At 65.1% G+C, this 57,671-nt stretch carries 39 protein-coding genes (2 of these 39 only partly in view); 23 read left to right on the forward strand and 16 right to left on the reverse strand.

Annotated features, from left to right (window positions below; genetic code table 11):
* Together fliQ and DOL89_RS19105 are read left to right on the forward strand one after the other, a co-directional pair.
* A protein-coding gene (fliQ, locus tag DOL89_RS19100) for a flagellar biosynthesis protein FliQ (RefSeq protein WP_119680952.1) crosses the window boundary here: on the forward strand, positions 1–213 show its 3' portion. Its footprint begins 51 nt before the window's first position; only the last 213 of its 264 coding nucleotides appear in the window; its start codon lies beyond the left edge, outside the window; its stop codon occupies positions 211–213.
* Positions 214–216: 3 nt separating this feature from the next.
* Positions 217–933 carry a lysozyme family protein gene (locus DOL89_RS19105; RefSeq protein WP_119680953.1) on the forward strand — a complete coding sequence of 239 codons (717 nt, stop codon included), beginning with the start codon at positions 217–219 and terminating at the stop codon, positions 931–933.
* A gap of 12 nt (positions 934–945) precedes the next feature.
* Here the strand turns inward: DOL89_RS19105 and DOL89_RS19110 are convergent, their stop codons facing one another.
* Genes DOL89_RS19110 through DOL89_RS19120 form a run of 3 tightly spaced genes read right to left on the reverse strand, consistent with a single transcriptional unit; the run spans position 946 to position 5,896 of the window.
* On the reverse strand, positions 946–3,144 hold the full coding sequence (locus tag DOL89_RS19110; protein WP_162937685.1) for a PAS domain S-box protein: 2,199 nt from the start codon (positions 3,142–3,144) through the stop codon (positions 946–948).
* 50 nt (positions 3,145–3,194) lie between these two features.
* Entirely contained in the window at positions 3,195–3,638 is a 444-nt protein-coding gene (locus tag DOL89_RS19115) for a response regulator (protein ID WP_119680955.1), read from the reverse strand.
* 14 nt (positions 3,639–3,652) lie between these two features.
* A complete protein-coding gene (locus DOL89_RS19120) occupies positions 3,653–5,896 on the reverse strand; it encodes an ATP-binding protein (protein ID WP_119680956.1) in 2,244 nt (747 codons plus the stop codon).
* 250 nt (positions 5,897–6,146) lie between these two features.
* Between DOL89_RS19120 and flhA the strand changes: the two genes are divergently transcribed.
* From flhA to DOL89_RS19160, 8 genes are all read left to right on the forward strand, one after another.
* Complete coding sequence (gene flhA / locus DOL89_RS19125; RefSeq protein ID WP_119681364.1) at positions 6,147–8,213, forward strand: flagellar biosynthesis protein FlhA; 2,067 nt, start codon at positions 6,147–6,149, stop codon at positions 8,211–8,213.
* A 75-nt stretch (positions 8,214–8,288) separates the two neighbouring features.
* Complete coding sequence (locus tag DOL89_RS19130) at positions 8,289–9,050, forward strand: flagellar biosynthetic protein FliR (protein ID WP_162937686.1); 762 nt, start codon at positions 8,289–8,291, stop codon at positions 9,048–9,050.
* Between the two features lie 3 nt (positions 9,051–9,053).
* Entirely contained in the window at positions 9,054–10,133 is a 1,080-nt protein-coding gene (gene flhB / locus DOL89_RS19135) for a flagellar biosynthesis protein FlhB (RefSeq protein WP_119680958.1), read from the forward strand.
* Between the two features lie 89 nt (positions 10,134–10,222).
* Complete coding sequence (locus DOL89_RS19140; RefSeq protein ID WP_119680959.1) at positions 10,223–10,654, forward strand: hypothetical protein; 432 nt, start codon at positions 10,223–10,225, stop codon at positions 10,652–10,654.
* 596 nt (positions 10,655–11,250) lie between these two features.
* Positions 11,251–12,816, forward strand: a complete 1,566-nt coding sequence (gene crtI, locus DOL89_RS19145; RefSeq protein WP_119680960.1) for a phytoene desaturase family protein — start codon at positions 11,251–11,253, stop codon at positions 12,814–12,816.
* A gap of 52 nt (positions 12,817–12,868) precedes the next feature.
* Positions 12,869–14,419 carry a phytoene desaturase family protein gene (locus DOL89_RS19150; RefSeq protein ID WP_119681365.1) on the forward strand — a complete coding sequence of 517 codons (1,551 nt, stop codon included), beginning with the start codon at positions 12,869–12,871 and terminating at the stop codon, positions 14,417–14,419.
* A gap of 19 nt (positions 14,420–14,438) precedes the next feature.
* The gene (locus tag DOL89_RS19155; RefSeq protein WP_119680961.1) at positions 14,439–15,269 is read left to right on the forward strand and encodes a lysophospholipid acyltransferase family protein; all 831 of its coding nucleotides are present in this window, start codon (positions 14,439–14,441) and stop codon (positions 15,267–15,269) included.
* The gene (locus DOL89_RS19160; protein WP_225889986.1) at positions 15,266–16,408 is read left to right on the forward strand and encodes a glycosyltransferase; all 1,143 of its coding nucleotides are present in this window, start codon (positions 15,266–15,268) and stop codon (positions 16,406–16,408) included. Before DOL89_RS19155 ends, DOL89_RS19160 begins: the two co-directional genes overlap by 4 nt.
* Here DOL89_RS19160 and ispH read toward each other — a convergent pair.
* Complete coding sequence (ispH, locus tag DOL89_RS19165) at positions 16,405–17,370, reverse strand: 4-hydroxy-3-methylbut-2-enyl diphosphate reductase (RefSeq protein ID WP_119680962.1); 966 nt, start codon at positions 17,368–17,370, stop codon at positions 16,405–16,407. The two genes, DOL89_RS19160 and ispH, sit on opposite strands and share 4 nt — an antisense overlap.
* 172 nt (positions 17,371–17,542) lie before the next feature.
* Between ispH and DOL89_RS19170 the strand changes: the two genes are divergently transcribed.
* The 4 genes from DOL89_RS19170 to DOL89_RS19185 all read left to right on the forward strand — a co-directional run bounded on the left by DOL89_RS19170 (position 17,543) and on the right by DOL89_RS19185 (position 21,981).
* Entirely contained in the window at positions 17,543–18,571 is a 1,029-nt protein-coding gene (locus DOL89_RS19170) for an apurinic/apyrimidinic endonuclease family protein (protein WP_225889987.1), read from the forward strand.
* 110 nt (positions 18,572–18,681) lie between these two features.
* A complete protein-coding gene (gene glgX / locus DOL89_RS19175) occupies positions 18,682–20,847 on the forward strand; it encodes a glycogen debranching protein GlgX (RefSeq protein ID WP_119681367.1) in 2,166 nt (721 codons plus the stop codon).
* Between the two features lie 124 nt (positions 20,848–20,971).
* Complete coding sequence (locus DOL89_RS19180; RefSeq protein ID WP_119680964.1) at positions 20,972–21,187, forward strand: hypothetical protein; 216 nt, start codon at positions 20,972–20,974, stop codon at positions 21,185–21,187.
* Positions 21,188–21,558: 371 nt separating this feature from the next.
* Positions 21,559–21,981, forward strand: a complete 423-nt coding sequence (locus tag DOL89_RS19185; protein WP_119680965.1) for a VOC family protein — start codon at positions 21,559–21,561, stop codon at positions 21,979–21,981.
* Positions 21,982–22,006: 25 nt separating this feature from the next.
* On the opposite strand, the gene DOL89_RS19190 is transcribed toward DOL89_RS19185, so the two are convergent.
* From DOL89_RS19190 to DOL89_RS19220, 6 genes are all read right to left on the reverse strand, one after another.
* Positions 22,007–22,450, reverse strand: a complete 444-nt coding sequence (locus DOL89_RS19190; protein ID WP_162937687.1) for a hypothetical protein — start codon at positions 22,448–22,450, stop codon at positions 22,007–22,009.
* 371 nt (positions 22,451–22,821) lie between these two features.
* Positions 22,822–23,970, reverse strand: a complete 1,149-nt coding sequence (locus DOL89_RS19200; RefSeq protein ID WP_225889988.1) for a DUF2336 domain-containing protein — start codon at positions 23,968–23,970, stop codon at positions 22,822–22,824.
* 4 nt (positions 23,971–23,974) lie between these two features.
* Positions 23,975–24,493: a MarR family winged helix-turn-helix transcriptional regulator gene (locus DOL89_RS19205; RefSeq protein ID WP_119680968.1), complete on the reverse strand. Its 519-nt coding sequence runs from the start codon at positions 24,491–24,493 to the stop codon at positions 23,975–23,977.
* Between the two features lie 14 nt (positions 24,494–24,507).
* Positions 24,508–25,527 (reverse strand): UDP-glucose 4-epimerase GalE, encoded by a 1,020-nt coding sequence (gene galE, locus DOL89_RS19210; protein WP_119680969.1) that lies wholly within the window; start codon positions 25,525–25,527, stop codon positions 24,508–24,510.
* A 367-nt stretch (positions 25,528–25,894) separates the two neighbouring features.
* Positions 25,895–29,065: an efflux RND transporter permease subunit gene (locus DOL89_RS19215; RefSeq protein WP_119680970.1), complete on the reverse strand. Its 3,171-nt coding sequence runs from the start codon at positions 29,063–29,065 to the stop codon at positions 25,895–25,897.
* Complete coding sequence (locus DOL89_RS19220) at positions 29,062–30,177, reverse strand: efflux RND transporter periplasmic adaptor subunit (RefSeq protein WP_162937688.1); 1,116 nt, start codon at positions 30,175–30,177, stop codon at positions 29,062–29,064. Before DOL89_RS19220 ends, DOL89_RS19215 begins: the two co-directional genes overlap by 4 nt.
* A gap of 129 nt (positions 30,178–30,306) precedes the next feature.
* Here DOL89_RS19220 and DOL89_RS19225 point away from each other — a divergent pair, with 129 nt between their 5' ends.
* A complete protein-coding gene (locus DOL89_RS19225; RefSeq protein ID WP_119680972.1) occupies positions 30,307–30,951 on the forward strand; it encodes a TetR/AcrR family transcriptional regulator in 645 nt (214 codons plus the stop codon).
* A 73-nt stretch (positions 30,952–31,024) separates the two neighbouring features.
* Here the strand turns inward: DOL89_RS19225 and DOL89_RS19230 are convergent, their stop codons facing one another.
* Both DOL89_RS19230 and DOL89_RS19235 read right to left on the reverse strand, forming a co-directional pair.
* The gene (locus tag DOL89_RS19230; protein ID WP_162937689.1) at positions 31,025–32,575 is read right to left on the reverse strand and encodes a TolC family protein; all 1,551 of its coding nucleotides are present in this window, start codon (positions 32,573–32,575) and stop codon (positions 31,025–31,027) included.
* A gap of 241 nt (positions 32,576–32,816) precedes the next feature.
* Positions 32,817–45,725, reverse strand: coding sequence for a DUF4347 domain-containing protein (locus DOL89_RS19235; protein ID WP_119680974.1), 12,909 nt, complete (start codon positions 45,723–45,725; stop codon positions 32,817–32,819).
* A gap of 727 nt (positions 45,726–46,452) precedes the next feature.
* Here DOL89_RS19235 and DOL89_RS19240 point away from each other — a divergent pair.
* Complete coding sequence (locus DOL89_RS19240; RefSeq protein ID WP_119680975.1) at positions 46,453–47,073, forward strand: phage tail protein; 621 nt, start codon at positions 46,453–46,455, stop codon at positions 47,071–47,073.
* A gap of 114 nt (positions 47,074–47,187) precedes the next feature.
* On the opposite strand, the gene DOL89_RS19245 is transcribed toward DOL89_RS19240, so the two are convergent.
* A complete protein-coding gene (locus DOL89_RS19245) occupies positions 47,188–47,511 on the reverse strand; it encodes a DUF6916 family protein (RefSeq protein WP_119680976.1) in 324 nt (107 codons plus the stop codon).
* A 125-nt stretch (positions 47,512–47,636) separates the two neighbouring features.
* Here DOL89_RS19245 and DOL89_RS19250 point away from each other — a divergent pair, with 125 nt between their 5' ends.
* From DOL89_RS19250 to DOL89_RS19260, 4 genes are all read left to right on the forward strand, one after another.
* Positions 47,637–48,161, forward strand: a complete 525-nt coding sequence (locus DOL89_RS19250) for a GNAT family N-acetyltransferase (protein WP_119680977.1) — start codon at positions 47,637–47,639, stop codon at positions 48,159–48,161.
* A gap of 160 nt (positions 48,162–48,321) precedes the next feature.
* The gene (locus DOL89_RS19255; RefSeq protein WP_162937690.1) at positions 48,322–49,122 is read left to right on the forward strand and encodes a Crp/Fnr family transcriptional regulator; all 801 of its coding nucleotides are present in this window, start codon (positions 48,322–48,324) and stop codon (positions 49,120–49,122) included.
* 450 nt (positions 49,123–49,572) lie between these two features.
* Entirely contained in the window at positions 49,573–49,842 is a 270-nt protein-coding gene (locus DOL89_RS25055) for a hypothetical protein (protein ID WP_162937465.1), read from the forward strand.
* A 95-nt stretch (positions 49,843–49,937) separates the two neighbouring features.
* A complete protein-coding gene (locus DOL89_RS19260) occupies positions 49,938–50,348 on the forward strand; it encodes a hypothetical protein (protein WP_119679206.1) in 411 nt (136 codons plus the stop codon).
* A 1-nt stretch (position 50,349) separates the two neighbouring features.
* Here DOL89_RS19260 and DOL89_RS19265 read toward each other — a convergent pair whose 3' ends face one another.
* Positions 50,350–51,291 (reverse strand): IS1595 family transposase, encoded by a 942-nt coding sequence (locus DOL89_RS19265; protein WP_119679207.1) that lies wholly within the window; start codon positions 51,289–51,291, stop codon positions 50,350–50,352.
* A 186-nt stretch (positions 51,292–51,477) separates the two neighbouring features.
* Here DOL89_RS19265 and DOL89_RS19270 point away from each other — a divergent pair, with 186 nt between their 5' ends.
* A complete protein-coding gene (locus tag DOL89_RS19270; protein WP_162937691.1) occupies positions 51,478–52,584 on the forward strand; it encodes a glycosyltransferase in 1,107 nt (368 codons plus the stop codon).
* A 52-nt stretch (positions 52,585–52,636) separates the two neighbouring features.
* Complete coding sequence (locus DOL89_RS19275; protein ID WP_119680980.1) at positions 52,637–53,320, forward strand: sugar transferase; 684 nt, start codon at positions 52,637–52,639, stop codon at positions 53,318–53,320.
* 395 nt (positions 53,321–53,715) lie between these two features.
* Here the strand turns inward: DOL89_RS19275 and DOL89_RS19280 are convergent, their stop codons facing one another.
* Both DOL89_RS19280 and DOL89_RS19285 read right to left on the reverse strand, forming a co-directional pair.
* Positions 53,716–54,651: a glycosyltransferase family 2 protein gene (locus tag DOL89_RS19280; protein WP_162937692.1), complete on the reverse strand. Its 936-nt coding sequence runs from the start codon at positions 54,649–54,651 to the stop codon at positions 53,716–53,718.
* A 14-nt stretch (positions 54,652–54,665) separates the two neighbouring features.
* Positions 54,666–56,939 carry a GumC family protein gene (locus tag DOL89_RS19285; RefSeq protein WP_119680982.1) on the reverse strand — a complete coding sequence of 758 codons (2,274 nt, stop codon included), beginning with the start codon at positions 56,937–56,939 and terminating at the stop codon, positions 54,666–54,668.
* A gap of 272 nt (positions 56,940–57,211) precedes the next feature.
* On the opposite strand from DOL89_RS19285, the gene DOL89_RS19290 reads away from it, so the two are divergent.
* Positions 57,212–57,671, forward strand: partial view of a glycosyltransferase family protein gene (locus tag DOL89_RS19290; protein WP_119680983.1) — the 5' end (the start) only. Its footprint extends 740 nt past the window's final position; 460 of the gene's 1,200 nt are visible here — the first part of the coding sequence; its start codon is at positions 57,212–57,214; the stop codon falls past the right edge of the window.

The following is a 57,671-nucleotide window of genomic DNA, read 5'->3' on the forward strand; positions in this document are numbered from 1 at the left end:
GTCTGGGCGGCCGCCCCTCCCTTGGCTGTGGCGCTTTTCGTCGGGCTTGGCATTTCCCTGCTGCAGGCGCTGACCCAGGTGCAGGAGGCGACACTGAGCTTCGTGCCGAAGATCGTGGCCATTCTGGCCTGCACCGTTCTGGCGCTTCCTTTCATGTTCGCTGTGCTGTCCACCTATACGGAGCAGGTGGTGGCGCGCATCGCAGGACCCTGAGCCATGACGACTGGCCGCCGCTACTTCTTCAAGACGCGGAGGCGCAACGTGGCGGCAATACCGGCCGTTCTTCTCGGCATGCTGCTGCTGTTGGCAAGCGCAGGCGTTGCGGAGGGGGCAGCCGGACCGGAAACTGCCTGTCTTGATCAGATCCGTGCGGCGGAGCGCGATGTGCGGCTGCCCGGCCGGCTTCTTCTGGCCATTGGGATGACCGAGGCCGGACGCCGGTTGGACGGACGGCTGACAGTCTGGCCTTGGACAGTCAATGCGGAGGGCAAGGGCCGGTTCTTCGCCGACAAGTCATCCGCCGTGCGGTTTGTGGAGACGTTGCGCGCCCGCGGCGTGCGGTCCATCGATGTCGGTTGCATGCAGGTGAACCTGCATTGGCATCCGCAAGCTTTCCCCGATCTTGAAACTGCATTCGACCCGGAGGCCAATGTCGCATATGCGGCGGGCCTGCTGAAACGGCACCACGGCGACCTACGGAACTGGAGTCGATCCGTCCGGCGCTATCACTCCGCGACGGACAGCAAGGGCGATGCCTACTTCGAGCGGGTCTCAGACAATCTGCGCATGGTGATGCGGCGGCGGCATGAGTTGGCGGACATGCCGACGCGCAAGCCTGTCGGCAGCGTTCCGCCGCCGGCCCGGACCCGGAAGGTCGATGATGCTCCCGGGCCGGGCAGTGCGGGAACTTGGCGGCTGCCCTCATCGCGGTGAATGGCCGGCAGGCTAGGCCGGCGTCGACTCCGCATCCTCCACATCCGCGGGCGCCAGGATGCGACCCAGCGCGCCAGCAAGCTGATCGAACTGGATCGGCTTGGCGATGACTTCCGCATCGCTTTCCGCGATCCCGCCGATGACCGGCCGGTCATATCCGGTGCAGAACAGGTAGGGCACGCCGCGGTCCCGGAGCACCTGGGCCACGGGAAAGCTGTCCGCCCCAGCCCCGAGATGAACGTCCAGAATAGCCGCGTCCGGCCGCTCCGCCGCCTGGGCCAGTTCCAGGGCGCGGGCAAGGGTCGGGGCGGGCCCCACGATCTCGCACCCCAGCTGACGCAGCAGGCGCTCCACCTCCAGGGCGACGAACCCGTTATCCTCCACCAGCAGGATGCGGGAGCCGGGCGGCACGGCGACGCCGTTCACCGCCGTGTGATCCTTGCTGCCGCTGGGCGCTGCGGAACTCATGACATTAATGGCGGCAATGCGCAGTTCCGCCAGCAGCCCTTCCGGCCGCCAGTCCTGCTTCAGCTCACCGCCCAACTGGCGGGCGCTGGCGAACATGATCTGGCTGCCGAAGCCCTTGCGCGTTGGCGGTGTCGGCGTGGGACCGCCATGCTCACGCCAGCACAGGACGACGTCCTTACCTTCGAAATGCCAGATCAGGTCCAGCCGACCCTCCGGCACGGACAGGGCTCCGTACTTTGCGGCATTTGTGGCTAGCTCATGCAGGACTACGGTGGCAGCCTGTGTCGCCTCTGGATGCAGGGTGACTGGGGGGCCTTCCACATGGACGCGGCCGACGCCGCCGAAGGCATTCATCTCCTCGGTCACCAGCTTCGCCAACTCCACGCCGGCCCAGCGGCTGCTGGACAGCAGGGCATGGGCGCGCGACAGGGCGGCGACACGTCCTTTAACGGCCGAGACGAAATCCTCCACCGTGTTGGCCTTGGTCAGCGACAGCATGGCCTGGACCACGGCGAGCAGGTTCCGGGCCCGATGATCCACTTCGCGGGCCAGCAGGAGCTGACGCTCCTCCGCTTCCTTGCGCTCGGTGATGTCGATGCTGAGGCCGGTGATCCGGCGGGGCGCGCCGTCCTCCCCATAGGTCGCACGGCCGAGGCCAAGCAGCCAGCGCGTGCCCTTCTCGGGGTGGACGACGCGGTATTCCAGACGGAAATCCGATCGGTGGCCGTCCAGCGCCTGATCGATGCCGTGCCGCAGAGGCTCCCGGTCGTCGGGATGAACGGAGGAAAGCCAGGCATCCAGCCCGACCGACTCCGCCACCGGCGGCAGCCCGCAGAGACGGCCATACTCTTCGGACCAATCAAAGCAGTCCACCGCCACATCCCAGTCCCATGTGCCGGCCTGCGCCGCTTCCAAGGCCAAGCGTAGACGCTCCTCGCTGTCGCGATAGGCCATCTCCGCCGCCTTGCGCTCGGTCAGGTCGGCGGCCATTGAGACGACGAGCCGCCGTCCCGCGGCATCCGTCCCGATGGGGGAGGATGCGATGCTCCAGATCCGCTTGCCAGTGTTTCGGGTGCAGATCTCGAACTCGCCATGGTCGCTTCGGCTATCGAGATCGTAGAGTTTCGTGTACCCGCCCCGCAGTTCCTCGGGCCGGCCCTCGTAAGCCAGCCGACTCCAGGCCTCCATGTTCGGCAGTTCGTCCGACGTAAAGCCGGTGATCTCGGTCCAGGCGCGGCTGAGCTGGACGATCTGGCCGTCCTCGGCATGGATCATGATGGGGAAGGGCGCTTCCGCGACGGCGCGCTGCAGGCGTGCCTCGCTGGCCTGCAATGCTGCCAGCACCTGCCGGTGCTCCGCCCGACGGCGGGCATCATCCAACGCACGCAGTACCGTCGCCGGCAGGCGTTCCAGACGCTGCTTGACCACGAAGTCGGTGGCCCCGCGCTTCAGGGATTCCACCGCCACATCCTCTCCAAGCACCCCGGAGACGAAGACGAAAGGCGTATCCCGGGCCGCCGTCTGCGCCATTGCAAGCGCGGACATGCCGTCAAAGGCGGGCAGGGAAAAATCGGATAGGATCAGGTCGAAACCGCCCCGCTCCAGTGCCGTAGCAAAATCCGGCCGCGTCATTACCCGCTCTACACTGTGCGGAATTCCTCCCATCGTCAGCCGCTCCGAGATCAGATCGGCATCAATGGTGCTGTCCTCCAGATGAAGGATGCGGATTGGTGCGGCTGGCACGGTTCCTGGCTTTCCGTGGTTCGGCGACATATCGGCTTCGGCGGCGCTCATTACACGCGGGCCGGCGGCGGTTCGTTCAGGATGCCCCAGAACATGCCGAGGTCCTTGATGGCACTATAGAACTCGTAGAAATCGACCGGCTTGACCACGAAGGCGTTCACGCCGAGGTCATAGCTCCGGTAGAGGTCACGCTCTTCCCGGGAGGAGGTCAGCATCACCACCGGCATCTGGCGCATGGCCGGATCGGATTTCAGCTTTTCCAGGACCTCAAGCCCATTGATCTTGGGCAGCTTCAAATCCAGCAGGACCACCACCGGATCAGGCGTATTGCGTGCCTCATGCCGGCCACGGCGGTACAGGTAATCCAACGCCTCCGCCCCGTCCCGCGCAACGTCGATGTCGTTGGCCAGCTGACACTTCTCCAGGGCGGCGAGGGTCAGCTCGACGTCCTTTGGATTGTCCTCGACAAGAAGGATAGGTTTCAGATTGCGCATGGTGTGCCTTTCCCTCAGTCGACGGGAAGCGAGAAGTAGAAGGTTGCTCCGATACCCTCCGCGCCTTCGGCCCAGGTGCGGCCACCATGGCGTTCGACGATCCGGCGGACATTGGCGAGGCCGATTCCAGTGCCTTCGAACTCTTCAGCGTGGTGAAGGCGCTGGAACACGCCGAACAGCTTGTCGACATAAGTCATGTCGAACCCGGCGCCGTTATCCCTGACATGGAAGATGACCTCGGTATTTTCACGTCGGCAGCCCAGCTCAATGATGGCGTTGGACCGCCCGCGGGTAAATTTTATGGCATTGCCCAGCAGGTTCTGGAACACAAGCCGCAGCATGTTCGGATCGCCTTGGACCATGCCCAGATTGCCGATGCGCCATTCGATGTCGCGGCCGCGGGCATCGATTTCCAGACGCCGCCGAACCTCCTCGGCCATCTGGGTCATGTTCACGCTGGTGAGGCTGAGCGCGATGCGCCCCATCTGGGAGAAGCTCAGCAGGTTGTCGACCAGGGTCCCGGCGGATATGGCGGCCTCAGTGACGGAGGCCAGATAGTGGCGGCCTCGTTCGCTCAGCCGGTCCGCTTCCCGCTCGCGCAGCAGCTCGGCATAGCCCACGATATGGCGGAAAGGGGCGCGCAAATCGTGGGAGACGGAATAGGAAAAGGCCTCCAGCTCCCGGTTGCTCCGCTGCAACTCACCGGTCAGGGACGCCAGTTCCTCGGCCTTGCGCAGCACCACATTGACGATGGCCGAACGCAGCTCTTCCGCCGCGGCCTTCTCGCCATCCGTCCAGGGGCTGGATGTCTGGCGCACCGTCTCCTTCCAGATTTCGAAGGATTTGCGGGGGTGGAGGCGGGCGCCGGCCGGCGTGACCTCCGCCGCCTTCTGAGGATCGCCGCCCCACTTCACCGTCTCCACCACTTCGGGACGGAACCACATCAGATAGTCCGGTTTGAGCTGGGAAATCGAGACGGCCAGGACACCGCTGGCCGTGTCCTTCATCGATTCCGCGCCCGGCATTTCCCCCGGGAGCGAGTTGGTGGCGAACAGTTCGCGGTCGCACCGGCCATCCAGCCATTCGGCAATGGCCCGGACCTGAGCTTCCGTCGGCGTCCGTCCGATCAGCGAGACATGATCCTCGAACATGATGGCTGCGCCATCGGCCCCGGTGAGGCGCATTAGCTCCACCGGGTTGCGGGAGAGCCCGTTCAAGAACCGATCTTCCTCCGCCATGTGCCCGAGCAGCTTCACCTGCACAGTCCGCAGACCCATCCGGTGTTCGGTGTCGGCGGCGCGTTCCTTTGCAATGACCTGGAGGGCGAAAATCTGGGCGATGTGGTCGCAGGCCGCACGGACATGGAACGGCGCCCGTCGCGGCGCCTTGTTATGGCAGGAAACCAGGCCCCAGAGTCGCCCCTCGCACAGCACGGAGAAGGACATGGAGGAGGCGGTCCCCATATTGCGCATATACTCCAGATGCACTGGGGATACGCTGCGCAGCACGGAATGGCTGAGGTCCAGCGGCTGGCCGGTAAGTGGGCTGAGAGCCGGCTCGATCGGCACCGGTTCATAGTTCGCATCGGCGATCAGGCGCACCCGGTTCAGCCGGTAAAGCTCCCGCGCCTGGGCCGGAATGTCGGAAGCTGGAAAGCGAAGATCCAGGTAGGAGGGAAGCTGATCGTTCCGGTCTTCCGCCACCACCGTTCCGTTCCAGTGCTGGTCGAAACGGTAGACCAGCACGCGATCAAATTCGGTGATCCGCCGTACCTCGCGCGCCGCAAGCTCGCAGAGCGCATCTACCGATCGCATCTCGTGCAGTTCCTCCACGAACGCACGGACCATCGGATAGACGTCTTCGAAGGAGCCGGTGCGACGTCCTTTCCGTTCCTCCAGTTCCAACACCAGGGAAGGGCCGGAGCGGTATCCCACCGCGTAGAAAGTGGAGGACTGGCTATCCGAGGCGAATGTCACGGGGCCGAGATAGTGGGCTGAACCCTCCTGGACGGCCCGCAGGTCCTCGGCCAGCCGGTCGGAGCCGAGAGGCAGGAGATCGTGGAGGCGGCTGCCAAGCAGATCGGGTTTTCCAACCGCGGCTGCCGCATTCGCGCTGGCCTGCATGATCGTCAGCGAGGCGGGTTCCATGGCCAGCAGGAGACCGTAAGGCTGGATGCTTCCCGGTATGTGAATCGGCTCCTTGGCGCACGCCGACAGATCCGGCGCGTCCAAGGAAGGGGGAATTGGGCCAGTCTTCATCTAGAGCATCAGCGTTCGGATACGGAGCCAGGCCTCCTCGGAGCACCTCTGCGGGTCGGAACCCTAACCCGGTCGGTAAGCTAATGCGAGCGGCAGACCGGCTTACGCCTTTCGGCTAGGCTGGGCCGATGTATTAGGAATGCTTCATAAAACTGGCCCGCGGCGCCGTAAGCATGTGGCCGCCTTGAACCCGGGTTTTACCCCGGACGACTAGGCTGCGCCGACTTCCATCTCCTTGGACGACCGCTTCATGAACTTCGCTACCGCCATCCCGATCGGCCTCCGCCATCGGGACGTGATGTTCGCCCTGGGGCTGGTCTTCATTCTGACGGTGCTGATCCTGCCGGTGCCGAGCTGGATGTTGGATATCGGCCTTGCGCTCAGCATGGCGATCAGCGTGTTGATTCTCATGGTTGCGCTCTGGATCACAAGGCCCTTGGATTTCAGCAGCTTCCCAACCGTTCTTCTGATTGCGACTCTGCTCCGTCTGTCCTTGAACCTCGCCTCTACGCGACTGATCCTGTCGGAAGGGCACGGGGGAACGGATGCGGCCGGCCATGTCATCATGGGTTTCGCCAACTTCGTGATCGGCGGGAACTTTGTCATCGGCTTGATCGTCTTCGCCATTCTGGTCGTGGTGAATTTCATCGTCATCACGAAGGGCGCCAGTCGGATCGCGGAGGTTGGCGCCAGGTTCGCCCTGGACGCCATGCCGGGTAAGCAGATGGCCATCGACGCCGACCTGTCGGCTGGCCTGATCGACGAATCCCAGGCCCGTCACCGACGCCAGGAGCTGGAGCAGGAAAGTGCCTTCTTCGGTGCCATGGATGGTGCATCCAAGTTCGTGCGCGGCGATGCCGTGGCGGGCCTGATCATCACTGCCATCAACGTGCTGGGCGGGCTTGTCATCGGTGTGGCGCAGCATGGGCTGCCCTTTGGCGAGGCGGCCCACACCTACACGGTGCTGACCGTCGGCGACGGGCTGATCACGCAGATTCCCGCCCTGATCGTCAGCCTGGCCGCTGGCATCCTGGTGTCGAAGGGCGGTAATCGCGGGTCCGTGGACGAGGCGCTGTTGGGGCAGCTCGGCGGCTATCCGAAGGCGCTGGCGGTGGCTGGCGGGCTCATGGCGTTGCTGGCCGTGACGCCCGGTCTCCCGATGCCGCCCTTCCTGCTGCTCGCCGCCGCCGCCGGCGGGCTGGCTTGGCACCTGCCGCGCTATGCCCGCCAGCAGGAGGAAGCAAAGAAGCATGAGGAGTTGCTGGCCGCCAAGGCTCCCACGGCGGAGGAACCAGTGGCCGACATGCTGCGCGTGGACGACATCCGGCTGGAGCTGGGCAGCGGCTTGGTCTCCATGATCCTGGACCCCGGCACGGGACTTTCCGCCAAGGTCCGCCGGCTGCGCAAACGCTTCGCCACGGAGTTCGGCTTTCTGCTGCCGTCCGTGCGGCTGCGGGACAGCGCATCGGTGGCGCTGAACGGATATGAAATTTCAATCCAGGGCGTGGTTGTGGCCAAAGGCGAGGTGCAACTGCGCAAGATGCTGGCCATCGACCCGCGGAATCAGGGCATCAATATTCCCGGCCTGGATACGCGGGAACCCACCTTCAATCTGCCCGCCCGCTGGATCGACCCGGCCTTGACGGAGGAGGCGGAGCTGAAGGGCTTCACTGTCGTCGATCCGGACAGTGTGGTGACCACCCATATGGCGGAGGTGGTCAAGGAACACATGCCGACGCTGCTGTCCTATGCCGCCACCAAGCGGCTTCTGGACGAACTCGACCGCGAGCATCAGAAACTGGTCGCAGATCTGGTGCCGGGGCAGGTGACCCTGTCGGTGGTCCAGCGCGTGCTCCAGGCGTTGCTGGCGGAGCGGGTCAGCATCCGGAACCTGCCCATCATCCTGGAAGGAATATCGGAAGCCGCCGCTTGGACCCGCAACGTCACCCTGATGACAGAGCATGTTCGCTCAAGGCTTTCCCTCCAGATATGCCAAGCGCTGATGACCGCGGACGGCTTCATCCCGGTGATCGTGGTCAGCCCAGAATGGGAGACCGTGTTCCTGGAGAACATCGTCGAGGAGGGAGAGGACCGGCGTTTCGTCATGCCGCCATCCCAGGTCCAGGAATTCCTGCTGGCCGCCCGCAGCCGCATACAGGCGCATGCCGGCAGCGACCATTGGCCGGCTGTGCTGGTTGCCCCGGCCGCGCGCCCCTTCGTGCGCTCACTGCTTGAGCGGGTCAGCCCCTCCACGCCGGTAATCTGCCATAACGAACTCCATCGCAAGGCGCCCGTCACCACCATCGACCAGATCTGAGATGCTGAATTTCGCTGTGGATACATGGACTTGCAGGATGGAGATGAACCACACTATTGGAACGGTTCCCGGCCCATGACGCTGGAGCAGATTCTGACAGGGGAAATCTACGCTTTCCTGCTTGTGTTCGTGCGGGTGGGGGCGGCCTTGTCGATGCTGCCCGGCTTCGGGGAAATGGCAGTGCCGTTGCGCGCCCGGCTGGCAGCGGCCCTGGCGGTGGCGTTGGCCCTGTCAGCCGTGGTTGGCGGGCTGCCCGCCGGCCCGCCCACGGCACCGTCCGACATACTACGCCATGTGTTCGGAGAGTTCGCGGCCGGCATGGTGATCGGTGTGGCGGCACGGATTCTGTTTGCATCCCTACAGATTGCGGGCCAGCTCATCGCCCAGACGGCAGGCCTCTCGAACATCTTCGCCCTGCCTGGAACAGGGTTCGAGGCCGGATCGGTTGTGGGGGGCTATCTCATGATCGGTGGTCTGGTTCTGATCTTCGTCAGTGACCTGCACCATGCGATGATCGGCGCTCTTTATGAGAGTTACCGCCTGATGCCTGCGGCCACTGTGCCAGCTCTGGCGGATCTCGCAAAACTGACCACGGAGGCGGTGAGCACGGCATTCCGCCTGGCCGCCCAGTTCTCCGCGCCGTTCCTCGTGCTGGGCTTCGTCTACAATGTCGGACTCGGGCTGATCAACCGGGCCATGCCGCAGTTCGCTGTCTTCTTCATCGCCCTGCCGGTCTCCATCCTGGGAGGCTTGGTACTTCTGGCGATCACGCTGACCGCCGTGCTGACGGGCTTCCTTGCCGCTTTCGGCACGCAACTCGCGCGCTTTGGTGGATGAGACATGGCGGACAGCCAGGACCAGCACCAGAAAACCGAGGAGCCGACGCAGCGGAAACTGGAAGAGGCGCGGCGACGCGGCGACGTGCCGATCAGCCGCGACCTCTACACACTCGGCATGGTTCTCGCAGCACTGATCCTGTTCGGCGGACTGGGGCCTGGGATGGCCGCCGAGATGGCGGACTTGCTGCTGCCCTTTGTGGAGAATGCTCCCGGGCTCGTCCTCTCCAATCCTGCGGACGGATTCCGTGTCCTGTCCTATTTGCTGGGCAAGGCTGGACTTATCCTGCTGCCGGCAGCGGCGGTTCTGGTCGGAGCTGCGCTGGCGGCGGCGTTCATCCAGGGCAATCTGCTGGTCGCGGGCGACCGTATCCAGCCGAAGCTGGAACGGATCAGCCCGATGAAGGGCTGGAAGCGGCTGTTCTCGCTGAAGACCCTGGTCGAGTGGTTGAAGGGCCTGACCAAAGTGGCGGCCGTTACTGTCGCGCTGGCGGTGGTCATCGGCCCGGAACTGCACCGTGCGGAGATGATGGCCTCGGCTGATGCGGCAGCCATTGCCGGTCTTCTGACGGACGTTACGCTGCGCCTTCTCCTTGCCGTCCTGGTGGCGAGTCTTGCCATCGCTCTGGTCGATCTGGTCTGGCAGAACATCTCCTGGCGTCGCCAGCAGCGTATGACCCTGCAGGAACTGAAGGACGAATTCCGGCAGTCGGAAGGCGACCCGCACCTCAAGGCCAGGATCAAACAACTCCGCCGCGACCGGGCACGCAAACGCATGTTTGCGGAGCTTCCGACGGCGACCGTGGTGATTACCAACCCGACGCATTTCGCCGTTGCCCTCCGCTACGACCTGTCCCAGGCGCCTGCCCCGCAGTGCGTCGCAAAGGGGACGGATCTGGTCGCGCTCCGTATCCGCGAAGTAGCAGGCGGGCATGGTATCGCCATCGTCGAAAACCCGCCTCTTGCCAGGGCCTTGTATAAGTCCGTCGAGATTGGCGAGGAGGTGTCACCCGAACATTACATCGCGGTGGCCGAGGTCATCAGTTATGTGGTCAGCCTGAAGGCCAGCGCGGTTCAGACCTGACACTGGTTTCGTCGCTTTGCCGGTGCCGGACTTGACCCGGCGAGTCCCTGCCTGCTCTCCTGGTCTGGACCACGGTGGGGGAGGGCGGCATGGATGCGGTGACACGGGCACGTATCAGCAAGCGCGAACGGCAGCGGCGCTGGCGGCAGCGCAACATCGAGGACCGCAGCGGACGGCGTGGCACGTCCGTCGTGGCGCACCTGAACGACATCGAAATCGCGTTGCTGGACAAGCTGGCGATCGACGACTACAAGCGCCGGCCCTGTGGGCGTGATGATGGAGCGGACCTGTCGCCGCCGTCCCGATCCAGGGCGATCCGACTGCTGATCCGGCGGGTACTGGATCTCGGTCTGGTGGACCCGGCCGAACTCGGGCCTTTGATCCCGCTGAAGGATGAGATGGGCTCATTCTGGAGCCTGGAAACCTGTTGGCGGCGCGCCAGCCGGGACCGGCGATCTGGCGTGGATGACAATGGCGAGTTGATGGAACAGCCGGAGCCACCCTGGCGCCCAAAGGCATGATACATCAGGTGGTTTCGTCTAATCACCGCATGGATGTGGCCTGAGTACGGGGCTGAATGCGCTTGGCTGGTTGTAAGGGGCGTGCAGAGGTGGGCCTCTTTGACCGGATGCCGCTTTGTTTGGAGTGGTATTGTTTTTGATGTGGGTATTTTGGGCGGAGTGGGCAGGCTGCTATTAGTTTTAGACTGTAATAAACCGTCTACGCGTAGACGGCTAAGCATGAAGATCAGCAATAAGCTCTAGAAACACCACCCCTCCCACCCGAACCACCCCACTGGCTTTTGCCCCCCGTCGCAGAGGGGGCTACCTGCCGCTGGCCTGGACTCATCTCAATTCCGACCTTTGAAGCAGAGGGACCCTTCTGTCGGCTTCAAATCAGAATCGCCCTCATGCCGAATGCTTCAAAAGCTGCATCCAGCGGGAAACGGGAAGAAGCTATGGCATGGGGTGTCGCCGTCTAATCCGGATGGAGCAATCCTGATCTGGCGAGGTGGTACTCCGGCCTTCCCAGTCGGGTGAGCTACCTGGACAGTGGCGAATTCCGTTCCACCATCAACTTCACGCCAACAGGTTCTCGAAGTGGATGTGGGGATTGGATGAGCCGTAGACTGGTGGTGATCGGTGCCGGCCCGGGTGGCCTGACGGCTTCCCTGCTTTTGGCGGCAGGCGGGGCGGACGTCACCCTTATCGAAAGGCAAAATCGGGTCGGCGGCCGATCCGGATGCATTGAGGCCGAGGGTTTCCGCTTCGACATCGGGCCGACTTTCTTCCTTTATCCGCGCATCCTGCGTGAAATCTTCAGGGCATGCGGCGCCGACCTGGACCGGGAGGTGGAGCTTATCCGCCTGGATCCGCTCTACCGGCTCGCCTTCGAAGACGCGGCCGGCCGTCATACGGAAGATCTCAGGGTCTGGAACGATCCGGACAAGCTCGCGGCGGAGATTGCGCGCCTTTCTCCGGAAGACGCGCCGCGCCTGGAGCTGTTCCGGCGGGACAATCGGATGAAGCTGGAGGCTTTCCGGCCGGTGCTGGAGCGGCCCTTCCGCGGCTTGCACGACCTCATGGCCCCGCCCGTGCTGAAAGCCCTGCGCCATCTGCGTCCGTGGGCGAGCGTGGATGAGGATCTGGGGCGCTATTTTCAGGACCCGCGGATACGGCTGGCCTTCTCCTTCCAGTCCAAATATCTCGGCATGAGCCCGTTCCGGTGCCCGAGCCTTTTCACCATCCTCTCATTCCTTGAGCATGAGCACGGCGTCTGGCACCCGCGCGGCGGCTGCAACATGGTCATGGACGCCATGGCTCGCGTGGCCCGGAGGATGGGGGTGCAGATTCAGCTCGGCGAGGAGGTGAAGTCGATCACCTTCGACGGTCGCCGCGCCAAGGGCGTAGTCACCTCGGAATCCGAATATCCGGCGGATGCGGTGGTGATCGGTGCTGACTTCGCGCAGGCGATGAACAGGCTGGTGCCGGACCGGCTGCGGCGACGCTGGTCCGACGCGAAGATCGCGACCAAGAAGTTTTCCTGCTCCACCTACATGCTCTATCTTGGGATCGAAGGGCAGGTGGATCTGGATCACCACACCGTTCTGCTGGCTGCGGATTACCGCCGGAATCTCTCCGAAATCGAAGAGGGCAAAATCCTTCCGCAGGAACCGTCCCTCTATATCCAGAATGCTGGCGTGACCGATGACGGGCTCGCCCCGGCGGGGCACAGCACGCTGTATGTCCTGGTTCCGGTCGGCAATCTGGCGGGCGGAATCGATTGGGCCACGGCGGCCCCGGCATATCGCGCCCATGTGATGAAGCGGCTGGAACGGCTGGGAATCCGGGACCTGGAGAGCCGCATCCGTGTTGAACGCAGCATAACCCCACAGGGTTGGGCGGAGGATCTGCAGGTATTCCGAGGGGCCACCTTCAATCTTGCCCACAGCCTGGATCAGATGCTGCATCGCCGACCGCGCAACCGGTTCGAGGATCTGGACGGGGTCTATCTGGTCGGCGGCGGCACACATCCCGGCAGCGGTCTGCCAGTGATCTTCGAGGGTGCGCGCATCACCGCCAAGCTGGTGGGAGAGGATCTGGGTCTGCGCATGCCCCAGGTGGCGGAGGTGATCCCCACCGACAGTATCGCCGGCCATCTGGCCGGCGCCGGCGCGGACTGAGCAGCATACGGCTGCGGCGTAAAAAACTGGATAGGAGAGCAGCGTGGACGGGATCGTACGCAAGCCGGCCGAGGAGCTTCCCGTCGGTATCATCGGCGGCGGGCTGGGCGGCTTGGCCGCAGCCTGCACGCTGGCGGCCCGCGGCCGTCGCGTGGTGCTGTTCGAAGCCAACACATGGCTGGGCGGCAAGGCTGCCGTACTGGAGGAGGGGGGGTTCCGGTTCGATATGGGACCGACCATTCTCACAGTGCCGCGGGTCCTGAGGCGGATTTTCACGGAAGCCGGCCGGGATATGGATCAGGCGCTGAACCTGCGCCGACTGGACCCGCAGTGGCGCTGTTTCTACGATGATGGTTCCGTCCTCGACCTTTCGGAAGATGTGGAGCGGATGGCGGGCACGCTGGATGGGATGTCGCCTGGAAGCGGGGAGGGATACCGCCGCTTCATCGCGCTGTCCGAACGGCTGCATGACATTTCGGAGCGGTTCTTCTTCTGGAAGTCGGTGGAGGATCTGGGCGACACGCTGGATATGCGCCGGAGCCTGGATATCAAGACCCTGTCCGACGTCATGGCTCTGCGCATGGGCCAGACTGTCGGCGGCACGGTCCGCAAGCATGTGCCTGACAAGCGCGCAGCACAGATGCTCGACCATTTCGTCCAGTATGTCGGCTCCAATCCCTTCGGAGCGCCGGCGGTCCTCTGTTCCATCGCCCACATGCAGATGAATGACGGGCTCTGGTACCCGATGGGCGGCACCCGGGCCGTTCCGCAGGCGCTTGAGAAGCTGGCCAGGGAGTTGGGCGTTGAATTCCGTACCGGGACCGAGGTGACGCGGATTCTGACACAAGGCGGGGCCGTGTCCGGGGTCGAGACCGCTGGCGGCGAGACCGTACGCCTGTCGGCGGTCATATCCAACATGGATGCTGTCCGAACCTACCGGGAGCTGGTGGGCGACGCCGCCCCGCGTCCCATCGATGCCAAGCGCAAGTTCGAGCCGGCCTGCTCCGGGGTGGTGCTCTATCTCGGCCTTGACCGGGCCTATGAGCATCTGGCTCACCATGATTTCGTCTTCTCCCGCGACGCGGAGGAGGAATTCGACTGGATTTACCGCAAGGGCGAACCAGCCCCCGATCCCACCTGCTATCTTGCCGCCCCGGCCAGGACCGAGCCCAGCGTCGCTCCGCCCGGCGGAGAGGCGCTCTACGTGCTGGTGCACACGCCTTATCTCCGTCCGCACCATGACTGGCGGGAGATGCTGCCCCGGTACCGGCAGGTGATCCTGGACAAGCTCAAACGGACAGCCGGTCTGACCGATATCGAGAACCGGATCAAAGTGGAGCGGCATCTGACGCCGCAGGACATCCATAACCGTTACCGGGTGCTGAACGGCGCGATTTACGGTCTGGCCAGCCACGGCCGGTTCCTTGGCGCATTCAAACCGGGCAACCGGCGCCGGGATATACGCGGCCTCTATCTGGCCGGCGGCGCAGCCCACCCCGGCCCTGGCATGCCCATGGTCATGATGTCCGGCTGGATCGCGGCCGACAGCCTGGATCAGGATATGCCCGCCCTGGCAGCGCCGGTTCCAGCCGGAGCGGCATGACCATGGTCTCGGTGCGCCCATGACACGGGAGCGCCCGGACCCCGCATTGCCCGACCCGGCTGCCCTGCGGTCGGAACGGATGGTGCGCTTCTTCAGCGGCGTGATGAGGCGCGCGATGCGGCGGTCTTTTCATGGTGTCCGGATTGCAGCGCCGGGCATCCCGGAGGTGCCGGCCGACAAGCCGGTCCTGGTCTATTGCAATCATCCGAGCTGGTGGGACGCCGCCTTTCTGATCGTCCTGGCCGGCCAGTGCTTCCCGGATCGTCGGGGTTTCGGGCCCATGGACGCAAGGGCATTGCAGCAGTACGGCTTCATGAAGCGCATCGGACTGTTTCCAGTGGTCCCGGATACGCCGGCTGGGGCTATCGCCTTCATGAAGACCGCCACCCGCCTGCTGGAGGACCCTGCATCCATGCTGTGGGTGACGGCCCAGGGCAGGTTCACCGACGTCCGGGTGCGGCCGGCGGGACTGCGGGGCGGGCTGGCCCACCTGATCCTGCGCCACCCGAGGCTGACCATCCTACCGCTGGCGCTGGAATACGCCTACTGGGATGAGAAGTTGCCGGAGGCGCTCTGCCGCTTTGGAACTGCCATCGATGGCGCCGCTTTCAGCGACCTTCCTGTCACCGAATGGCAGGCTCTGCTGGAACTCCGGCTCACCGACACGATGGACGCCTTGGCTGCGGATGCGATGGCCCGCGATCCCGCCGCCTTCCAGCCGCTGCTGGAGGGAAGGACGGGGATAGGCGGCATCTACGATCTATGGCGGCGCGCCCGGCACTGGACCCGCGGGAAGCGCTTCGATCCGTCCCACAGCGCTGCTACGCGGAGAGGGGGAGACTTGCCATGACCGGATTGATGGAAGGCATCGCGGCCATGGCCCTGGCGCTCGCCCTTCTACCACTTCTACTGGGCCTCTGGAACCTCTTGCTGTTCCGCACCCCGAAGGATGCTCCTCCGCCAGGCACGGCTGTCTCCATCCTGATCCCGGCCCGCAATGAGGAATCCAACATCGGGGATGCTGTCCGTGCCGCCCTGTCCAGCACAGGCTTGGAGTTGGAGGTTGTAGTGCTGGACGACCATTCGACGGATCGGACCGGCATGATCGTTAGGGACATCGCAGCGTCCGATCGCCGGGTCCGGCTGGAACAGGCGCCGCCCCTGCCGCCCGGATGGTCGGGTAAGCAGCACGCCTGCGATGTTCTTGGCCTCCGCGCCCGTCATCCAATCCTGCTGTACCAGGATGCGGACGTGAGGCTGCGCCCCGGTGCTGCGGCTGCGGGAGCCACTTTCCTGCTGCGCCGCTCGGATCTGGGCCTTGTCAGCGGGTTCCCACAGGAACTGACGGAGACTATGGCGGAGCGGCTGGTGGTGCCGCAGATTCATGTGCTCCTGCTCGGCTATCTGCCCATGGCTTTCATGCGGCTGTTCCGCTCTGCCGGATTCGGAGCCGGATGCGGGCAGTTCATGATGGCGAGGGCAGATGCCTACCGGCAGGTCGGCGGACATGCCGTCATCCGCGGCAGCCTGCATGATGGCGTCACCCTGCCGCGCGCATTCCGCCGGGCCGGCTTCATGACGGATATCTTCGACGCGACCCGTCTCGCCCATTGCCGCATGTACCGTGGCTGGGACGATGTCTGGAACGGCTTCTCGAAGAATGCGACGGAAGGCATGGCGACACCGGTTGCGCTGCCTGTCTGGACGGTGCTGCTGGCCGGCGGCCATCTCCTGCCCTGGTTACTGGCTCCCGCTGCCGCTTTCACCGGCGACGTGACGACACTGGCCTATGCCGCGGGTGCGATCGCATCGGTTCTGACGTATCGGTGCCTGCTCGCCTGGCGATTCCGGCAGGACTGGCAGAGCGTTCTCCTCCACCCGGCCGGCGTGGTTCTGATGCTGGCCATCCAGTGGTCCGCCCTCCTCAACCACCGCAAGGGCAGACCGGCGGTCTGGCGGGGCCGGACCTATTCTGGCGCGCAGAGCTAGTCGGCCGCCGCGGGAAATTCCCTCTCGGGCAGGGGAGGCAGGCGGAAGATTGTCGTCTCTTCCGCCACGCGCACCTCCTCCACCGTCACCGTGTAGCGGGACCGCAACGCGTCCAGGACGCCCTGCACCAACAGTTCAGGCGCCGAGGCGCCGGCCGTCAGGCCGAGGGTCCTAATTCCGTCCAGCCGGTCGAAATCCAGATCGTCGGCTCCCGTGATCAACCGTGCATCCGGACAGCCGTGAGCGGCGGCCACCTCAACCAGGCGGTTGGAATTGGAGGAGTTCGCAGCGCCGATGACGCGCAGAGCCTCTACGGTCGGTGCAATCGCCTTCACCGCCTGCTGGCGGTTGGACGTGGCGTAGCAGATGTCCTCCTTGGCCGGCCCGACCAGACGGGGGAACCGGGCAGACAGGCGATCGACCAGCCCCCGCGCCTCATCCACCGACAATGTGGTCTGGGTGGCGTAGGCGACGGCGCTGTCCGTCGGCAGATTCAGCGCATCCACATCTTCCGGCCGTTCCAGCAGCCTTACCGCCCCTTCCGGCACTTGGCCCAGCGTGCCTTCCACCTCCGGGTGGCCAGCATGGCCGATCAGGACGACGGGCAGCCCGGCCCTGTGATGCCGCTCCACCTCCCTATGGACTTTGGCGACCAGGGGACAGGTGGCGTCCACTGCCAGCAACCCCCGACGCTCCGCCTCTGCCGCTACGGATTTGGATACCCCATGGGCGGAGAAGATCACGGGAACGCCGTCTGGCACCTGGTCCAACTCGTCCACGAAAACGGCTCCCAGGCTTCGCAGGCGGTCCACCACGAAGGCATTGTGCACGATCTCGTGCCGGACATAGACCGGTGCGCCATAGCGCTCCAGCGCCTGCTCCACAATGGTGATGGCGCGCTCTACCCCGGCACAACTGCCGCGGGGAGCCGCGAGGCGGACGGTGAGGGCGGTCTTATCCATAGGGATGAAACTTGGGCGGAATGCGCCCACCTCAACCCCCCGCCGGCGCCAACATCTCCGATATTGGACCGGCTACCGCTTTTGCGTGCACACTGCGGCAGGGCGAACCAGCGGGACGAACACGCAACCTCCATGTTGGGGACCACGGTCCTTGTACGGTGAGGAGGTTGGGGTGCGCATCGGGTTCTGCTGCAAAGTCGTTTCTCCCACCGGCTCGGCGGAATGGGAAAAGCGGCTGAACATGCGTACGACCACGCTTGCCGCCCTACGCCGCCTCGACCGTAGCGAGGTCCGGACAAAGCTCACGGCCATCGCTGAACACAACATGGCGGCGCTCGGCCGGCAGGTAGAGTTCGTGGCAGCCCGCCCGCCGCTGGAACGCTGCCTACGGATCAGCAGCGACATGTTCCCCGCCTACAGCCACCCGCTGGGAAGTTGGGTCTACAAGGAGCGAAGCCTCGTCGGGCGCATGGAAACCGTGATGGCCGGCATAGGGCATACCGCCCGCACCCATGGCGTGCGGCTATCGCTGCATCCTGGTCAGTTCTGTGTCCTGAACAGCGGATCGCCGGAGACGATGGCCAACTCCGTGGCAGAGCTGGAGTATCATACCGACATCCTCCGCTTCCTGGGTCATGCCGGCGGATGGCATCCCCTGGGCGCCCACATAAACATCCACGGCGGCAGCCGCTCCGGCGGTATCGAGGGATTTCGCCGCGGGCTCGCCCTGCTGTCGCAGGAAGCGCGCGACCTGTTGACGGTCGAAAATGACGAAGTTTCGTTCGGTCTCGACGACCTGCTTCCCCTGGCGGAGGAGGTGCCGATCGTTCTCGACATCCACCATCATTGGATCAGGAGCGGGGGCGAATATATCTCTCCGGACGATCCGCGGGTCGAGCGGGTAAAGGCATCCTGGCGCGGCGTCCGGCCAGTGGCACATATAAGCGTCAGCCGGGAGGATCTGCTTGCCCCCCATTCCCCGATTGTCCGGCCGGACTTCCTGGCCCTGCTGGCGCGCGGCATAACTCCCCGGGATCTACGTGGGCATTCCGACCGGATGTGGAACGACGGCATCAATGAGCTGGTATTGGCGCATCTTGTCTGGGCCGACTTCGAAGTAGAAGCCAAGAAGAAGAACCTCGCGGTCGACGATCTTGCCCAGCATATCGGCCGCAGCCTTGCGAAGGCGCCGGCCGCCTGAGAAAATTAACCCCGAATTCGCGCATATTTCGTGCCGTTTCCGGCTGCGCTGCGTTCTCCTTCCGAGCAGCAGACCGGCTCTGAACCATCACGGATTTGCCGATGCGCGACATGTCCCAGCCCCAGATCATGCGGAAGGCCCGGATTTCGGAAGGGTTGCCCTATCCGCTTGGAGCCACCTGGGATGGGCTCGGCGTGAATTTCGCCCTCTTCTCCGCCCATGCGACCAAGGTGGAACTTTGCATCTTCGATGCCATGGGAAAGCGGGAACTGGAGCGCATTCCACTGCCCGAATACACGGATGAAGTCTGGCATGGTTATCTGCCCGATGCACGGCCCGGGCTGGCCTACGGCTATCGGGTGCATGGGCCGTTCGAACCGCTGGCCGGCCATCGCTTCAACCCGGCAAAACTGCTGCTGGATCCCTATGCCAAGGCGCATGTCGGCAATCTACGCTGGTCCGATGCGCTGTTCAGCTACAGGATGGGGGCGGCCCGGCAGGACCTCACACTGGACCGGCGCGACAGTGCGCCGGCAATGCCGAAGTGCCGTGTGGTCGACCCGGCCTTCACCTGGGGCCATGATCGGCCTCCACGCGTTCCCTGGGACCGGACCATCTTCTACGAAACCCACGTACGTGGCCACACCATGCGCCACCCTGCCGTCCCGCCGCACCTGCGCGGCACCTTCGCCGGGATGAGCAGCAAGGAGGTGGTGGACTACATCAAGAGCCTGGGCGTCACGTCGGTGGAGTTGCTGCCCATCCACGCCTTCATCGATGACCGGTACTTGGTCGAGAAGGGGCTGAGAAATTACTGGGGCTACAACACCATCGGCTTTTTCGCGCCCGACCCGATCTATGCCGCAAATGACGCGACCCGCGAGTTCAAGGAGATGGTGACCCATCTTCATGACGCCGGGATCGAGGTCATCCTGGACGTGGTCTACAACCATACGGCCGAGGGAAACGAGCTGGGCCCGACCCTGTCCTTCAAGGGCATCGACAATGCCAGCTACTACCGGCTGCTGCCGGATCAGAAACGCTACTACATCAACGATACCGGCACCGGGAACACGTTGAACCTCAGCCATCCGCGCGTGCTGCAGATGGTCACCGACAGCCTGCGGTACTGGGTGGAGGAAATGCATGTCGATGGCTTCCGCTTCGACCTCGCCACCATCCTGGGACGGGAGCCCTATGGCTTCGACGAGGGCGGCGGCTTCCTGGATTCCTGCCGCCAGGACCCGGTTCTTTCCGGAGTCAAGCTGATCGCGGAGCCCTGGGACATAGGGCCCGGCGGCTATCAGGTCGGCGGGTTTCCTCCAGGCTGGGCGGAATGGAACGACAAGTTCCGCGATACGGTGCGGGGCTATTGGAAGGGCGACGCCGGGAAATTGCCCGATCTTGCGGCGCGGTTGACAGCATCCGGCGATTTCTTCAACAAACGCGGCCGGCGGCCATGGTCGAGCGTGAATTTCGTCACGGCCCATGATGGCTTCACCCTGCACGACCTCGTCTCCTACAACGACAAGCATAACGAGGCGAACGGGGAGGGGAACCGCGACGGGCACAGCCATAACCTGTCCTGGAACCATGGGGTGGAGGGACCGACGGACGATCCGGAGGTCGTCGAGCTGCGCGAACGCCAGAAGCGTAACCTCCTGGCGACGTTGCTCTTCTCCCAGGGTACACCGATGCTGCTGGCCGGGGACGAGTTCGGCCGCACCCAACACGGCAACAACAACGCCTATTGTCAGGACAATGAGATCGGATGGCTGGACTGGGAGGGAATCGACAAGCGCGGGCACGACCTGAACCGTTTCGTGCGCCACCTCATCGCGCTGCGGCAGTCCAATCCCCTGCTGCGCCGGGCGCGTTTCTTCAGCGGTCTGGTCGATGAGGCGCTCGGGGTCAAGGACGTGACCTGGCTCACCCCTGCCGGCGTCGAGAAAACCCCCGAGCAGTGGCAGGACCCGAATGCGCGCTGCCTCGGCATGATCCTGGACGGACGCGCCCGTCCAACGGCCTTGCCGAAGCCGGGAACGGATCGCACCCTGCTACTGGTCGTGAATTCCTATCACGACATCGTTCCTTTCACTCTGCCAGAGGTACCGGGGGGCGGTGCTTGGGAACTTGTCGTGGACACGTCCACGCCGGATCTCCACCTGTCCGGCGGCAGCCGCGCTCCAGATGCCATCGAGCCGGGGGAGGCCTGGGATGTGCCTGGACGCACGCTCCTGCTTTTTGAACTCGCCGGAAACGGAACGTCTATCTGAAGAGGAGCCGACCTGCCGCGCGGGTTAATCCAACTGGGTCAAGAGGATGTTCAGCTTCGGTTAACCGGCGGAATGCATATGTACAGGCTATAAAGCGGCATAGCGCCGCGCCCGGGGAGCCGACATGAGCCGTAGACCTAAGCCCTTCAAGGGAGATCTCCAGGACGCCGCCTTCGTTCAGGCCCGGCTGCTGGATCAGTTCATCGCTCTGGTGCGCGAGACGCAGGATACAGAGAGCGGGTTCACCCGCGATAGCTTGGCAGAACTGCTGGATAGCCTCCGGGACCAGCGTAAGGAGGTCGGCGTCGCTGTCCGGCCGCGCGTCGTTCTCCCAACCTGAATCGCGTTATCTAAAGAGGTAGCACGAACACGGCCATGTTCCCCCCGGAAGAGCCATGCCTCCGGGAGGAACAAACCGGCTTCATCTGCTATATTATTGGTTCGCGCTAGTACTGGACGCCGGACGGGTCTGCCCGCTGGCGTCTTTTTTTGCCATCAGCATTCGTGAATATACTGAATTCTGCATCTTCGAAATCGGATGCGTCAACAGCCCAAGACGGCATAACTCCGTTCGGAAGCGTTCCTATCCATTCGTCGCGCATCCGCTGCCATAGGACAAGGGGCCACGCCCGTCTAATTGCGCGTCCAAGCCTGGACATGGCTTGCAGGGGCGCTATTCTGGCGCCCGTTCCCGCTTCAGGATCGCAGAACATGCAAGATCGTCCACGTTTCCATCTGGCATTCCCCGTCAACGACCTGGAGGCGGCGCGCGCCTTCTACGGTGAGCTGCTGGGCTGTCCCGAGGGCCGGAGCGCTCCGGAATGGGTCGACTTCGACCTGCATGGCCATCAGATCGTCGCCCATCTGGCACCTGAGGAGGTCGGTCACCATAACACCAGCCCGGTGGACGGGCATGACGTGCCGGTACGTCACTTCGGGCTCATCCTGGACTGGGATGCATGGCATTCTCTGGCGGAGCGGCTGCGCAACGCCGGCACGAAGTTCGTGATTGAGCCCGGCATCCGCTTCAAGGGTCAGGTCGGGGAACAGGCGACCATGTTCCTCCTGGACCCCAGCGGCAATGCGCTGGAGTTCAAGGCATTCCGCGACGAATCCATGATCTTCGCGAAGTAAACGGACGCAGGAGGACGGGGAAGGCTCACAACTCCTCGTCCTCCTCATCTCCGTACGGGAATGCCACATCTCCTCTGTCCGACCGGAAGCGCCAGGTCCGCTGGTCCGGAGGAACAAGTTTCCCGGCCGCAAGCCGGTCCAGGATGACGGCCGCCAGATCGGCCCTTAGCCTTTCCGCCCAGGGTAAAAGGACTTCGCCGGGCGCGGTCAGATAGGCAGGCGAGTAGACCGCCGCGGCGATTCCTTCGGCTTCCCGCAGGAGAAAGGCTGTCGCGATATCCGCGGCCTCTCCAGGTTCAAGCATTGGCTCGATGCCCGGTGCTGCGGCCGCCAGCACCGGGTACATGAGATGACCCCGATCCTCCATTTCCGCCCTACATTCAAGCTCGTGCGCAAGCCGGGCCAGGTAGGCCGCCTTGGATTTCGGCATGTCGCGAAGTACGGAGTCGAAAGTCTGGCGGTGGTTCATGACATGCGCTGCGATTGGTCTGGACTGTCGTATGCTTCCCAATCGCCATGTCCGGCGCAAGTCCGACGATATGTCCGAGGCGTAACGGTCCGGTGGTCCGGTCCCCAGTCAGGATGACAGGACGGTTGTTGTCGGGCGGGCAGGGGGCGTGCATAGGGTCTTTCCCTCAAGGGAGCCGCCCCATCAAGCCTGCACGGGAGTCCGGATTTCCAATATCCCTGCCGGCCAGTCACGGCGGCAGGGTCTTTCCTACGAGAATAGACGACGTGCCGCTCCTGTCAGGAGCGCCACCAACGGGTTCCAGGGGTGATGATGCAGGTCGTCATGGGCCGGATCATGGCATCAGGGCCGCGGCGCTGCAAGGGACGCATCTACCGCCGCACCGGCAGCAGCAGCGCCTCCGCATCGAGGCCGGGTTGGTCGCAGACCTGCATCAGCAGATCGTCCACTTCCCGTTCCGCCGCATCGCCGCACTCGCTGAACAGTCGGTCCAGGATATAGGTCTGATAATCCGCGCGATCACATGCGTCGGGGTAGCCGCTGGCGGCTGCCGCCTGAATCGCGACCCGGAAGGGTCGCGCCAACACCCAGGGCAGGTCGGCGGCATCGAACAGGCACCGAAGCCCGAGCGGACCGACATCCCAAGCCAGCAGACGGGCCGCTTCCGGCGTGATTCCGGCTCGCGCGGCGATGCCGGCCTCGAACAGCGCATGGTCCCCTGCACAAAGCGCCCGGAACAGCAGTTGCGGCGTCAGCCGGCCGGACTCGTTGAGATGCCGGGCCACCATTTCCGCATCTTCGGCCCGCAGCAGCAGCGGCTGGAGCAGACGCAACGTAGCCGCCTCCCTTCCCCTCGCCGCAAGCCTCTCCGCCAGTTTCGGTTCCAGCCTGTAGCGGGCAACCAGCATCTGGCGGATATTGGCCGTCACGAAGGCGATCAACCGCTCCACCAGGGAGACGGTCAACTCCGGCCGGGCCGCCACGCTGTCTGCAACGGTGCGCAACTGCCCGAAGCGCTCAATCGCCCGGCCCAACGCCGCCTCCGCCACATGGGCCCCCCGGTTGCGCAGGAGATGCACCACCGTGACCAGGTTCCCCGTCTCCACCAGGGCCGCCGAAACCCTGCTGGAGACTTGGCGACGGCCAGCGATCGCGAGTTGCTTCTGGGGGTCCCGCTCCGCGACGATTTCCAGCAGCAACTCGTCCGGCAGCAACTCCGCATGGCGCAGGATGGGAAAAGCCACGCTCGCGACATCGCGGGCCAGCCGCTCCGCCAAATCCGCGGTGAGAACAGAGCTGTTGTGGATCTGCCAGGCGACGGCGGCGCGCACCTCCGCCTCTGCGTCCGCGGCGAAGGCGGTCAGCACATGACGGGCCAGACGACCCTCCGCCTCGGTCAGGCTGCCGGCCTCCATATCGGAAACCAGACGCCCCATGGTTTCAATCCGTGCCGCCGTCCCGCTGTCGGCGAGCAGACGTTCCACATCGGCTTTGGACAGGCGCAAGCGCCGCGGCGGCATCGGATCAACCGGCGTTGCCATCATAGCGGATGATATCGCCCCAGAGACGTTCCAGCCGGCGGAGGGTGCGATATGTGGTTTCCAGGTCGGCGGCATCCGTCTCGTTCCGGACCAGCAGCTCGGACTGCCGTTCCTCCAATCGCCGGAGTTCGCCTGTCAGCCTGCGGCCTTTCTCCGATAGGCGGAGCCTCGCGGCCCGGCGGTCGCGCTGCGATGCGCTCCGGTCCACATAGCCCTGTTCGACCAGATGCTTCAGGTTGTAGGAAGCATTCGAGCCGAGATAATAGCCGCGTTCCATCAGGTCGCGCACGGACAGCTCGTCCCCGCCGATGTTCATCAACATGATCACCTGGACCGGGCTGATATCATCGACCCCGATCCGGCCAAGCTCCACCCGCACCACGTCATGCAGTCGACGCTGCATGTGATCGATCACCCTTGCGATGTCATGATAGACGGAGACGGCTGCACCGGACTCGGCCTCGTTCTCCCGTTGCTCTCCCGTCTTGCGGGCCTGCATCATGTCTTATGTCCCAATCACTCAGCTGCGGCCGCCACTTTGCCGCGGTAACCTTCCGGGTTGGCCTGCCGCCAAGCCCAGGCAGTGGCAATGATATTGTCCAGGTCGGGGAATTTCGGAGTCCAGCCCAGCTCCTTCCGGATCTGCTCGGAAGAAGCGACCAGCACCGCCGGATCGCCGGCACGCCGCGGTCCCACCTTGACCGGAATGGGCCGGCCGGTCACCCGCTCCGCTGCCTCGATCACCTGCCGCACGCTATAGCCCTGACCGTTGCCCAGATTATAGCGGACGCTACGGGTCTCCAGCATCTCTAGCACCCGGATGTGTGCATCCGCGAGGTCCGAAACATGGACATAATCACGCACACAGGTTCCATCCGGCGTCGGATAGTCGTCGCCGTAAATCTCGATATGGCTTCGCCGCCCGGCGGCCGCATCCAGTACCAACGGGATCAGATGGGTCTCCGGCGTATGATCTTCGCCGATCCGGCCGTCGGGGTGGGCGCCGGCGGCGTTGAAATAGCGCAGGCAGGCGCTTTTTACGCCGGCGCAGCGGTCCGCCCAGACCAGCATGCGCTCCATCATGTATTTCGATTCGCCGTAGGGACTGCCCGGATCGATGGCCGTTTCCTCATCGATGGGCTGCCGCTCGGGCGTGCCGAACAGGTTTGCGGTGGAGGACACGACGACCTTGCGAACGCCGGTCTTCGCAGCCGCCTCCACCAGATTGACCGCGCTCGCGACATTTTCGCGAAAGTACAGCCAGGGATCGGCCATGGATTCGCCGACGAGGGAACGGGCAGCGAAGTGCAGCACGGCGTCGAAACGACCCTTGGACATCACATCGGCAACCGCTTCGCGGTCCAGCAGGGTGCCCCGCACCAGCTCCGCCTCCGGCGGAACCGCCTGCGCATGGCCCTGCGACAGGTCGTCGAACACAACGACTCTGTATCCGCGCTCCAGCAGCGCGGCGACACAATGGCTGCCTACATATCCGGCGCCGCCAGTTACAAGGACGGTCTTCTCCGGCTCACTCATCGCGAATGCCCCGTTTCATTTCTGGTTGTCGGCTTGCATTTCCCCGTAAACGCGGCAGCGCACTGATCGGAGACGGCTTCAATACCCCTAAGCTACCACGAACGATGAGGAAAAGGACTATCTTCCCCTACTTATCACAAATGGCTCTGCTTTCGTGGCGCTTTGTCGGATGATTCAGTTTAAAGATTTCCGAGTTCAACGCCGGACGACCGCAACTTCATGCCTGGATTGGAACATCCTATCCGCAGCCAAGTAGACGCAACCTGTCTTTACAGTTGAATGCCCTCTCGGAGGGCCTATGACGCCGGACGGCGTTTATATAGGACGGCATAGGCTCTGGCTGTTCTGGGAAAGCGAACCCATCCGTTCATTCCGCGGCGGCACGGTGTCTGTCCTCGCTTCTTTGTCCGTCCAGCCGCATGGCATCCGGCCGTATCCGGAACCATGCGGCGTACATGGCGGGTAGGGAGAACAGCGTCAGGACCGTCGCCACAATCAATCCGCCCATGATGGCAATGGCCATCGGCCCCCAGAAGATGCTCCGGCTCAAGGGGATCATGGCCAGGACGGCGGCTGCGGCGGTCAGCAGAATAGGGCGCGCCCGGCGCACCGTGGCGTCCACAACCGCATCGAATCGCGCATGTCCCGCGGCGATATCCTGTTCGATCTGATCCACCAGAATGACGGAATTCCGCATGATCATGCCGAACAGCGCGATCACCCCAAGCTGGGCGACGAAGCCGAACGGCGTCTGGAAGGCCAACAAGGCCAGCACGACGCCGATCAGCCCTAGCGGCGCTGTCAGAAAGACCAGGACGACGCGCTGGAACGACTGGAGCTGCACCATCAGCACCACCAACCAGACCACGATCATGGCCGGAACCACCTTCACGATGCTGCTCTGGCCCTTTAGGCTCTCCTCCACCGCGCCGCCGGTTTCAATGCGGAACCCGGACGGAAGCTGCGCCCGGACCGGAGCCAGCGCTTCCGCGATCTGGGCTGAGACCACGGGGGCCTGGATAACTCCCGCAGTGTCGGCCCGCACTGTGAGGGTGGTTTCCCGGGAACGACGCCAGACGAGTCCGTCCTCGAGTTCATAGCCGATACGCGCGATCTGGCTCAGCGGCACGGCGCGACCGTTTCCAGTACGGACCTGGATATCGGCAAGCCGCTCCAGCGCCGTCCGCTCGCCCTCGTCGGCGCGCAGCACCACATCGATCAGCTCCGTTCCTTCCCGATACTGCGTGGCGGTGAAGCCTGTCAGCACAGTGCTGGTGGCGAAGGCGAGATCCTGGGGCGTGATGCCGAGTTCCCGTATGCGGGCCTGATCCAGCTCCAGACGGATCGACTTTACCTTTTCCCACCAATCGAAATTGACGTCGCGCGTGTGGGGATTGGCCCGCATAACATCGCGCACCCGGGCCGCAACCCGGCGAACCTCCTCATGGTCATGCCCAATGACGCGGAACTGCACCGGATAGCCAACCGGCGGTCCGTTCTCCAGTCGTGAAACGCGGGTGCGGATCTCAGGGAAGTGCTGATCCAGCCGACCCCGCAGGTCATGAAACAGGCTGACCGTATCCTCAAGCCTTCCCGTCAGCGCGACCACCTGCCCGAAGTTCGGGCGCCGCAACTCCTGATTCAGGGGAAGGTAGAAGCGCGGTCCGCCGCCGCCGACATAGCTGACGAATTCCGTAACACGCGGGTCGTCCTGCAGCAGCTTTTCCAGCCGTTCGATCTGGATCTTCGTGGCGGCATGGGTGCTGCCCTCGGGCAGTTCCAGATCCACCATGACCTCCAACCGGGCGGAGCCGGGGAAGAATTGCTGCTGGACGAACTGGAACGCCCAGAGGGACGCCGCGAAGGCCAGCAGCGTCAGCCCGATGACCGTCCAGCGCCGCCGCACGCTGAAGGCAACAGCGCCACGCAGCCGCCGGTAGATGGGCGTATCGTACAGATGCCCGTGGCCCTTTCCGTCGCTCTCCGGCTTCACGGCAGGCAGCAGTTTGAAGCCTAGGTAGGGCGTGAAGATCACCGCCACCACCCATGAAACCATCAGCGCTGTCGCGACCACCCAGAAAATGGAGCCGGTATATTCCCCCGCGGCGGATCGGGCGAAGGCCACCGGGATGAAGCCCGCTGCCGTGATCAGGGTTCCCGTCAGCATGGGAAAGGCGGTGGAGGTCCAGGCGAAGGCAGCGGCCTTGGCCCGTTCCCAGCCCTGTTCCAGCTTCACCATCATCATTTCCACCGCGATGATGGCATCGTCGACCAGAAGTCCCAGGGCGATGATCAGGGCTCCGACGCTGATCTTGTGCAGGTCGATGCCTCCGGCCCACATCAACAGGAAGGTGATCGCCAGTACCAACGGCACGCTGAGCGCCACCACCACGCCGGTTCGCAGGCCGAGGCTGAGGAAAGTCACCAGCATGACGATGGCCAGCGCCTCCGCCAGCACATGGATGAATTCGTCGATTGAGCTGTCGACCACGGTGGGCTGGTCGGAAACCAGGGATACTTCGATCCCGTGCGGAAGCTCCGCCTGGATGGCGGCCATCTCGCCCGCGATGTTCCGCCCAAGCGTCAGGATGTCGCCGCCCTTCACCATGGAAATGGCAAGGCCGGTGACCGGCGCCCCATTGTACCGCATGGTCAGGACAGGCGGGTCCTGTGCCCTGCGCTCCACCGTGGCGATGTCGCCCAGGCGAAGGATGCGCCCATTGGCCGCCACGGGCACCTCCCGGACCTGCTCTTCGGTCGCGAGTGCCCCGGTGATGCGGAGTTGGATGCGCTCGGCGCCCGTTTCCAGTACGCCGGCTGTACTCAACGCATTCTGCTTCTGCAGACTCTCCATGAGTGCGGCTGGCGGAATGCCCAGCTCGGCCAGCCGGCGGCTGTCGAATTCCACATAGATTTTTTCCGGCTGGCTGCCGACCAGTTCGATCTTGCTGACATCCGGAACTTGCAGCAGCCGCTGGCGCACCGACAGCAGCACGGTCTTCAGCTCCGTATCGCTGAACCCGTCCGCCTGGAAGGCATAGATGATGCCGAAGCTGTCGCCGAACTCGTCGTTGAACTGCGGTCCGATCACGCCTGCCGGAAGAGTAGGGCGGATATCCCCAACGCGCTTCCGGACCTGATACCAGCTTTCCGGCACCAGATGGGAACGGGTATAGTCATGTAGGTAGACGAAGACCACCGTCTCGCCCGGTCGGGAATAGCTCCTGGTATGGTAGAAATAGGGAACCTCCTGCACTGCCCGCTCGATGGGGTCGCTTACCAGCTCCTCCATCTCCTTAACGGTGGCCCCCGGCCATTGGGCCGAGACCACCATCAGGCGCAAGGTGAAGGGCGGGTCTTCTGCCCGCCCCAGCTTCAGATAGGCGAGAGCGCCCGTGACCAGGAAAGCCACCAGCAGGAAGAACACCAATGGCCGGTGCGCAATGGCCCAAGCCGAGAGGTTGAAGCGCCCAGGCTCGAATCCGTCCCCGGCATCGCCGGACGGACCACCGTCCTGGGGTGGGGGCGAGCTGGTCATGGGAGCGCTCCGTCCCAGACACGGACCGGCAGGGTCTCGTCCAGACGGTGCACCCCCGCCACGACCACCTGGTCTCCCGGTGCCAGCCCCGCGCGGATGGCGATGCCATCTGTCAGGAATGCTGCCACCTCGACGGGGCGCAGCCGCACCCTGTCCCGGCTCTCTGCCAGGACCCATACGGCCGGCTGCTCACCCAGATGAAAAAGCGCTGTGGCGGGAAGGGTAATGACTTCGGCCCCTTCACTTCCGCCGAGGCTCGCCGTTGCCGTCATTCCAAGGCGGACAGTATCCGGAGCGTCGGGCAGGGACAGGCGGACCCGGTATGTGCGCGTCACTGGATCGGCAGCCGGCGAAATCTCACGAATCTGCGCCTGGATCGGGAAGCCACCGCCTGTCCAGAGCTGGACCTGCGCCGGATCGCCGATGGACAGCCTTGCCACGCGCCCTTCCGGAACATCGATCTCAAGTTCCCGCTCCGCGGTCGCGGCCAGGGTCAGAACCGTCTGTCCGGCCGCCAGCACCTGACCTACCTCCGCCCGCAGCCCCGTTACGATGCCGTCCGCATCCGCCCGCAGCTCCGTATAGCCTACATCGTTGCGCGCAAGCTCGACCTGCGCTCGGGCCTGCTCCAGCCCGGCCCGTGCCGCGTCCGCGGCAGCCTGCACCCGCTCGAACTGGGCCCGCGATGCCACGTTCCGCTCAAGCAGCGGGCGGTACCGCTCCAGCTCGGCGCGCGCCTGCGCCTCGTTGGCGGCCGCCCGCGCCAGCTCCGCTTCCGCTGCCCGTAGGGCGAGCCGATAGTCCTGGGCATCCAGGCGGGCCAACACCTGTCCCGTCGCGACACGGTCCCCGACTTCGACCAAGCGCGCCACCATGCGTCCGCCGCCCCGGAAGGCCGCCTGCGTTTCTGTACGCGGCACGACTTCGCCGGCATAGCTTTCAGCCCGCACTGCCGGATGCGCCTCCACCGATACGACACGCACGGGACGGACCACTGGTTCCGGCTCCGCCTGTTCTCCACAAGCGGTCAGGGCGGCTGCAAGGGGCAGCGCCAGCGCTAACCGCGCCAGGGCATGGTAGGTTTTCGTGGCAGCGTGACGCGAGCGGCTCATGTCCGGCACTCCGGCCCGGCCGGCAAGGGACAGCCGGCCCATATCACGGCCTGCCGCAAGTGTAGCAGGCGCTACAGCTGATAGTGTAATATACGCTACAGATGTCAAGTGGGCAGAACGGGGAGCTGGATGCCAGACAATCCGCGGAATGAGCCGGAAGACGAAAAGCCAGCCACACGGCTGGAGGCGCGGCGTCAGGCCATGCTGGAAGCCGCCGCCCAGCTCTTCTTCGAAGTGGGGTACGAACGCTCCAGCGTGAATGAGATCGTACGCCGCTCCGGCGGTTCCCTGACGACCCTTTATCAGCTCTTCGGCAGTAAGGAGGGTCTGTTCGAAGTCATGGTGCAGGATCGCTGCACCCGGATTCTGGAACCCCTGTCCGCCGCGGACCTGCCAGCCAAGCCCCCGCAGGAAGCGTTACGCGCGCTCGGCTACCGGTTCATGGAGGTTGTGTACTGTCCCGAAGTGATCGCCGTGATCCGCACGGTGATTGGAGAAGGCGCCAAACTCACCAATGTGGCGCAGATTTATTTCCGGAACGGCCCGGATAACGCTATTGGCAAGCTTTCGGCTTACTTGGCGGAGCTGGACCGGACAGGCGCAGCCCATTGCCCGGATCCGGCCTTCTGCGCCAAGAGCTATTTCATGCTGCTCCACAACGACATTTTCTTCCGCGTGCTGGCCGGCGTGCGCCCTCCGCCTGACATGGCGGAAATCAAGGCGCATGTCGACAAGGCCGTCGACCTGTTCTGGCGCGCCATCGCGGTAGAGTAGGGCCGTAAAGCCGACGGGCCGGCCGATCTGGAACCGGCCGGCCCGAACAGGAATACCTGCGTGCCGTCGCCGCTTACTCCGTGGCAGCGAGTTTGAGGATGGTGTCGAGGCCCGGGATAGCCTGCTGGCTGGCGACGATCTGGCCGGCAGGGATGTCGGAGGCGGGCTGCTCGACCTGCTGGGGCACGGCGAGCGGGGCGAAATCCGGGACCACGACCTTGCCCTGCTCCAGATCGCGGCCGACCTGCGCGATGGCCGCGGCCAGCGCGTCCACGTCCGCTCCCTCCACCACCTCGGGCAGCGGGTCCAGCCCGGCCGAGGCGTAGACCGACCCCAGCGCGTTCTGCACCTCCGCATAGGCCCGGTCTCGCGCGCGCGTCGCCAGCAGCGCGCTCGCCGCCGCCCGCACCCGCTCCAGCCGGGTCTGCGCCTCCGACAGCGCGGCACTTTCCGTGTTGGACAGGATGCGCTGCTCCACATCCTGCAATGCCGCCGCCCGGGTGAACAGCGTCGTGGCCCGGCCATAGCGGTGCCAGGCCAGGTTCACCTGGGTCAGCACCGCCATGCGCAGCGCCAGCCGGCGGGCCTCCGCCACCTCCATGCGCGCGGCGTTCGCCTGCTTCACCTTGCTCCAGTTCAACAGCGTGAACAGGTTCCAGGTCACCTGCACCCCGGCATCGGCCCAGTCCTGGTTCACCAGATAGGAGTTGGTGTCGTAGTTCAGCCCGGCATACAGGTTCGCCCCCGGCAGCAGCCGCAGCAAAGCGCTGCGCGCCTCGGCCGCCGCGTTGCGGGCCAGATAGGCCTCTTCCCGGATCTCCGGCCGCTTCACCATGGCCACCCGCTCCAGCGCGTCCAGCCGCAAAGGCATGGCCGGCACGGCCAGCTGGACCTCGGCCGGCACGGCCAGCCGGTACTCGCTGCCGGGGGGCAGGTTCATTAGGCTGGCCAGCTGCGACTTGGCCACGGCCAGCTCGGCGTCCACAGCCTCGAGCTGCTGCACGATCTCCAGCATGGCCTTCTGGAAGCGCAGCGCATCGAGCGGCGGCAGCAGGCGCTGGCGCTCGGTCTGCTCGGCATAGGCCAGCACCTCGCGGGCTTGCGTGAGGATGGCGTCCACTTGCGGCCGCAGCCGGTCGGCGGTGACGGCCTCCCACCAGGCGGCGCGCACCTGCTCGGAGAGGGCCAGCACCACGCGGCGGCGGCGCTCCTCGGCGGCGAGGATGCGGTTGGCCTGGCTTTTGGCGCCGTAGTAGCTCAGGCCGAAATCCAGGATGTTCCAGGAGAGCTGCACGTCGGCGGTGCCGGAGGTGCGCTCCTGGCTGGTCGAGGGCTCGAGCGAGACATTGCCGGTGGCGACCGATTCGGAGACGGAGGCCTGGGTGTTGGAGCGGGTGCGCAGGCCGGCGCGGGTGGTGAGCTTGGGCAGCAGGTCCTGCTTGGAGACGTCCAGCAGGCTGTCCTCCAGCGCGCGCTCCATCACGGTCTGGCGGTGCTGGAGATTGTACTTGAAGGCGCGCGCCAGCGCCTGCTCCAGCGTCACGGGGCCGCTCACCGCTTCCTGCGCCGCGAACATCGCCGCACGGTCCGACACAGCCTGCCCGATCTGCTCATCCAGGCTCACTGGCTCAGGGCGGATCGAACAGGCCGAAAGGGCCACAACCAATACTCCGCAGCTCCCTAACAGCCGCGCACGGCGGGACAGGTCTGGAAAACGCATGCTCCGCGACTGACTCATGATCGCAACTACCCTTTCTGTTCCCAAGGCCTTGAGCCGATTTTTAGGTGAATCGAGATTATTCGGACGTGAAGATTCCGGCTTTTGGAGGGGACGGGGCGGGAGGAGTTCCCCCGCCCCGTTTCCATCATGCCACCTGCTGCTCGGACGACTGTTCGCCGGGCGTCGCGACCGCCCCGTCGGCCGGCGTTGCTTTGCCCGCCCAGGCCAATCCAATGCTGTCCAGAAGCGCCAGCCCGTCGGCAAACCAGCCATCGCTGCTTGCCGCACGGATCGCCATGCTGACAGGCAACTTGCCATCGGCCGGCCCGGAGGCTTCGGCCGCGGCATGCTGGACCGAACCGGCGTCGCCGTCGGGAGCTGCCGCTCCCTCCCGGCTGGGCGTGTCCTGCCGGTTCTCCTGACCGTTCTTGTCCGGTGCCTGCTGCTGACCGGGGGCGCGTTGCAGGCCGGGAGCCTGGACATTCCCCCTGCCGATCTCGATGCCGAACTCCGTCGCGGCTGATTGACCGTTACTGGTACGGGCAGTCACGCGCACCTCGATTTCGCCCTCAGTGCCCGGCGGCGGAGCGATTGTGAACGTGCCCGTGGCCGGATCGAACGAAATCCAGGAGGGCAGCGGACTGCCATCAGCGAGGGTCGCTTCGACCGTCACCGACGCGCTGCCAATCGCCACGAACGTCCGCGGCGGCAAGGTGACGGTGAAGCTTCCCGCGGCCGAGCTGGTGCGCGGGATGGAGACATCCGGCGGACGGTTCTGGACCACGATGCTGGTGGACCCGCTTGGCTGGCCGGAAGATTGCTGCGATATCTCCACAAAGCCGGATGATCGTGCAATCGGCGCGGCGACTGCAGGCAAGGGAGGCAGCGGGGTCGGAGGCAGCGGCGGTGCGGCCGGCGGTGCAGGGGGGGCCGGTGCCGCTGGGGGAGGTGCCGGCGGTGCAGGCGGCGGGGCAGGGGGAACTGTCGGCTGAGCCGGAGGAGCCTGCGGAGCGATCACCATCGTAACATCCATGCTGGCCGTGGCGCCTGCGCCATCGGTAGCAATGATCGTGATCGTACGCGTGCCCGACACCGCCCCGAGCGGCCGGCCGGAGATAGTGCCCGTGACCGGATTGAAGCTCAGCCCGTTGGGCAGGTTCTGCACCGACAGCGTCAGCGTGTCGCCATCAAGATCCGTGAACAGCCCGCCCGGAAGCATGAACGTCACCGGCTGTCCCATCTGCCCCCGGATGGTGGGAATGGTTACTCCGGTCGGCGTCGGTGCGTCGTTCACCGGCGTGACGGTGAGCGCCACCGTGGCCGTGTCGGTCCTGCTGCCGCCCTCTCCGCTGTTTGCGCCGTCATCGATGCTGACGGTCAGGGTGGCGGCGGCGGTGCCGTTCGGCGCCGTCATGTAGGTCAGGCCGCCGGCCGCAATGAAGGCGTTGATCTCGGCAATGCTGCCGGTCAGCACCAGGCTGCCGGTGCCGGAGCCCGCGACCCCGACCCCGCCAGCGGCCACAGCCCGCAACGTGCCCGCAGGCACCGACAGGGTCACCGTGACCGTGCCCGTCCCGGCATCCACATCCGCGAAGCTGATCCCGGTCAGGGCCGAGGCGACATCCTCCGTCACCGTGATCCCCGACGGGGCCGTGATCACCGGCGCATCGTTCACCGGCGTGACGGTGAGGGCCACCGTGCTGCTGGCCGACTTGGCTCCGCCCGTGCCGCTGTTGCCCTGATCATCGACCGCGACGGTCAGCACCAGGGCTGCCGTGCTGTCGGGAGCGGTCAGGTAGCCGACATTGCCAGCGGCGATAAAGGCGTTGACCGCCTCCGCCGTGCCGGTCAGGGTCAGCGCCCCGGCGCTGCCGCCCACGATGACGCCGCTGCCGGACGTTGCCGCCAGCGTGCCCGCAGGCACCGACAGGGTTACGGTCACTGAGCCCATGCCGGCATCCACGTCGGAGACCACGATCCCGGTCAGGGCGGATGCCACATCCTCCGTGACCATGATCCCCGACGGCGCGCTGATCGTGGGCGCGTCGTTCACCGGCGTGACGGTGAGGGCGAAGGTCTGGGCCGCGGTGGTGCCGCCCGTGCTGTCCTTCACAGTGAAGCCGAAGCTGTCGGCGGTGGTCTCGCTGCCGTTGTGGCTGTAGCTGACGCGGCCCGCGGCGATGTCCGCCTGGGTGAAGGTCGCCCCCACGGCCAGCGTGGTGCCGTTCAACGACAGCGTTCCATTGGCCGGAACCGCCGCCAGCGTGTAGGTCAGCGTCGGCGTGCTGTCCTGCAGGTCGTTGGCCGACAGCAGTGCCGCCCCGATGGTGGCGGTGCCACCCTCCGCCAGCGTCAGCCCGGCATTGACCGGGATCGTGGGCAGCGTGTCGATGTCCACAGTACGGGCAATGGCCGCGCTGTCTTGGTTCTGGCTGTCCCACATCTGGAAGCTGACGGCACGGTTGCCCGCCGATGCCACCGCCGCATTGTTGTCGTACTGCACCCCGCGCAGCACCTCCTGGTAACGCTCCGCTGTGGCGCTGCCGGTGATGGTGAGGCTCGCGGTGCCGTCGCCCACGATGGTCAGGCCGTAACTTGCGGCCGCGGCCTTCGCAGCGGCGAACAGGGAGACGGTCTCATGCCCGGCATTGACGATGCCGGTCAGGACCACTGTCGCCTTGCTCATGAAGTGGCTGTCCACATCGCTGGCGATCAGCGCGGGGGCAACCGTCACCGGGCCGCGTCCGGCCAGGTGCGTGGTCGTGCCGGTGGGCGGGGTGATGGCCGGGCGGTCATTGTGGGTGACGATGGCGATGGTCCCCGTCACCTGCGCCACGCCCGCGCCGATGCCGCTGTTGCCACCATCATCAAGCCGGATCGTGACAGGACGGTTGGGCAGGCGGCCCGTTTCGTTGGGATCCAGCCGCTTTTCCGTCGCGTCGGCCCCGGTGTTGCTGTAGGTCAGCTCGCCAAGCAGCGCACTGACCGCCGCCGGCGTGGCCGCGCCGTTCAGCGTGACCGTCAGGACCCGCTGGGCCGAGCCGCCGCTGGTGATCGTCTGGAAACTGGCCGTGCCGAACACCGTGCCGCCGAAGCTGACATTGCCGCTGGCGCTGTCATAGGCGATGCCGCCGCCCGCCCCGATCGTGAACTGGTCGTCCACGACCTTCCAGTTGCCCAGCGTGACCGTCAGTGTCCCGCCGTTGAAGCTGGCCGCATCCACATCCGAGACGGTCATCCCGGACGCGAACTTCACCGGGTCGCCGCCGTCGATGGCGAAGCTGGCGTACTCGGCGAACGTGCTGCCGGGGGTACCCGTGAACACGGGTGCGTCATTCACCGCGGTGACATTGAGGGTGAGGGTGGTGCTGGCCGACTTCGCTCCGCCGGTGCCGCTGTTGCCGCCGTCATCGATGCTGACGGTCAGCGCCTGCGCTCCGTTGGCGTTCAGCGCCGGGGTGTAGGTGACCCCGTTCGCTGCGATGAAGTCGTTGATGGCCGCGACCGTGCCGGTAAGCGTCAGCGCCGAGCTGGTCCCGCCGACGACGACACCGGCGCCGGACGCGGCGGACAGCGTGCCCGCCGCGACGGAGAAGGTGGCCGTCACCGTGCCGGTCCCGGCATCCACGTCGGCGAAGCTGATGCCGGTGAGTGTCCGGGGAACGTCCTCGGTGAGGTCGATGCTCGGCGGCGCCGTGACCGTCGGCGCGTCGTTCACCGCGGTGATGTTCAGCGCCACGGTGATCTGTGCCGTCTCCGCCGGCCCGCCGGTGTTCCCGCCGTCATTGACATGGACGGTCAGGGTGCGGGCCGCCGTGTCGTTGGCGACAGGCAGATAGTTGACCCGCGCCGGGCTGTTGGCGGCCAGATACGCGTTCAGGTCGCTCAACGTCCCCGACAGGGTCAGACTGCCCGACCCGGAGCCCACGACGGTGACGCCGCCCGTTGAATTCGCCTGCAGGCTCCCGCCATCCACCGACAGCGTGATGGTGAAGGTACCGCTGTTCGGATCGGCATCCACATCCGCGATGGAAAGGCCGGTGATGCCGACCGCCACATCCTCTGTCACGGTGATGCTAGCCGGAGCGGAGATCGTGGGTGCGTCGTTCACCGCGGTGACGCTAGTCACGATGGCAGCCGTGGCGGCTGAAATGGCGGTCGTGCCGCCCCTGGTCGAGGTGTCGAGCGTGGTCCGCGTCTCCCCGACGGCCGCTGTGCTGAAGCCCCCGCCATACGTGTCGTCGAGGGCACGGACGGTCAGGGCGGGCGGCGTTCCGTTGAAGTTCGCCGCCGGCATGAAGCGCACCAGCGTCGTAGCCGAAAGCGCCAGCGCGTTTGTGCTGTCGTTCACGGTGCCGATGTTGTGCCAGTTGGCGCCGCCGTTGGTCGAATACTGCCAGGTGCCCTGGGTTGCGGAATTCGCCGTGTTGCCGACGATGGCGAAGCCGCTGACGGAACTGCCCGCATCCACGTCGCTGACGGTGAGGCCAAGGCTGTTCAGCGCCGCACCCGGCGGATTGGGCGCATCCTCACTGATGGCGGCCAGCGTGCCGCCCCCCGTCAGGACCGGCGCATCATTCACGCTCGTGATCGTTACGGCCACCGTGTCGGTGGCGACGGAGAAGGCAGTGTTTCCGCCATTCACGGTCGTGTTTGCCGTGTCGCCGTTCGACCCGTTCGTCCTGTCCCAAGCGCGGAAGGTCAGTGCGTCGGTGACGGTGCCATTCAAGTTGGGGCTCGGCTGCCAATAGACGCGGGCGTCGCTGTGCAGCAGCAGGGCGTTGCTGGCGGAGAGGGGGGGCGCCATCACCCAGGTCATGCCGCCATCGGTGGAGTACCAGAGCGTTCCAACCGCGCTGTTCGTGCCGATGATGGCGATGCCCTGCAAGGCCCCCGTGTCCACGTCGCTCATGCCGCCCAGAAGCGCGCTGACCAGCGTGCTGCCCGCGGTGCTGCCGGGGGTGGGTGCGGGCCGGTCCTCTGCCACGCTGATGAGCGTCGGCGACTGCGTTGCGTCAAGCACGGGCGCATCGTTGGCGTTCGCCACGCTGACGACCTGGGTGGTGCCAGCAACGCTTTCCATGTTGGTGTGGTCGGTCACGCGGAACTCGATCACGCGGTCCATGTTCCCGGCCCCCGTGGCCGGGTTGTCGTTCGTCGTGCTGTAGGTGATGGACCGCAGCGCGGCCTGGTAATTCTCCTTCGTCGCCGTGCCGGTCAGCGTGAGCACACCGGTGGCGGCGTCGTAGCTGCCCACAATGCCGTTCTGGTTGGTGAAATTCAGCACGTCGCCGGTCACCCGGTCCGTAATCCTTACCGTGGCGCCGGTCAAGTCGGTGCTGTCGGAATCCGTGATGGCCAGGTTCGGCGCCACGGGGGTTGCCGCCCCATCCTCGGTGTGAGCCGGGCTGCCCCCGCCAATCACCACGACGGGCCTGGACGCGACGGTGATGTTGAAGGTTTGGCCGGTCAAGGCCGCGGCCCCATCCTCACCGCCGTCGGCCACAGAGAAGGTGAAGCTGTCGGTGGCTTCCACCCCACCGCCGTGCTGGTATTTGATGCGGTTGTTGTCGATGTCGTCCTGGGTGAAGGTCGAACCAGCACCCAGCGCCTCGCCGCCATCAACCACGCCGTTGCCGTTGCCGTCGCGGAACAGCGTGCCCCTGGTGGGGGCGGTGGTGATGGTGAAGGTGACGCCCACGCCGCTGTCGTCAGGATCGCCCTCCCGCAGCATCGTGTTCGTCAGCGTGACAAGTCCGCTCGTTTCGGTGGAGCCCCCGGTGTTCAGCCAGCCCAACGCGGGATTGGTGGTGGGCGCGTTGTTGACGGCCGTGATCGTAACCGAGCTGGTGACCGTGTTGGAGAGATTGTTCGTCGCCGCGCCGTCATTCACCTGGAACTGGATGGACGCCGTGGTACGCGCGCCGGAGTTCGTCGGGTTCAGGCTGCTGGACTGGTAGGTGACGCTGCGCAGCGCGTCCTGGTACTGCGCGACCGTGGCCGTGCCGGTGAGCGTGAGCACACCTGTCGCGGCGTCATAGCTGCCGGTGATGCCATGCAAGGGCGCGAAGTTCAGGACGTCGCCGTCGAAGCGGTTGGTGATCGTGACGGTGGCGCCGGTCAGCGTCGTGCTGTCCGGATCGGTGATGGTCAGGCTGCCCCCCACCACCGCGGCGACACTGCCTTCGGTGTAGGGCACGTTGGCGGTCGGGTTGGCGACGGCAGGACGGTCGTTGGAGGCCGTGACCGTGACCCCGCGCGTCACCGCTGTGCTGGCATTGAACCCGTCATTGACGACGAAGCTGATCGTGCGCTGCGTCGTGTCCGGCGTGTCGGAGCTGTTGGTGTAGGTGACGGCCCGCAGCGCCGCCTCCCACTGCGCCAGGGTGGCCGTGCCGCCGGCGGAGGTCAGGGTCAGGACACCCGCATTGTAGCTGCCGGAGATGTTCCCCATCGTCGCTGGGTTGGGCGTGAACTCGAGGCTGTCCTGTGCCGCCTGGAACCCGCCGGAGATCGTCACGGTGGCGGAGATAAGCGTGGTGTGGTCGGCATCGGTGATCGTGATGCCCGGATCCACCGCGACGGGTGTGGAGGTGGTGTTCGCCCCTTCCACGAAGCTGGCGGTTCCGCCGGAGGCGGTCGCCACAGGTGGCAGGTTCACCGAAACGACCAGATCGTTACCGCCGCTCGTCCCGCCGGCCTCGGTCCCTGTATATACCAGCCGGGCGTTGGTCCCACCAAGGGTGATGGCACCGTTCTGCGCCACGTCCCCCGGGATGATGGCGTCGGAGCCATCGTTCGTGAGCAGAACGAAGCGGTGGCCCGCCACCGGCGCGTAGCCGTTCACCGTGTTCAGGGTGAGCTTGCCGACGTTGAAATCAACCTCACCGGTGACTGCCACCTGGTCGTACTGCCCGTCCGTGGCCCCGCCGATGTCCGCCACCAGCCGCCCGGTCATCGTCAGGCGCCCGTTGACGGTGAGCTTGCCGACCCCATTGTTCACGCCGGTCACGCCGGGCGCCAGGTTGGAGCCGTCGTTCATGGTTACGTTGGCGTTGAACGTGCCGGTGCCGCCGACTGTCGTGCCGAGGCCGGCGACGACCCCGCTCGTGCTGGTCCAACCGCCCGTGAGGATGAAGGCGCCGCCACCGACGTGGGTGTTCCCCACAGAGCTGTTGCCGCTGACCGTCAGTTGGCCGCTGCCCATCTTGCTGATGGTGCCGGTCCCGGTGAAGGACCCGGCGAAGGTGAAGTCCGTGTTGTCACCCAGCGTCAGGGCGTTGGCGCCAAGTGCCACGGTGCCGGTGCCGGTGATACGCGCCACCCGCTCGGTCGTGCCCAGGGTCAGCGTCGTGCCCGTGGCGAGGTCGACCACGACCGCATCGGAGAGCGCGCCCGTGCTGGTGGTCGCCACGGCACCGCCGGTGACCGTGAGGTTGGCGAAGGCGCTGCCCGTGCCGCCGAGCGTCAGCGTTCCGGCGCCCTGCTTCACCAGGTTGCCGGTGCCGGTCAGCGCGCCGCTGAAGGTGCCGGCGCCGACCGTCAGCGTATTGGCGTTGAGTACCACCGTACCGCCGCTGCCGGACAGGCTCGCGAAGGTCAGATTCCAGCCCAGGTCCAGGGTGCCGCTGTTGACGACGACCGCGACGCTGTCCGCAAGCACATTTGCGCTCGGCGCCAGCGAGATGTGCCCGCTGTCCAGGGTCAGCGTACCGGAGAAGCCGCTATTGTTTCCGTTCAGAATAAACGTGCCGGCGCCCGTCTTGGTCACCCCGCCGGTACCGGTGAACTGACCCGAGAAGGTGGTGATGTTGGCGTCGTTGATCGTCAGCGTGTGAGCCCCGACGCTCACGACGCTGGTGGTTGAACCGGACGCCAGCCGCCCGATCGTCTCATTCGCCCCCAGCGCCAAGGTCCCCGTTCCGGAAAGCGTGACCACCGCGCTGTCCGCCAGCGCCGCCCCGCCATTCAGGGCAAGCGTGCCGCCCGCGACGGACACGGCGCCGACGAAGGTGTTGGTCCCGCTGAGCGCGAGGGTGCCCGCACCATCCTTGGTAAGCCCGCCGGTGCCGCCGATCGGGGCGGAGATGGTCAGGGTCCCCGTGGAATTTGTCACCGTCAGGGTCGCGTTCGCGACGATGCCAGCCCCCGTGATCGTGGCGCCCGGAGCCGCGGAGGCGTCGATGGTCACGCTTTCCGAGATCGTCAGGCCGCTGCCCAGCGTGATGGTCTGCCCGGCCAGGCTGGCAGGCAGCACGATCGTCTGCGCACCCGCCTGCGCATTGGCGATGGCGATCGCCTCACGCAGGGAGATGTCGGCGGTCACGCCGTTGTTGTCGTCGCTGCCGCTGCTGACATAGATGAGGTTGCTTGTCACCGTCACGTCGGCGGTGCTCGTGGTGCTGCCGTCGCTCAGGCTGAAGCGGATCGTGGCGTCACCGGCCGGCATGTCGTTGCGGTAGGTGATGCGCTGCATCACGTCCCGCACCAGTGCGGTGGTGGCTGGGGTCTGGGCGCTGGTGAGGGTGATGGTCAGCACGCCGCCGGTGTTGGTGAAGCTGGCGAAGACCTGGCCGCCGGCGAGGAGCTGGCTGCCGCTGACGGAGAAGAGGGGGGTGCCCGTCGTCAGGTCGAAGCCGAAGGAGTCCTGCGACCAGGACGCGGGGGCGCGCTGCACGGTCAGGCTTCCATCGGCGCCCGCCCCGTTGCCCCAATCGCCGAGCCCGCCGTTCAGCCCGCCTGTCTCGGTATCGCTGATGGTCAGGGCGGTGCCGCCGTCCAGGCGGATCACCTGCCCCACACCCGGCCAGGCCACGCTGTCCCCGTTGAGATTTCCGATCACCGGCGGCGCGTTGAAAGTAATTGTCGCGACGACATTGGGGTTCCCCGTGTCCACCCCGCCATTTGCGGTGCCGCCGCTGTCGGAAATCTGCGTGATGGTGACGGTGCGCGATGTGCTGGCAGACCATCCGCCTGCTACATACGTGATGCCGCTGATCAGCGCATTCATACCCGCATTATTGAGTGACATCTCCGTCAGCGTGATTGTCGCTGTGTCGCCAGAGACGCTGACAGTGAAACTGCCAATGCCGTCGATGGCGCCCCCGGAGGCATGCAGGCCGAGGGTCGTCCCACCGAGTTTCAGGCGTTCGCCGTTATTACCCAGCCCGCTGATTGTCAGCACCAACCCGGTAAAGGTCTGCCCGCTCTCCACGGTGGTGGCATTGACGCCGGTGAACAGCGTCAGTTCGTGGTCAAGTCCAAGGGACTGGCGCGCCCCCCCTGTCGCGGTCAGCGTGGGCGCGTCGTTGACGGCGGTCACGCTGGTGGCGATCGTCGCGGTGGCGGCCGAAATGAAGGTGGCGCCGCCGCGGCTGGTGGTGTCGATGGTGACGCGGGTTTCCGTCCCGCCGGAGGCGGAGAAGCTGGAGACGTTCCCGTCCAGCGCGCGGATCGTCAGCGCGCCGGGCGTGCCGTAGAAGTCGGCAGCCGGCACGAACCGCACAAGCGTGGTGGCCGACAGGGCGAGCGCGTTGGCGCCGTCGCCGACCGTGCCGATATTGTGCCAGTTGGCACCGCCGTTGGTCGAATACTGCCACACGCCCTGCGTCGCGGCGTCCGCCGCATTCCCGACGATGGCGTAGCCGGAGATGGAACCCCCATCCGCCGTGTCGTTGGCAGCGATGCCCAGCGTGTTCAGCGCGACCCCGGCCGGGTTGCTGGCATCTTCCAGCATCGCGGGCAGGGTGCCGCCGCCCGTCAGGATCGGAGCGTCGTTGACGGCGGTGACGTTGATGGTCACCGTCTTGGTGTCCTGCTGGCTGCCCCCGGTACCTGTGTTTCCAAGGTCGTCTGCCGTCACCGTCAGCGTGACGTTGGCCGTGGCGTTCAGCGCGGTGGTATAGGTCACCCCGCTGCCGGCGATGAAGGCGTTGATGCTGGCGACCGTGCCCGTCAGGGTCAGAGCCGAGGCGGTCCCACCCACCGTGACCCCAGCACCCGATGTCGCGGACAGCGTGCCGGCCGGGACGGACAGGGTGACGGTGATCGGGCCGCCTCCGGCATCGACGTCGGAAACGCTGATGCCCGTGACCGCCGTGGCCACATCCTCCGTCACGGTGATGGAGCCCGGCACCGTCACCACCGGCGCGTCGTTGACGGCGGTGATGTTGATGGCCACCGTGTCGGTGGCCGTGGAGAACGCGGTGGAGCCGCCATTGGTGGTAGTGTCGGCCGTCGCGCCGTTCGTCCCGCTGGTGCGGTCCCAGGCGCGGAAGGTCAGCACGTCATTGATCGTGCCGTTGAAATTTGCGGCAGGCTGGAAGTACAGCCGCGCATTGCTTTGCAGCAGCAGCGCCGCAGCGGGCGTGACGGCCCCCACCTGCTCCCAGGTCGTGCCGCCGTCGATGGAGTACCAGAGCGTGCCCTGCGCCGTCTTGCCCGTGATGGCCAAGCCCTGGAGCGCGCCGTCGTCCACATCGCTCATGGCGCCCAGAAGGGCGGACACCAGCGTGCTGCCTGACGTGCTGCCGTTGGTCGGCGCGCCTGCATCCTCCATGATGGTGGTCAGCGTGGGCGACTGGCTGGCGTCCAGGACCGGCGCGTCGTTGACCGCAGTGCCGTTCAGCGTGATGGTGCCGACGGCTGGTCCGGTGTTTGCCGCGTCACGAATTTGCGTGGTGATCGTCAGGTTCGCGTTGAAATCCGCCGCCGGAGTAAAGGCGACGGCCGCTAGAGCGGCGTTCACATCCGCCACCGACCCGGTCACCGTCCAAACACCCGTACCGGCATTGTAAGTGGAGGTGGCGGTGCCGTAGGTGCCGGTGGATAGAGAACCGCCGGCGGCGTTGCTCAGCGTTAGCGTGGCGGTGATCGTGTCACCGACGTCCGTATCCGTCACAACGATGTCGTTGATGGCGACCGCCCCGCCATCTTCCGTATAGGAAAGGGTCTGGGTGAGGTTAGTCGCTGTGGGCGCTACATTGGGACTAACAGCGGTATTGATGACGAGTGTGTCGAATATGAGCTGGGCGAAGTTTTCGATGCTGGGCCCATTACCAACGATTCTGATCTCAGAGACGTTGTCAAAGCTCGGGTCCAGGGTGAGCGTTTCGCCATCGGCAAACAGGTCGCCCGCGGTCGCAGGATTGATGGTCTGCGCCGCTACCTGCGCGTTGTCACGATACCCATAAACTGTAAAACTTGAATACCCGAGGGTAGCGGCATCGCGAACGAAAAAGCTCTGAAAATCGACGTTCCGACCATCAGTCCGGATCACGAGCGCCCTTGGCATAGTGGCACCCGACCCGAACAGCGCGACACTTCCGCCCTGGCCAGCCATCTCCATACTGAAGTCGCCATTTGCATCAACTACGACCGCGTTCGGCGCAACCGTATTAGCGCTATCCGTGAAGAAAAAGGATAATGTCCCAAAATTTCCAGTGTTAACGTTAATGGTGCCGGTCCCACCCGTCGCGCTGTTGAAATCGATCGTCTCCGTGGCGAGGAGGCCGCTGAATTCCAGGGCCGACACATCGTCAATCGCCGTGGCAGCATCGATAGTACCGGAATGGTATTCGAGAGCCCAGTTCCCTCCCCGCCCGGCGGCCCCCGTCATATCTGTCGAAGCGGCGACATCAGCACCGGTAATTCCTGCTATCGCGTCAATGAACTCCCTACCGCCGCTACCTTCGGCAATTTGGCAACCGTAAAGCAGGATGTCGCCGTGGGCGGAAAGCGCCGCCCCCCACCGCGCCACTTGTTCCTGGAACTGCGACAACGATTCTCCCGAAAGCCGCGCCGAGCCGATCTGGACAAAGCCCGGCCCGCCGTGGCTCAGAACATGGACGCTATCTATGCCACTCTGCCCCTCAAGGAGGTCCGCGATGAAGCTGACTCCGTCCACGTCAGGTGGCATTAGAATGATTGTTGCGCCCGGCTGAACCGCATCGCGTAACGTTTCCCATCCCGCAATGCCGGTATCGATGAACACCCACTCGCGGGTGCCCGGATCCGATGCCTCCAGCATCAGCGCCAGCGTATCGCCCATTTCCGCCACCTGTTCGGCGGTCATGGGCTGGTCGGAGGCGACTACCGCCGCAGGAACGAGGTCATCGACCAGAGCCGGATCAAGCTGCACATCCATCGGCAGCGCGTCCGCCGATTCGACACTTTCCTGCGCGGTGAAGGCAGTGGCCACCATCGCGGCATCGAACATGATGCGCGGTTCCAGCGAGACGAAGCCGTTGGACTTGCTCGCACCTGCGGGGCGCGCCTTGCTGGCCGCCCGCTTAGGTGCCGCTGCCTTGGGCGACTTCACCGCGGTCGCCTTCGTCCTGGACTTGGCGCCCGTGCTGGTTCCATTGCCGGTGCCGCCCGCGCCGCCGGATCGGTTGGTCCCGTTACCGGAGGTTCCGGTCCCCGGACCGTTGGTGCCCGGATCGGGCGCGCGGCGCTTGTCCGCCGTGGCGATGGTCCAGTTCCCACCCACATGGGTCGGGCTGGCATCTTCGCAGGTCACGGCGATGTCGGCGCCGGTCGCGGCCGCTAGGGCCGTGATGAAGGTCCGCCCCTCATCCTTGCCTGTGATGCGGCAGCCATGCAGAAGGATGTCGCCCTGCTTCGACAGGGCGGCGCCCAGCTTGGCCAGATCGGCCCGGTACTGGGGAATGGTGTCCAGCGACAGCCGGGCGGCCCCGATCTGGATGAAGTCGGCGCCGCCGTTGCTGACGATGTGGACACGGTTGATGTCGGAGTAGGTCGCCACCGCCGCGACGATGTACTTCAGGCCATCCTGGGTTTCGGGAACCGGAACCACCGACGCCCGGGCATGATGCGCGCCGACAGCGTCCTGCCAATCGGGGATGCTTGCATCGACGAACACGAGTTCCAGGCAGCCGGGGTCCGACGCCGCCTGCATCAGCGCCAGATCCTGCTTCATCTCCGCTAGCCGATCCGCGCTCAGCTTCGCGAGGGGTTCCGTGCCAGCGGGGAAGGCCGCCGCATTCTCGTTTGCCTGGGCCTGGCCTTTGCTGTTGCGCGTGGAGTTGGACATTGTGGTATTCCCCTGGTGGCGGTCGGCTGATTAGCGGTGGGTGCGGAAGCGTGGCCGCCCATGGCGGCCGCTGACATGCGGGTAAGCAAAGGCGCGCGGGCGGCGCGGTGGGCATGCCGTACCGGTGCGGGCGGTGGGATGATCGATGGTGCTGGCTGTGGAGGAGCGGTGAGGGGGTACGGCGGGGCAGCCACCATCGCGCCACGGCCGCAGGGGCATAGTACGAAAGCTATAGACAGCCGCAGCGTACATTGACAGGGCACCTGCTTCGAACCAAAGCGCGACCCCGCCATCAGAGGTAGGGGCCGTACCCTTTTATCGTATAGGTGCTAACGAAATGCTGCAACCATGTGATATGCTGATTTAGTGAACCGCGCGTAAACGGTGCCAAGTCAGGAGCCTGGATTCCCCTGCCGCGAAATGATCGCGCGCCGATCGCGGCGCCGCGGGAACACCAGAGCAGTAAGAGACCGGACCGATCACACCCCCAAGTCATACAGTCTTATGCCCTCATATGACCTTTATATGTTCACCCTGATTTCTATACGCCTTTCGTCGAATTGGGAGTACACCTTGTGGGCACGCGGTGGCCCGGGCCGAGCAGGGTCCGCCCGGGCACTGCCCCGCGGCGCCACCCTGGCGCCCGGCCGGTGTGGTGCCGCCCGAATGGTCGGCGCCCCGTCGGGGTGATCCCACGATGAACCACCAGCGATGAGGCTTGAGTAAGATGAGCGAACCGTTTCTCGGCACAGTGATGATCTGGGCGCCCAATTTCGCGCCGCGCGGCTGGGCCTTCTGCCAGGGCCAGATCATGTCGATCAGCACCAATTCGGCGCTGTTCTCGCTGCTAGGCGTCGTCTATGGCGGCAACGGGCAGACCACTTTCGGGCTTCCGAATCTGGCGGGACGCGTTCCGGTCGGGCAGGGGCAGTCGGCGGGCACCAGCTCCTATGTGCTGGGTCAGACGTCCGGGACTGAGACCGTGACCCTGACGACCGCGCAGATGCCGATGCATAATCACGGCGCCACGGTAACGTTTACTGGCGCTCCTAGCGTTTCTCTTCAGGCGAGCCAATCGCAGGCTACATCTGAAAAGCCGGATGCCGGCTCGCTTCTCGCCGACGCGGCACCGGCGATCGGCACCGCAGCTGGTCCGAAGATCTATGTAGCTAGCGGCGACACGGGCGATAGGGTCACGCTTGGAGGAGTTTCTGGGAACGCTGGAACCCTCGCGGGAACGGTCGCCGTCGCGCCGAATGGCAGCAGCCAGCCCTTCACGGTCGTGCAGCCCTATCAGGTGCTGAACTACGTAATCGCGCTGGAAGGCGTGTTCCCCTCGCGGAACTGATCGGCCGGACATGGAAGGGGCCGCGGTGACGACGCCGCGGCCCCCATTCTTTTCGCCGTTGCCGCAGCGACTGGCCGCACCCCGCCGGGGGCGGTGCGGCGCGGGTCGGAGCGATCAGTTGAAGATCACCTGGTACTGCTGCCCCGTCGTGCCCGGGTCGTGCGTCAGGATCGGAATGACGTAGAGTTGGAACATTTCCCCCGTGGAGGCTTTCAGCACCCGCATCCCTTCCATCAGGATGCGCTCGGGCGGGCCGTTGAAGATCAGCATGAAGGGCTTTGGCAGCTTCGGCGGCCAGGGACGGCCGCGGGTGGAATCCACCACCTCCGTCAACTTCAGCTCAACCGCCACGTCACAGTTCAGCACGTTAAAGGTCTTGTCCAGGTGGGGCAGGAAGGTCTCCTGCGTCACGGGGGCGACGGCATAGGCGGTGGTCACGGGGCTGGCTCCTGGCACGGACAGTTTTCGCCCTGCATTTTGGGCAAAAAAGGTCTACCACGTACGCAACCGGCCATGCCACCCTTCGCGGTACCCGTCACTCTTTCATCACGGCCCGCCGGATCATGACCGCCACGCCCGACAGCGCCCCCGACTATACCCTTCGCCCCGCAAGGCCGGAGGATGCGGATTTCCTGTTCTCGGTTTTCGTCGCGTCGAGGGAGCGGGAGTTGTCTGTCCTGCCGCTTCCGCCGGAGCAGGCGGCCGCCTTCACCCGGCAGCAGTACCGGGCCCACCTGATGGGGCAGGAGACGGAATTTCCCGATGCCGTGGAACTGATCGTGGAAATGCCGGGCGAGGATGGCCGCCCCGTTCCGACCGGGCGGCTGGTCCGTGCCGAACGGCCGGGAGAGGTCTGGATCTGCGATCTGGCCGTGATGCCCGACCGCCGCAATGCCGGGCTGGGTGCCGCCCTGCTGCAGGCCGCGATGGACGAGGTGACGGCGCGCGGGCTGATCCTGCGCGGTTCCGTTACCCCGTATAATCCGGCGCGGCGGCTCTATGCCCGGCTCGGCGTCATGGAGCTGCCGGGGCAGGGCGCCTACATTCCGTTGGAGTGGCGTCCCGAACCGGGTGCCGCGGTCTCCTGACCGGCCGGAATTCCCCGCACGTTCAGCGAAATCCGTCCCTCGTCCGGCTGGGCCTCGGAAACCTCGGCTAGCATGGACCCTTGGCGCGGCGGCGGCGTTCACCGTCTGGCGCCGGTATGGCCGGACGCATGATCGCGCACGCTCCGAGGGGAGACATTTTTTGGACCAGGACCCGATCCTGCTGCTGCTGCGGCATCTTGGCGGGCCGCTGGGGGAGGAAGGCTCCGCCCTGTTGGCGCTGGCCCGCGGCTGGCACCGCGTCGGGCCCGGCACTGAATTGTTCCGGCAGGGCGGAACGGCCGGGACCCTGTTCCTGCTTCGCCGCGGCTGGGCCAAGCGGCACTGCAACCTGCCGGACGGCCGCACGCAGGTCCTGGATTTCGTGCTGCCGGGGGAGGTGAGCGACGTGGCGGCCATCATGGCGCGCCGTCACGACCATGCCTGCACAACCCTTACCGAGGCCGAGGTCGGCGTCGTCCATTCCGATGCGCTGTTCGCCGAACTGGAGCGCCGGCCGAGGCTGCGGGCGCTGCTCTGGTGGCTGTCGCTGGCGCAGGGCGCTTCGATGCGTCAGCGGGTCGTCAGCATGGGAAGCCGCACGGCGCGGGAACGGGTGTGCGGTCTGCTCTGGGAAATCCATCAGCGGCTCCGCCGCGTCGGCTTCGCAACGGACCGAAGCTTCCATCTCCCCATCCGCCAGCGCGACCTGGCCGATGCCGCCGGCCTGACGCCGGTCCACACCAGCCGCACGCTGAGGGCGCTGGAAACGGACGGGCTGGTCCGGCTGGAGCGCGATTCCGTGCGGATACCCGACGTGGCGGCGCTGGAGCGGGAAGCCGCTCTCGACGATGCCGACCTGTTCCTCGACGGCCTGCCGGATGATTTTCCCTGGAGGCTCTTTGAAGCAGTCCATCAGCCGATGCAAAATGGCAACACAGATATGGAAAGAGCAGAATTCTAATCAGACTGTCATCACGATAACATTTTCTTCCATTGCTGCCACGTTTTTGTTGCCGATCGCGACCACGATTCGCCAGTACCAGCGGGATAGTAGCCTATTCTAAAGTTCGTTATTCGATGATCCAGATTAACTACGGAACAAACATGACGCTGTTTTATCCGCAATAAATGGGTAAGAACCGGGATGTTTTCACCCGGTCGGAAGTGGCGGGGAAGTTCCAGAAGGTGCGCCGGTATTAGCCACACTGACTTTTGGGAACAGGGCGTCCAGATGGTGTTCGTTAGGCGTGTCTGATCGCCGAGCACCTCGGGGGAAAACATGGAAGTTATTGCGCTCGCATCAGTTATTTTAAGGCTTATCCCGTTCCGTCCGGTGAACCCAACCCATAGAATCGCTTGACATTCGATTGCATTGTACATACATTGGGTTACGCCAACACGGAGGTGTTCCATGCGTCAGTCAGTCACCATGCGGCTTGATCCCAGCGTGTTGAGTGCGGCCCGCAACAAGGCAACGCACGATAACCGCAGCCTCACGAATTACGTAGAAACGCTCATGCGGAAAGACCTTCAGATGCGACCCGATGAGCCTTCAATCGAAGTTATCGCGCCGCCCGACATCCGCCGGGCCGTTGCTGTTCCATTGCCGGGCGAGACCGAAGAAGAACGTCAGCGCCGTGACGCGATCTTCCATGCGGTGCTCGATGCTGGCGGCTACTGATGCAGCCGCCCTTTGAGCCTCGTCAATTCGTCTGGTGTCAGTTCCCCTACTCTGAAGAACCCCTTCGGCCGGGACCCGATGAGCATGTTGGATATGTGGCCGACATCCGGCGGATCGACGGCAACGCCCACTTAACGGTCATGTCTCTCTACACGACGACCACCAAATGGGAACCTGGTGTGCGGCTTCCTCTCGGCGTAATCCCCGTCGATCCCGCATTGGCCGCGAAGATGAACCAGAAGGGGTTCGTCATGGACGCGCGGCGAGTTGCTTTCATTCCCGTGAACAACGGGTTCTTCCCTCGTTTGAAGAACCCGGACAAGGGTATCGTTCACACGGCGTCGCTGAAGTTTCATACGCTCGTAGAGAACACGCTGATGGAATTGGCAAAACGCCCGGAACTTATCATCAAGCTCGGGCCTGATGTACCGGGAATGGCACGTCGCCCCTCACGCTCTCAACGAGATGAGGATAGTGGTCCGTCGGGTCCATCTGGCATGTTCTAGCTCAAGCCACTCTGGCCCTGATGTCGTCGTAGGTCGCTGGTCCAACCGCCACGCCAATCCCAATCAGTCGCTCGAAGGCCGAGCGGTAGCTGTGACGCCGGTTCCAGCGAAACACGAACTCGTTCAGATAGGCGTCCAGATACTTCCGCCGGAAGCCATGGAAGACGCCGATACCCCAGCGTTTCAGGTTCGAGAAGACGCGATGAATCCACGGCATGATGATGTGTGCAGCCATCTTGCCGATGACGCGCGGCGTGTGATCGAAGCCGTTCAGCCCGTAGTAGCTCTTGTTGTCATCGGTCCAGATGTGGCTACCGCCCTCGATGTGGTCTTGAATGAAGCCTTTCAAGGTCTCGCCTCGATAGTCCGGGATGACCTTCAGCCTGATGCGGCCGGGCTTGTTGCCCGCCTCCAGTTCGACAGCACCGACGACGGCGATCTTGCCGATGGGGCTCCGGCCCTGGCCGCCGCCGATGGGGTCGTCGAGCGTGCGGAAGGGCAGTGTCGTCTCATCGACCTCGACATCGCCGGACAACATCGTGCGGTCAGGATCGATCATGGCCCGGCGCAGCTTGTGCAGCAGCAGCCAGGCCGTCTTATAGGAGCCGAGATCCAGCTTTGCCTGTAGCTGGAGGGCGGACATCCCGTTCGAGTGCGTCGCCATCAGGTGTGCCGCCAGAAACCATGTGCGCAGCGGCACCTTGGTGCCGTGCATGAAGGTTCCGGCCGTCACGGAAGTTTGCTGCCCGCAATCTCGGCATTCCCAGGTCCATCGCTTGGTCTGGAGCTTCCACCCGCAAACGGAGGCGCACTCCGGGCAGATGAAGCCATCAGGCCAGCGGCGCTGCTCCAGATAGGCGGCGCAAGCGTCGTCATCCGGGAACCGGTCCTTGAAGGATTGGAGCGATGGCGGCCGGTTCGTGCTGTTCCAACGGGCTGGCATAGCCAAAGCCTGCAATTCCCGGCGCGGAGAGTCAATCAGCCTGCCGAGGTCATCCGACTAGGGATGGTGGGCACCGGAAGGAACGGGATAAGCCTTGTTATTTTTCTTTTGCTGGCAATTTATCCATTCGCCGTCTATCCGCTGTTTCTGCGCTACTCCAGCCCGCCGCGCCGCACGGCGGGTTCAGTGTCCCCGGCCGCTGCCCCCGACGCGGTCGTGTCGCTCTGCGTCTGCGCCTATAATGAGGAAGCCGTGATCCGCGACAAGGTGCGGAACATGCTGGAGCTGCAGGCCGCGACGACGGGTAAGCTGGAGTTGCTGGTCTATGTCGACGGCTCCAGCGACCGAACGGCCGATATCCTGCGTGAATATGCCGACCGGCTCACGCTCGTGGTGGGCGAGGTCCGTCGCGGCAAGAGCTTCGGCATGAATGAGCTGGTGCGGCGGGCCCGGGGCGACATCATCGTTTTCTCCGATGCCAACGTCATGCTGGAAAGCCAGGCGGTCAACCGCCTGAGGGCCCGCTTCGCAGACCCGGAGGTCGGCCTTGTCTGCGGCCACCTGCACTACACGAACGGCGAGGCGTCCCCGACCGCACAGGTCAATTCCGCATACTGGCGCCTTGAGGAGTTCATCAAGGCCCGCGAGAGCGAGCGCGGCTGCGTCATGGGCGCCGACGGTTCCCTTTTCGCCATCCGCCGTCATCTGCACCGGCAGGTGCCGGACGACATCATCGACGATTTCTTCATCTCCATGTCGATCCTCTGCGACGGGCACAAGGTCGTGAACGCGCCGGATGCCCTGGCGTGGGAGAACACGGCCACCTCCGCCTGGGATGAAATTCGCCGGAAGGTCCGGATTTCCTGCCAGTCGGCAAACGTGCACCGGCTTCTCTGGCCGCGCATCTCCCGGCTGCCGGCCAGCCAACTCTTCATGTACCTGTCGCACAAGGTCCTGCGCTGGCTGACCGGAGCAAACCTCATTATTTCGGGTGTGCTGGCGCTCACTGCCCTGACGATGTGGGGCGGAGTACACGCGCTCGGGATCGCCCTGGGACTGGCAATCCTGTTCCTGGTGGCGGCAGCCCTTCGCATCCGGCCGGCGCCTCAGCTGCTGGAGATTGTTGCCGCGATGGTCGCGACCTCCTTCGGGGTGGTGCTGTCGCTGTTCGGCGCGCGTTTCAAGACTTGGCGTCCCGCCGCATCCGTCCGCGGCCCGGTGGCGGTGACGCCGCCTGCATTCACCAACAAGGCGCAACTGGCGCCCGAGGACCTGTCCCGTCGGGCAGGCTGAACTCGAATACCAGCAAGAACCTGATCAAGACTGAACTGGAAGGAGCTCTCATATGGCCCGGGAATCCGCAGCCACTTGGCAGACCGCCGTTGATCCGGCGGAGCTGTCGGGGCCCTATACCGCCGGCGCGAGGCGAGCCACGAAGCGGACCTTCGACTTCGTCGCCGCACTGTTGCTCGTGGTTCTCCTGGCCCCTGCTTTGCTGCTGATCGCCATGATCATCCGTCTGGGCGGCGGCCCGATCCTGATCCGGCATCAGCGGATCGGCGCCGGCGGAAAGCCGTTCCCCTGCCTGAAATTCCGGACCATGTGCGTGGATGCCGACAAGGTGCTGGCGGATCACCTGCGCGACAATCCTGAGGCGCGGGAGGAGTGGGAAGCCACGTTCAAGCTGCGCAACGACCCCCGTGTCACCCGTGTCGGCCGCATCCTGCGCAAGACCAGCCTGGATGAGCTGCCGCAGCTCTTCAACGTGCTGGCGGGGGACATGAGCCTGGTCGGGCCGCGCCCGATCACGGTCAAGGAAATCCCCATGTACGGGGACGCCTATACCCAGTATGCGAGCTGCACGCCCGGCCTGACCGGTCTATGGCAGATCAGCGGTCGCTCCGACGTCGGCTACCGGGAACGCGTCATGCTGGACAAGCGCTATGCCGAAAACTGGTCCCTGATGCTGGACCTGCAGATCCTGGCGAAGACCCCCAGGGTGGTCCTGTTCGGCGACGGCGCCCACTGACCGGCGCGGCATCGGCGGAGTTCACATTCCCCGCCGCCGCTAGAGCTTCAAGCGAAAAGCGCCCCCGCTCCGGCGGGGGCCTTTCTGTTTGGGCAGTGGCATTCTAATCCGGGCTCGGTTTCGTACCACTGCCGGCCCTTTCCACCCTCAAAGGTTCGTGATGCAGCGGTGGCTCTAGATTTAGCAGCTCCGCGGCACGGGCGTTCCGTCAGCCTCTCATCCGACCGCCGCGTCGCACCCGTTCTCCCCACGACACACAAGCACCCTGCATGAACCTGTCCGAGACGGTCCGCAGGCCGGCGCCGTGGCCGAATCCGCCCCCGAAAGCATCATGGCCGCCCCAAGGGGCGGCCATGACATTGAAGCGTCTGATCGGGTGGGAAACCTGGCTCAGCTCACACGACGTGGACGTTCTCATATTCACGATAAGGCTTGCCGATCACGGCGCCGATCATGCCCAGCCCGCGGCACACGGTGTACAGCCGGGCGATGGCAAGGTGCGGTCGGCCAACGACCGCCAGACCGGCGCTGGCCAAGGCCGCAGCTCCGCCAGCAGCGACACGCACCAACCCTTTGGCAAGTCCGCGGCTACGGCCTGCCAGACCCGGCCGCCGCCGCTGCAACAGGATGGCGTCGGCGTTGCCGGTGCGGTACCAGCGTTTCAGCAACCAGCGGAGCGATATCCGGCTGGCTGGAATCCATTCGGTCACGATGGCCTGGTCGGCCCAGACGATCCGGCAGCCGGAATCCAGGGCTTGGCCGAAGAAGCAGAGATCCTCGCCGCCGGTCAGCCCTAGCGCCTCATCGAAGCGAAGGCCAAGCTCCTCCACGAGAGGGCGGCGGATCAGCACATTGTTCGTATAGGCGTAGTCGATCGCTTCAAGGTCGGCGTGACGCCGCTGCTCAAAGAAACCGCCCCGCCGTGCCCAGTCCGGCACCGGGCCATCGAAATAGGGCAGCACCACGCCAGCGACGACATCGGCCTTGGACACGCGCTGTGCGTCCAGCAGGCGCGCGACCCAGTCCGGCGACGGAACCTCATCATCGTCGATGTAGCAGATGAAATCAGCGTCGCGCGTCTCGTCCAGGGCGCGATTGCGTGCCTGGGAGATGCCGCGCCGCTGCTCATGGACATGACGCAACGGATAAGGACATCGCGCGGCCACTTCCGCCACCACGGGGGCGGCGCTGGCATCCGGATTATTGTCGACGACCACGACCGAGAGCCGGACATCCGTCCAACCGGACAGGTCCTGAACGGCAATGCCGTCCAGAAGGCGTTTCAAGCCCTCTGGACGGCGGTACGTGGCGGTACAGACGACCACCTCCATAACCATGCTCTCCGTCAGCTTTGGTAATACCGCTGCAGGGAGCGGTGATAGTAGGCGCTGTCCTGGAAGCCATAGGCCGCGTGCTTCGCCGTGTTCACACGGGTCAGCAGAACGCCTGCCACACTCTTGTCGGAGAGATCGAGCTGATCCAGAGCCCCCTGGACGGCCCGGCGGGGCGTCGTGGCCCAGCGCACCGCGAAGACAACCCCTTCGACCTGCTGACAGATCATACGCGTGTCGGCAACAGCCAGTGCCGGAGCCGTGTCGAAAACGACCAGGTCATGGTCATGGTGCAGCAGACGAAGCAGCGTCCGGATGCGGCGGGCATCCAGCAGGTCAGCGAAGTTGTCGCCCTGCCCAGCGCCGAGGACGGAAATGCCGAACTCAGGTTCGATCTCCAACACATCTTCCAAGCCGCATTCGCCCCGCAGCACCTCAAGCAGGCCCGGCCCCTTCTGCAGACCCAGGCTCTGCTGCACGGTCGGCCGACGAATGTCGAAGTCGACGATGGCGACGCGCTGGCCAAGCGAGGCCGCGAACACGGCGAGCGACAGGGCCGTGCTGGTCTTGCCCTCGCCGGGATAGGTGGAGGTCACCGCGATGGATTGCGGCAGCATGCCGGGCTGGGACAGGGCGGCGTAGGTCTTGCGGACGCCCTCGGCATACATGGAGCGGTTGTTGCTGCGCAGATAGTGGGCAAGGCTCTTGCCGACCTTCCGCCGCGGAACGGACGGGATCAGCCCCAGACAGGGCAGGCCGGTCTTGCGGGATAGCTGCTCACCGCTCCGGAAGCTGCCGTCGAACATTTCCAGCATGGCGATGATGATCAGGCCGATGGTAATGGCGGCGACCACCGACAGCACCATCATCGGCGTGGTCTTCGGGTAGCTGGGCGAGTTCGGCGCATTGGCTGAGGAGACGATGATCGCATTGGCTTGGCGGAAGCCCTGCTGGGCCGACAGTTCCTGCGACCGCACCAGGAAGGATTCCAGCAGGCGGCGGCTGGCCTCGGCCTCACGCTCCAGGGCGCGCAGGCGGACCATGCTGTCGCTGGTGCCCGCGACCTGGTTCTTGGCGGACGCAAGCTCATCCTCGAGCGTGGCGACACGGACGTCGGCCACCCGCGCTTCGGCGCGCAGGCCCTGGACGATCTTCTGGACTTCCAGACCGATCGCCTCACGCACATCGCTCAACTCGGCCTGAAGCCGCTGGATGTCGGGGTGCCGCGGGCCATAGGTCTCGGACAGGTCGGCCAGCTTCCGCCGCACTTCCAGCTCTTGCCCTCGTAGATTCTGGATCAGGCCGGAGGAGAGCACGTCGGTCAGGCCGGACAGGTCGCCATTGCCGTTGGCCACCCGCTCCGCCTCGCTGAGGCGTGCATGGGCCTGGGCCTGGTCGGCGCGAGCCATGGTGAGCTGTGAATTCAGCTCCGACAGCTCCTGTGCGGACAGGGGCGTGTCGCGGCCGGACATAAGGTCGGCACGGGCACGGAACTCCTCGATGGCCGTCTCCGCCGCCTGCACCTGCGCCTGCATGTCCTGGATCTGCTTGCCGAGCCACTCATGCGCGGTGCCGGCCGTCTGCGCCCGCATCTCCTCCTGGTGCTCCAGATAGACCTGGGCGAAGGCATTGGCGATGTTGGCGGCGATGACCGGGTCGGTGGAGGTGTAGCCGATATTCACCACATATGAGCGGCCGGCCGGCGCCACCCAGAGCTGGGACAGCACATGGTCGACGATCCAGTCGTTGCTCTTGCGCGTGGACTTGGACACGGCGCGGGACTGCGGCTTGGGCTTGGTCCAGCTCATGGCCCAGTCGTAAGCCTGCTCGAAGATCGAGGGTTCCGGCGCCGGCACCCCGACATAGAGCAGGCCGGGCGCAGGACCCGGCGCCTCATCCAGGCGAAGCCGCTCGACAACCGCCTCCGCAGCGGCGCGGGAGCGGATCACTTCGATCTGGCTGGCGACAGCCTCCAGATCCTGGCCGGTCATGGAGACCACCTCCTGGATCGCCAGCGCGTTCTGCTGACGCCCGCTGACCATGACCTGGGCAGTGGCGGAATAAAGCGGAGTCACGTTGGAGATCAGCCAGTAGGCCAGGGCCGGCACGATGAGGATCGCGGCGATCAGGATCGCCTTGCGCCGCCATACGGCCCGGACAAAACCGACAAGCTGCTCCCGCAGGTCGTTGGCGTCGACCGTCATGAGCCCGTAGTTCGAGGTCGGCCCCGACATCGGCGTGGAGGCCTGATCAGGGGCCATGCGGCGGGCCCGTTCCCGTACGTCCATTCGCAATCCCGGTATATCTTGTGAACTGTGCTCCTGCGGCACATCGCAAATAACGTAGGGAGAGGACAGGCCTTGGTCGATGGAGCGGATAGGGTGGGGTATGGCGCAGAAGGGGGCAGGGAGGTACCGAAAGCTCGAATGGAGCAGCCCTGATCTAAGCCGAAATGCCGATTTTCTCGATCCGGACGGAGATACCGCGGGTGTACGGGTTGCCCGTCAGGGGCTGGCGTGCGTTGTCTCCCAGGACCAATTGCTAGATTCGGGAACATTACATGTCACGTGCCGCGGCCAAGCGCCTGGCCTATTTCGGCCAGGATTGCACCGACAGCGCCGTCATCCGCCGGGTGGCCTCCTTCCATGCCGCCGGCCTCCAGGTGCTGGGCTTCACCTTCCGCCGCCTCAAGTTCAACCGGGATTACCGGCCCGACTGGGACAATGTCGATCTCGGCACCACGGCCGACCGCCAGTATCTGCGCCGGCTCGGCATGCTGCTGCGCGCCGGCTGGACCATGGTGCGGAAACGCCGCGAGCTCCGGGAATCCGACATCATCTATGCCCGCAACATCGACATGGCGCTTCTGGCCCTCTGGGGCAAGCTGGTATCGGGAAGCAGGGCACCCCTGGTCTATGAGGTGCTGGACGTGAACCGCGTCTTCAGCCTTCCCGGACTGAAGGGCGCGGTAGCCAGATGGGTCGAGCGGCAGGTCCTCGAGCGCTCGCGACTCCTGGTCG

The sequence above is a fragment of the Indioceanicola profundi genome, assembly GCF_003568845.1.
GTDB classification, from domain to species: Bacteria; Pseudomonadota; Alphaproteobacteria; order Azospirillales; family Azospirillaceae; genus Indioceanicola; species Indioceanicola profundi.

What these genes read in the sequence shown, in the direction of transcription:
- DOL89_RS19185 (WP_119680965.1), top strand. Translation starts at nt 21,559, where the DNA reads ATGCAAGATCGTCCACGTTTCCATCTGGCATTCCCCGTCAACGACCTG.
- DOL89_RS19200 (WP_225889988.1), bottom strand. Translation starts at nt 23,970, where the DNA reads ATGCCGCCGCGGCGCTTGCGCCTGTCCAAAGCCGATGTGGAACGTCTG.
- DOL89_RS19275 (WP_119680980.1), top strand. Translation starts at nt 52,637, where the DNA reads ATGGCCCGGGAATCCGCAGCCACTTGGCAGACCGCCGTTGATCCGGCG.
- DOL89_RS19190 (WP_162937687.1), bottom strand. Translation starts at nt 22,450, where the DNA reads ATGAACCACCGCCAGACTTTCGACTCCGTACTTCGCGACATGCCGAAA.
- DOL89_RS19235 (WP_119680974.1), bottom strand. Translation starts at nt 45,725, where the DNA reads ATGTCCAACTCCACGCGCAACAGCAAAGGCCAGGCCCAGGCAAACGAG.
- DOL89_RS19240 (WP_119680975.1), top strand. Translation starts at nt 46,453, where the DNA reads ATGAGCGAACCGTTTCTCGGCACAGTGATGATCTGGGCGCCCAATTTC.
- DOL89_RS19155 (WP_119680961.1), top strand. Translation starts at nt 14,439, where the DNA reads ATGACACGGGAGCGCCCGGACCCCGCATTGCCCGACCCGGCTGCCCTG.
- DOL89_RS19280 (WP_162937692.1), bottom strand. Translation starts at nt 54,651, where the DNA reads ATGGAGGTGGTCGTCTGTACCGCCACGTACCGCCGTCCAGAGGGCTTG.
- DOL89_RS19105 (WP_119680953.1), top strand. Translation starts at nt 217, where the DNA reads ATGACGACTGGCCGCCGCTACTTCTTCAAGACGCGGAGGCGCAACGTG.
- crtI (WP_119680960.1), top strand. Translation starts at nt 11,251, where the DNA reads ATGAGCCGTAGACTGGTGGTGATCGGTGCCGGCCCGGGTGGCCTGACG.
- galE (WP_119680969.1), bottom strand. Translation starts at nt 25,527, where the DNA reads ATGAGTGAGCCGGAGAAGACCGTCCTTGTAACTGGCGGCGCCGGATAT.
- flhB (WP_119680958.1), top strand. Translation starts at nt 9,054, where the DNA reads ATGGCGGACAGCCAGGACCAGCACCAGAAAACCGAGGAGCCGACGCAG.
- DOL89_RS19180 (WP_119680964.1), top strand. Translation starts at nt 20,972, where the DNA reads ATGAGCCGTAGACCTAAGCCCTTCAAGGGAGATCTCCAGGACGCCGCC.
- DOL89_RS19225 (WP_119680972.1), top strand. Translation starts at nt 30,307, where the DNA reads ATGCCAGACAATCCGCGGAATGAGCCGGAAGACGAAAAGCCAGCCACA.
- DOL89_RS19265 (WP_119679207.1), bottom strand. Translation starts at nt 51,291, where the DNA reads ATGCCAGCCCGTTGGAACAGCACGAACCGGCCGCCATCGCTCCAATCC.
- DOL89_RS19115 (WP_119680955.1), bottom strand. Translation starts at nt 3,638, where the DNA reads ATGCGCAATCTGAAACCTATCCTTCTTGTCGAGGACAATCCAAAGGAC.
- DOL89_RS19160 (WP_225889986.1), top strand. Translation starts at nt 15,266, where the DNA reads ATGACCGGATTGATGGAAGGCATCGCGGCCATGGCCCTGGCGCTCGCC.
- flhA (WP_119681364.1), top strand. Translation starts at nt 6,147, where the DNA reads ATGAACTTCGCTACCGCCATCCCGATCGGCCTCCGCCATCGGGACGTG.
- DOL89_RS19130 (WP_162937686.1), top strand. Translation starts at nt 8,289, where the DNA reads ATGACGCTGGAGCAGATTCTGACAGGGGAAATCTACGCTTTCCTGCTT.
- DOL89_RS19120 (WP_119680956.1), bottom strand. Translation starts at nt 5,896, where the DNA reads ATGAAGACTGGCCCAATTCCCCCTTCCTTGGACGCGCCGGATCTGTCG.
- DOL89_RS19220 (WP_162937688.1), bottom strand. Translation starts at nt 30,177, where the DNA reads ATGAGCCGCTCGCGTCACGCTGCCACGAAAACCTACCATGCCCTGGCG.
- DOL89_RS19140 (WP_119680959.1), top strand. Translation starts at nt 10,223, where the DNA reads ATGGATGCGGTGACACGGGCACGTATCAGCAAGCGCGAACGGCAGCGG.
- DOL89_RS19205 (WP_119680968.1), bottom strand. Translation starts at nt 24,493, where the DNA reads ATGATGCAGGCCCGCAAGACGGGAGAGCAACGGGAGAACGAGGCCGAG.
- ispH (WP_119680962.1), bottom strand. Translation starts at nt 17,370, where the DNA reads ATGGATAAGACCGCCCTCACCGTCCGCCTCGCGGCTCCCCGCGGCAGT.
- DOL89_RS19215 (WP_119680970.1), bottom strand. Translation starts at nt 29,065, where the DNA reads ATGACCAGCTCGCCCCCACCCCAGGACGGTGGTCCGTCCGGCGATGCC.
- glgX (WP_119681367.1), top strand. Translation starts at nt 18,682, where the DNA reads ATGTCCCAGCCCCAGATCATGCGGAAGGCCCGGATTTCGGAAGGGTTG.
- DOL89_RS19285 (WP_119680982.1), bottom strand. Translation starts at nt 56,939, where the DNA reads ATGGACGTACGGGAACGGGCCCGCCGCATGGCCCCTGATCAGGCCTCC.
- DOL89_RS25055 (WP_162937465.1), top strand. Translation starts at nt 49,573, where the DNA reads ATGCGTCAGTCAGTCACCATGCGGCTTGATCCCAGCGTGTTGAGTGCG.
- DOL89_RS19250 (WP_119680977.1), top strand. Translation starts at nt 47,637, where the DNA reads ATGACCGCCACGCCCGACAGCGCCCCCGACTATACCCTTCGCCCCGCA.